Here is a 42,093-nt window from a genome sequence, read left to right as displayed (position 1 = left end):
GCGGGAGAGAAAAAAAAAAAAACAAAACAACGCGGGGATTGTGGTGGTGTCTGTTGTTTTTCCTCTTTTGTTGTGTTCCCCCCCCCCCCCCCCCCCCGCTTCCGTAATTCGCTTGCCCCGCCGCCGTTCGGCGCTGCACTGTGCCCCGATGGAGATCCGTCCCACGACCGAGCAGGACCGCGACGTCTTCGTCGACACGCTCTTCGCCGCGTTCGGGCGCTTCCCGGAACCTCCCGGCGAGGGCGGCCGGGTCTGGTCGGCGCTGGAACCGGACCGGTGCCTGTTCGCCGTGACGGCGGAGGGGAAGCCTTTCGGCACCGCGGCCGCGTACTCCTTCGAGCTGACCCTGCCCGGGAAGGCCATCGCCCCGGCCGCCGGGGTGACCGCCGTCGGCGTCCTGCCGTCGCACCGGCGACAGGGCGTGCTCACCGCGATGATGCGGCACCACCTCGCCGACGTGCGGGCGCGCGGGGAGTTCCTCTCCGTCCTGCTGGCCAGCGAGGCCGTGATCTACCGCAGGTTCGGCTACGGGCCGGCGACCACCACGCACCGGCTGACGGTGGCACGTCATCGAGCCGCCTTCGCCGTCCCGCGGGCCGCGGCCGATCCGGTGCCCGGCTCGATCGAGGTCCTGCCGCGCGCCGAGTGCACCGGGCTCCTGGAGGAGGTCTACGACCGCTACCGCCGGGCCCGGCCGGGTGCGCTGTCCCGGCCGCACCACTGGTGGACCCGGGGCGCGGGCCGGCCGCCGATCGCCCCGGCGCCGCGGTACGTCGCCGTCCACCGCGACGCCGGCGGCGTCCCGGACGGCTACGCGACGTACCTGATGGAAGGGCCGGGCACTCTGACGGTCGACGAGACGATCGCGGCCGACGACGCCGTCGCCACGGCATTGGCCCGGTTCCTGCTGGACCACGACCTGGCCACCGAGGTCGTGTTCCGGCAGTGCCCGCCCGATCACCCCTTGCGCTGGCAGCTGGCCGACTTCCGCGCCGGCGAGGTGACCGACGAGACGGACTGGCTCTGGGTCCGGCTGCTGGACGTCCCGCGGGCGCTGACGGCCCGCGGCTGGGCCGCCGACGGCGAGCTGGTCCTCGACGTCGAAGACCCGTTCCTCGGCGAGCGGGGCCGTCACCTGCTGACGGTCCGGGACGGCAAGGCCGAGTGCGTCCCGACGGACCGGCAGCCCGACCTGTCCCTGGACGTGACCGACCTGGGCTCGTTGTACCTGGGCGGCACGGCCCCGAGCACGCTGGTGCGCGCCGGGCACATCCGGGCCCACCACCCGGAGGCGGCCGGTCTCGCCGACGCGCTCTTCCGCGCCGAGCGGGCGCCGCACTGCCTGCACTGGTTCTGACCGGGCGGCTTCCGGTCAGACGGCGGGGACGGGCGCGAGCCCGAGTTTGCCCGCGAGGCGCCCGATCCAAGCCTCGACCTCCGCCGGCTCCCGGTCCGGCAGCCCGAAGATCGTCTCGGTCACGCCGAGGGAATCCAGGTGCGCCAACCGGTCCGGGTCGGGCCGCTCGCCGAGCGCGCAGATCCGGGGCGCCCCCGCCCGTCCCTCGGCGAGCCAGATCTCCTTCAGCAGGGCCACGTGCCCGTCGAGATCCGTGTCCGCCGGCGTTGTGATCCAGCCGTCCGCGTGGCGGGCGATCCAGCGGAACGTCTTCTCCGTCGGGCCCGCGCCGAGCAGCACCGGGATGTGCGCCTGGATCGGCTTGGGCCACGCCCAGCTCGGGCCGAACGAGACGAAATCCCCGTCGTAGGAGGCTTCTTCGCAGGTCCACAGCGCGTTCATCGCTTCGAGGTACTCGCGCAGTGCCGTGCGGCGGCGGTTGCCCGGGACGCCGTGGTCGGTCAGCTCGTCGACGTTCCAGCCGAAGCCGGTGCCGAGCGTCACGCGGCCGCCGGAGAGGTGGTCCAGGCTCGCGATCGTCTTGGCGAGGGTGATCGGGTCGCTCTCCACCGGCAGGGCCACCGCCGTGGACAGCCGGATCCGCGACGTCACCGCGGCCGCCGTCGCCAGCGCGACCCACGGGTCGAGGGTGCGGCTGTAGCGGTCGTCGGGCAGGGACGCGTCACCCGTGCGCGGGTGCGGTGACTCCCGCTTCACCGGGATGTGGGTGTGCTCGGGCACGTAGAAGGTGGCGAACCCCGCCTCCTCCGCGGCGCGCGCCGCGGAAGCCGGGGTGATGCCTCGGTCGCTGGTGAACAGCACGATTCCGTAGTCCACGCGAGGAGCGTATTAGAACGTGTTTCAGTTTTCAAGGTCGGCCGCGAGTGCGAAAAGTGGCAACGTGGACGCGGAGAGTAACATCGAGCCTCGCTCGAGCGATGATCGAAGCGACCTGGGTGCGCAGGCGAGGAGCGGTGCGCCGGCGCGGGACGCGACAAGGTGGAGACCCGGGAAAACGTGGAGGCAGGGTGGAATCGGTAATCCATTGTGGACTTACGGTGTCCCAGCCAGTGGACGCACCGGCGGGGCGGGTTGGCGGGCGAATGCCCGTTTCCAGTACCGTGGTCCACAGGTCGAGAGGCGCTGCGACGGACCGCCGGGTCCGCCACGCTCGACCGGGATCCACCGAACAAGGGCGCCTCCCGGATGAGGGAGGCTGCCGGTGAACCCGATCACCCCGCGAGAAACCCCCAGCGAACCCGACGCCACCGCGCGCCTGCGCGAGCTGCTCGGGCAGCGGGTGGCGGTGCTCGACGGCGCGTGGGGCACCATGCTGCAGGGCGCCGGGCTGACCCCGGCCGACTACCGCGGCGACCGCTTCGGCGACCACACCCACGACGTCACCGGCGACCCCGACCTGCTGAACCTCACCCGCCCGGACGTCATCCTCGACGTGCACCGCCAGTACCTCGCGGCCGGCGCGGACATCACCACCACGAACACCTTCACCGCCACCAGCATCGGCCAGGCCGACTACGGGCTCGAGGCGCACGTCCACGAGATGAACGTCCGCGGCGCGCAGCTGGCCCGCGAGGCCGCCGACGAGTTCGGCGGCCGGTTCGTCGCCGGGTCCATCGGCCCGCTCAACGTCACGCTCAGCCTGTCGCCCAAGGTCGACGACCCGGCATACCGCGCGGTGACGTTCGAGCAGGTCAAGGCCGCGTACGCGGAGCAGATCGCCGGGCTCGCCGAAGGCGGCGTCGACCTGCTGATGATCGAGACGATCTTCGACACGCTCAACTGCAAGGCGGCCATCGCCGCCGCCCGCGACGTCGCGCCCCACCTGCCGCTCTGGATCTCCGTCACCATCGTCGACCTCAGCGGCCGGACGCTCTCGGGCCAGACCGTCGAGGCGTTCTGGAGCTCGGTCGAGCACGCGAAGCCGCTGGTCGTCGGCGTGAACTGCTCGCTGGGCGCCGAAGAGATGCGCCCGCACGTCGAGGAGCTGTCGCGGATCGCCGGCACCTACGTCGCCTGCCACCCGAACGCCGGGCTGCCGAACGCGTTCGGCGGCTACGACGAGACACCGGAGGAGACCGCCGGGCTGATCGGCGGGTTCGTCCGCGAAGGCCTGGTCAACCTGGTCGGCGGCTGCTGCGGCACGAGCCCGGCGCACATCGCGAAGATCGCCGCCGCGGCGAAGGGCGTCACGCCCCGCGAGGTGCCCGCGCCACGCACACACACCCGGTTCAGCGGCCTCGAGCCGTTCGGCATCGGCGCCGACACCGGCTTCGTGATGATCGGCGAGCGCACCAACGTCACCGGCTCCAAGCGGTTCCGGCGGCTCATCGAGTCCGACGACCACCAGGGCGCCGTCGACGTCGCGCTGGAGCAGGTCCGCGGCGGGGCGAACCTGCTCGACGTCAACATGGACGCCGACCTGCTCGAGTCCGAGCAGGCGATGACGACGTTCCTCAACCTCATCGCCACCGAGCCCGAGGTGGCCCGGATCCCGGTGATGGTCGACAGCTCCAAGTGGAGCGTGCTCGAAGCCGGCCTGCGCTGCCTGCAGGGCAAGGGCGTGGTCAACTCGATCAGCCTCAAGGAGGGCGAGGAGCCGTTCCTCGCCCAGGCCCGCACCATCCGCAACTACGGCGCCGGCGTCGTCGTGATGGCCTTCGACGAACAAGGCCAAGCCGACACGGCCGACCGCAAGGTCGAGATCTGCGGCCGCGCGTACGACCTGCTGACGCAGCAGGCCGGGTTCGCGGGCGAGGACATCATCTTCGACCCGAACGTCCTGGCCGTCGCCACCGGTATCTCCGAGCACAACGGCTACGCGAAGGCGTTCATCGAGGCGCTGCCGCGGATCAAGGAGCGCTGTCCCGGCGCCCGGACCAGCGGCGGCATCTCGAACCTCTCGTTCTCCTTCCGCGGCAACGACATCGTGCGCGAGGCGATGCACTCGGCGTTCCTGTTCTACGCCGTGCAGGCCGGGCTGGACATGGGCATCGTCAACGCCGGCCAGCTCGCGGTCTACCAGGACATCCCGGCCGACCTGCTCGAACTGGTCGAGGACGTGCTGTTCGATCGCCGCGAAGACGCCACCGACCGGCTGGTGAGCTTCGCCGAAAACGTCAAGGGCAGCGGCACCAAGCGCGTCGTCGACCTCTCCTGGCGCGAAGGCACCGTCGGCGAGCGGCTGTCGCACGCGCTGGTGCACGGCATCGTCGACTTCATCGTCGACGACACCGAAGAGGCGCGGCTGCAGATGGCCCGACCCCTCGACGTGATCGAGGGCCCGCTGATGGACGGCATGAAGATCGTCGGCGACCTGTTCGGCTCCGGCAAGATGTTCCTGCCGCAGGTCGTGAAGAGCGCGCGCGTGATGAAGCGGTCCGTCGCCTACCTCGAGCCGTTCATGGAGGAGGAGAAGGAGAAGGCGCGCCTGGAGGGCCGGCTGGAGTCGTCGAGCGGCCAGGGCAAGATCGTGCTCGCGACGGTCAAGGGCGACGTCCACGACATCGGCAAGAACATCGTCGGGGTCGTGCTCGGCTGCAACAACTACGAGGTGATCGACCTCGGCGTGATGGTGCCGGCCGCGAAGATCCTCGACACCGCGGTCACCGAAGGCGCCGACGCGGTCGGGCTGTCCGGCCTGATCACGCCGTCGCTCGACGAGATGGTGGCCGTCGCGACCGAGATGCAGCGCCGCGGCCTGAAGCTGCCGCTGCTGATCGGCGGCGCCACGACGTCCCGCCAGCACACCGCGGTCAAGATCGCGCCGGCCTACGACAACGCGACGGTGCACGTCCTCGACGCGTCGCGGGTGGTCGGCGTCGTGTCCGACCTGATGGACCCGGACCGCTCGGTCGCGCTCGCCGAGAAGAACCGCGCCGACCAGGACGTGCTGCGCGAGCAGCACGCCAGCAAGCAGCGGCGCCCGATGCTGACCCTCGAGCAGGCCAGGGCGAACCCGGAGCGGGTGTCGTTCGACGGCCTGCCGACCCCGGCGTTCACCGGCCGCCGCGTGGTCGAGCCGAGCATCACCGAGCTGCGCGAGATGGTCGACTGGCAGTTCCTGTTCCTGGCCTGGGAGCTCAAGGGCAAGTACCCGGCCATCCTGGAGCAGCCGGTGGCCCGTGAGCTGTTCGACGACGCGAACACGCTGCTCGACGAGATCATCGCGAACGGCAGCTTCACCGCGAAGGGCGCGTACGCGTTCTGGCCGGCGCACAGCGAAGGCGACGACATCCTGCTCGAAGGCGACTACGCGCACGTCGGGTTCCCGATGCTGCGGCAGCAGACGTCGAAGCCGCTGGACCGCGCGAACCGCTGCCTGGCCGACTACATCGCGCCGGTGGGCGACCACCTGGGCGGCTTCGCGGTCGCCATCCACGGTGCCGGCGCCTTGGCCGCGAAGTACGAGGCCGAGCAGGACGACTACCGCGCGATCATGGTGAAGGCGCTGGCCGACCGCCTGGCCGAGGCGTTCGCGGAGTACATCCACCTCAAGGCCCGACGCGACTGGTTCGAGCCCGACGCCGAACCGCTGCTGGAGGACCTGCACGCGGAGCGGTTCCGCGGCATCCGCCCGGCGCTCGGCTACCCGGCCAGCCCCGACCACAGCCAGAAGCGGGAGCTGTTCGAGCTGCTGGAGTCGGACGAGCTGGGCATGGCGCTGACCGAGTCGTACGCGATGACGCCGGCGGCGAGCGTGTCCGGGCTGATCTTCGCGCACCCGGAGTCGAAGTACTTCACCGTCGGGCGGCTCGGCCGCGACCAGATCGAGGACTACGCGCGGCGCAAGGGCGTCGAGATCGGCGAAGTCGAGCAGTGGCTGCGGCCGAACCTGGCCTACGAGCCCGAGGCGTAGTCCTTCAGTTCGATGTCCGTGGCGAAGTTGTCGGTCGCCTTGAGCATCAGGCGGAGCAGGAAGCGGGACTTGAACGTCCAGTCCCGCAGCTTGATCCGCAGCCGGGACGGCGGCGCGAGGAACGGGCCCGCGCTGCCGCGCTGCGAGACCTTGGCGTAGCCGCGCATCTGCTCTTCGTAGCGGGCGAAGGCGGCGCGGTGGTCGCCGTCCGCCTCGAGGAGCTCGCCGGCGAGCACGTACGCGCCGACGATCGCCAGGCCGCTGCCGAAGCCGCCGAGGGTGTTGCCGTAGGCGGCGTCGCCGAGCAGGACGACCCGGCCGCGGGAGTAGTGGTCGATCGTCACGCGGGCGAGCGAGTCGAGGTAGAACTCGCGCGCGTCGGGGAGCTTCTCGATCAGCGCGGGCACCCGCCAGCCGGCGTCGCGGTAGGCCTCGGTCACGAGCTTCCGCTGGGTGTCGGTGTCGGTGCGGTCGTAGTCCAGCTCGGGCGAGGCGAAGACGAAGAACGCCGACGCCTTCGGGCCGCCGACCGCGGCCATCCGGCCCGGCTCGTTGTACATCACGGCGGTGCCGTCCGCGACCTGCTCGCCGAGCTCGGCCAGTGCGTAGTAGTGGCCGAGGAAGTGGACGTAGTCGCTTTCCGGGCCGAACGCGAGCCGCCGGACGTTCGAGTGGATGCCGTCGGCGCCGACGACGAGGTCGAACCGGCGCGGGGCGGCGGTGGCGAAGGTGACGTCGACGCCGTCGGCCGTCTCTGTCAGCGCGGTGATGGTGTCGCCGAAGAGGTACTCGCAGTGCGGCGCGGTGCGCTCGTACAGGATGTCGGCCAGGTCGCCGCGGCGGATTTCGATGTCGCCGCCGGTGAACTCGCCGGGGATGACCGCCTGCGGCCGTCCCTCGGCGTCGATGATCGTCTGGTCGGTGCCGCCGGTCTGGTGGGCGAGGACGTCGTCGAGGATGCCCATGCGCTCCAGCACAGTCCGGTGGGTGTTGCCCTTGAAGTCGATGGCCTGGCCGCCGGGGCGCACCGACGGGGCTCGCTCGACGACGGTGACGGTGCAGCCGTAGCGGGTGAGCCAGAGGGCGAGGGCGGGGCCGGCGATGCTGGCGCCGGAGATCAGGACGCTGAGGTTTTTCAAGCCGTGGTTTCTCATGGCACCGAGCTTCGCCGGGCGGGCTGACCGGTCCCTGGCGAAGCGCTGACGGCGGCCGTCAGCGACTGTCGCGAATGGACCGCGCGCGGACGGTGACGGCGGAAAATTCCCGGCCGTGACCTGGACATTCCCGACGGTTTTCGCACGTTGACCACAGCCGGTCACCCGGGCACCATTTCCCGGGGGAGAGGGGGCGGCGATGCTGGACAGCGAAACGCGACCGGCGGCCACCGCGCTCGGCGAGCTGCTGCGCACCGGGGAGCGCGCACTCGAGGCCGACGGCGACCTGCGTGCCGGCCGGGAGTGGTTCGACCGGGCCTACCGGGCCGCGGAGGCCGGGTGCGACGGCCCGGGGATGGCGCGCGCCGCGCTGGGCCTGGCCGGGCTGTGGGTGCACGAACACCGGAGCGCGGCCGCGGCGGCGTTGCTGCAGGCGCGGTTGCGCAGTGCCCGCACGGCGGTCGACCCGGGGTCGTCGCTGGCCCTGCGGCTCAAGGCCCGGCTCGCGGGCGAGGCCGACTACGTGGCGGGGGAGAGCAACGAGATCCTCGCCGTGCTCGAAGAGGCCAAGCGCGCGGGCGACCCGGTCGCCTGGGCCGAGGCCGCGAGCCTGGCCCACCACTGCCTGCTCGGCCCGGACCACGGCGGCCAGCGCCGCGCGCTCGCCCAGGAGCTGATCACCGAAGGCTTCCGCACGGGCCGGCGCAGCGACCTGCTGATGGGCCTGCTCTGGCGCACGGTCGACCTCTTCCTCGACGGCGACCCGCACGCCCAGCGCGGGCTCGCCGACCTGCGCGGCCTGCTGGCCGAGCGCGACCACCTCGCGGTCGGGTTCGTGCTCGACGCGATCGACGTCATGCTCAGCATCCGCGCCGGCCGGTTCGACGAAGCCGAGGCGCGGGCGGCGGCCTGTGCCCTGCGGGGCGAGCAGGCCGGCGACGCCGACGCGATCGGCTGGTACACCGCGCAGGTCGGGGCGGTCCGCTGGTACCAGGGCCGCATGGCCGAGCTGCTGCCGGTCCTGCGGGAAACGGTGCATTCGCCGACGCTGAGCGCGGTGGACAACGCGTTCGTCGCCGGGCTGGCCGTCGCCGCCGCTTCGGCCGGGGACGAGCGCGAGGCGGCCGGTGCGCTGGCCCGGCTGCGCGGGCAGGACCTGGCGCTGCTGCCGCGGTCGAGCAGCTGGCTGGTGTCGATGTACGGGATCGTCGAGTCCGCGTACCTGCTCGCCGACGTCGACTCGGCGCTCGCCGCGTACGCGCTGCTCACGCCGTTCGCGCGGCTGCCGATGATGGGCAGCCTCGCCGTCGCCTGCTTCGGTTCGGTGCAGCACGCGCTGGGCGTGGCGATGCTGACCGCGGGCGAGACCGAGCGCGCCACGGAGCACTTCCGGGCGGCGGTGCGCGACAACCTCGCGCTGGCCCACTGGCCGGCCGCGGCCCTTTCCCGCGCCCGGCTCGCGCAGGCGCTGGGGCCCGGCTCGGCCGAAGCCGGACGCGAGCTGGCCGCGGCGACGCGCGAGGCCGAGCAGCTCGGGATGGTGCTGCCCGTCTTCGCCGGCCGCGTCGCGGACCGGCGGGTCACGTGCCGGCGCCAGGGCGGCCACTGGCTCTTCGCCCTGGACGGGCGGTCCGTCGAGGTCGAGCACAGCGTCGGGATGGGCTACCTCGCGACGCTGCTGGACAACCCGGGCCACGAGCTGACCGCGGTCGAGCTGGCGCACGGCGTGGTCGCCGAGGCGACGTCCGCGCAGCCGATGCTCGACCAGACGGCGACCGCGCACTACCGGCGCTGGCTCGCGAACCTCGAGGCCGAGCTCGACGAGCACGAGGCCAACCACGACGCGGGCCGGGCGGAAAAGGTGCGCACCGAGCGCGACTGGCTGCTGGGCGAGCTGTCGGCCGCCGCGGGGCTCGCGGGCCGGGTCCGCGAGTTCGCCGGCGCGGAGGAGAAGGCGCGGATCGCGGTGGGCAAGGCGATCCGCCGCGCGCTGACCCGGATCGCCGCGGCGGACGCCGTGATCGGCGACGTCCTGCGCGACGGCGTCCGCACCGGCACCCGCTGCTCCTACCACCCCGGCTGACGCCTACTCGACGGCGCCGTTCTGGGTCAGCAGGGTCTGGTACCAGGCGTCGTACGGGTGGTTCGAAGCCGGGTAGCTGGCCAGGGGCGTCGTCGCGTCGCCCGCCGAGTCGAAGTCCCAGCCGCGGACCAGCTTGCCCGACTGGCGGGCCGAGGTGATGAACGCCGACTCCGTCGCGGTCGCGCCGTAGAACAACGCGCCCTCCTGCAGCTCGGCGCTGTCGCCCTTCTGGAACTCGTCGAACGCGACCTGCCGGTAGCGGATCCGGTCACCCGTGACGCTCGCGGTGTCCGCGCGCAGGGTGTTCGACGGCGTTGGGCCGTCCGCGCCGGTCCACACCTTGACGCGCCGGGCGCCGTTGGTGGCGGTGTCCTTGGCGAACCGCGCGTCGGACGTCTTGGCGTTGCCGGTCCACGCGACCGTCGTGGCCGACAGCGTGCCGGTCCAGTTCCAGTTCTGGCTGCTGCTCTGGCTCTGGTGGATCTCCCGCAGGTGCGTCGCGTCGGTGAAGGCGACCGTCGGCTGGACGCCGTTGTCGTACTGGTGGCTGGCCTGCCACGTGATCTCGCCGTCGGTGCCGAGCTTGCCGACGTGGTACCAGAGCGTGCTCGCGCCCTGCGACTGGTGGACCTCGACGAGGTCGCCGTTGTCGTTCAGCGCGACCGCCGGGGTCTGGCCGCTGTCGTACTTCCCGTGCCGCAGCCAGGTGACGCGGCCGTCGGCGCCGTAGGTCCCGGTCCAGTACCAGAGCGCGCCGCCGCCGGAGTCGTGCACCTCGACGACCTGCCCGCGGCCGTTGATCGCGACGGCCGGGTGGTAACCGACGTCCCGCTTGTACTCGGAGCGGCTGCCGCCGTCGCCCGAGAGCAGCGGCAGCACGCGCCCGCGCAGCGCGTCCACGGTCGGCGACCCGGCCGGGTAGTCCTGCGCGCGCAGCAGCCGGCCGCCGAAGACCGACTCCAGCTCCTGGTTGACCGCGACGAGGTTGCCCTCCGCGAAGTTCGCGTTGTCGGTCAGGTTGTCCTTGAGGTCGAGCATGACGACGATCGGCGCGGCCGTCGGGTGCGCCGCCGACCACGTGTTCACGGTGCTCAGCCAGTCGCGCAGGTTGTTCGACGCGGGGTTGCCGCCGCTGTGGTCGACGGCGTTGCCGGGCGAGTCGTGCCCGACGCCGTAGTCGTGGTTCGTGGCGTAGCCGTTGTCGTGGATGTCGTACTCGATGAACCGGACGCCGTGGTCGAGCTGGTAGGAGATCGAGTTCTTCGCGCCGTCGACGCTGCCCGAATAGCTGTTGTGCGTCGCGCGGAAGACCGAGGAGGTGAACGGCGGGCTCGCGGCTTCGGCCGTGCCGCCGGTCAGCAGGGCGGCGGTGGTCAAGGCGGTGACGGCCAAGGCGGGCAGTCGGGTCATCCTCGGAGTCCTCACGTCGGGAACGGGACGGTCCCATCCTGGCCCGTGCCGCGAAGCTCCGGGTGGAACTCCGTGGAACACGGGTGGAACGCCTAGAAGGCGACAGCTGGACGTTCGAGGGAGGAAACGCCATGACCCAGACCGGTGGACCCCAATACCCCGACCCGACGCGGCCGGTGCCGCCCCAGCCCGGGATGCCGCAGCCCGGGATGCCGCAGCCGGGGATGCCCCGGGCCGGGATGCCGCCCCAGCCGCCCGCCGCGCCGAAGAAGTCGAAGCGGCGGCAGAAGATCGTGCTCACCGTGTTCCTGATCGTCGTCGCCGGGATCCTCGCGCTGGTCTGGGTCGCGACCCGGTCGAACGGCGAGAACGCCCAGGTCGGCAACTGCGTCACCGAAAGCGGCGAGAACTACGTGAAGATCGTCGACTGCGGAACGCCCGAGGCGACGCTCAAGGTCGTCGCGCGCGTCGAGGACAAGACGCAGATCGAGGCGCAGATCAGCGCGTGCACGCCGTACCCGGACGCCGACTCGGTGTTCTGGCAGGGCAAGGAAGGCGAGACCGGCGTCGTGCTCTGCCTGGCGAAGACCGGCAAGTAGCCCGATGGCGGGCGGGAAGTTCTCGTTCACCGGCTCCGGCGAGGTCCGGGTCTCCAGCGGCGGGCGCACGCTCGCCGCGGCGGGCGACGTGATCGTGATCGGTGACCGGGTCTTCCGGCTGGCCGAAGTGGACCGGGTCGCCTACCACGCGGCGGCCCGGCCGCACCAGGCCAGCTACGCGCTGGGCCTGGCCCGCGGCCCGGTGTGGAGCCGGTTCGTGTTCGACGCCTTCCGCCGCGGCAGCGAGCTCGAGGACGCGCGCGAGACGTGGCGGCGGCTGGTCGAACTGGTCGAATCGGCGGCCTGCCCGCGGATCGCGCGCGCCGCGGTCGACGCGATCACGGCCGGCGCCACCGCCCGCTTCGGCGGGGGCGCGCACCCGCGGATCGACGCGGACGCCGAAGGGCTGCGCCGGCGGCGGTGGTTCGCGCCGAAGGTGCCGTGGGCCGCCGTGCTCGGCACGGACCTGCGCGCGGGCCAGGTGCGCGTGTGGACCGGCGGCCCGGAACCGGAGCTCGTCACCGCCATGGCGGGCTGGAACGCGGTGGTCCTGCCGCGCGTCATAGGAATGATGGTGGCGCAGGAAAAAGAATCACCGGAAAGTCGATGATAACGGTATTTCGGCAATGGCCGGTAAATGCTCACGGAATGGGAGATCGAGTGTCCGTTCTGTCGCATTTGCCGGACCGTTCGTCGATTTATGCCAAATCGCCGCGCGGATTCGGTACTTGGCCGGGCTCCGCGTAGTCATTATCCGAGGAACGGTTGTGCGCGGGCACCGAAAAGCCCGTGAGGGGTTGGGGAGGCAGTGGGTGTGGCGAACGACTGGCCGCTGGTCGGCCGCGAACAGGAGCTGGCGTTCGCGCGCCGCGCGCTGGCCGACCCGGAGGTGTGCGGGCTGCTGCTGACCGGGCGCGCCGGCGCCGGCAAGACCCGGCTCGCCAAGGTGCTGTTGGCCGAGCTGGCCGGCGGCGGGGCGCGCACGCACTGGGTGCGCGCGATGTCGTCGGCCTCGACGATCCCGTTCGGCGCGTTCGCCCACCTCCTGCCCGGCAGCGCGGACGGCTCGGGGGACCGCGCGCACCGGCTCAACCAGGTCGCCGGCCACCTCACCCGCGGCGCGGAGGGGCGCCGGCTGGTGCTGTGCGTCGACGACGCGCACCTGCTCGACGACCTGTCCGCGACCCTGGTGCACCAGCTGGCCGCGACCGCGTCGGCGTTCGTGCTCGTGATCGCGCCGCACGGCGTGAGCGTGCCGGACCCGGTGTTCGCGATGTGGAAGGACCGCGTCGCCGAGCGGCTGGACATCGGCGAGCTGACCCGTCCGCAGACGACCGAGCTGATCACCGCGGCGCTGGGCGGGCGGCTCGACGACGGCGCCGAGCACCGGCTGTGGGGCCTGACCCTGGGCAACCCGCTGTTCCTGCGCGAGCTCATCCAGGGCGGTCTCGACAGCGGTTCGCTGTCGGCCGAGGACGGCGTGTGGCGGTGGAGCGGCGCGCTGATGGCGACGCCGCGGCTGGTGGAGCTGATCGAAACCCGCACCGACCGGGTCGACGCCGACGAACGGCGGCTGCTGGAGCTGCTCGCCTTCGGGGAGCCGCTGGGCAGCGAACCGCTGGTGCGCCTCGGCGCCGGCCGCGTGCTGGCCTCGATGGAGCAGGCCGGGCTGGTCGTGTCCGAACGGACCGGGCGGCGGCTCAACGTCCGTCTCGCGCACCCGCTCTACGCCGACGTGATCCGGCGCCGGACGTCGCCGCTGCGCCAGCGCGACACGTACCGGATCCTCGCTCAGACCCTGGACCTCACGGGCGCACGACGTGCCGAGGACAAGCCGCGGCTCGTGCGGTGGCGCCTGGCCGCCGGGCTGCCGACCGACCCGCAGCTGGTCCGCGCGGCGGCGGAGACGTTGCTGCGCAAGGACTTCCCGCAGGCCGAGCAGCTGGCGGCCGAAGCCGTCCGGATGGGCGGCGGATTCGGCGCGAAGTTCCTGCTCGCCCAGGTCAGGGTGGCCGGCGGCCGGCACGCCGACGCCGACTCGCTGCTGTCCGAGCTCGCGGGCGAAACGGTGTCGGACGCGCAGCACGCCCGCGTCGCCGCGACACGGGCCCGGAACCTGGCGTTCGGCCTCGACCGCTTCGAGCAGGCCGCCGCGGCGCTGGACACGGCCGAAACGGCGGTGTCCGGGGCGTTGGCCTCGGACGAGCTGGCGACCGCCCGGGCGGCCCTGCGCGCGGCGGCGGGCGCGTCGCGCGAGGCTTTGGACCTGCTGGGGCCGGTGCTGGACCGCAACCGCCGCGGCGACGCGCTCCGGCTCGCGGCGCTGGTGGTTGCGGCCGGGGCATTGGCGTCGACCGGGCGGACGGAGGCGTGTCTCGGCGTCGTCGATGAGGGACTGGAGATCGCGTCCCGGATCTCGGACGCCTTCGCGCCGGGGGCGCGGGTCCGGCTGGAGCACGCGCGGATCGTCGCGCTGTGCCGGGCCGGCCGGCTCGAGGAGGCCGAAGACCGGGCCGGCGACGACTACCGGGACGCCGTCCGGGACCGGTGGGGCCCGGCGGTCGCGGGCGCGGCGGCGTCGCTGGGGACGGTCGCGCTGGCCTACGGCAACGTCCGCGGCGCGATCCGCTGGCTGCGGGAGGCCCTGGCCGCCGACGCGCACGACCAGCCGCACGAGTTCCGCCCCGCCGTCGCCGCGGCCCTGGTCCGCGCGACGGCGATGAGCGGCCGCGTCGCGGAGCCACTCGGCGACTGGGACGGCGCGTGGGTCGCCGCGGCACGGGGCGAGCTGTCCCGGGCGTTGGCACTGGGTGCTTCGGCGGCTTCGGCCGCTTCGGAAGACGGCCGGCTCGCGATCGCGGCCGAGATCCGTCACGACCTGGTCCGGTTCGGGGGTTCGCCCGGCGCGATCCCCTCCGCGGGCGGGATGGCGGAGCTGTACGCGGCGCACGCGTCGGCGGTTTCGGACGGTGCGGCGTTGGACGAGGTGGCGTCGTCGTTCGCCGACGCGGGCGCGCGGCTGCTGGCGGCGGAAGCATCGGCCGAGGCGGCGCGGGTGTACCGCGAGGAGGGCAAGAACGGCAGCGCGGCGATGTCGGCCCAGCGCGCGCGGGCGTGGCTGGCGTCCTGTGAGGACGCTGCGACGCCGGCCCTTTCGTCCTTGGAGACACCGTTGGATCTGACGGTCCGGGAGCTGGAGATCGCCCGCCTGGTGGCGACGGGCCTGACGAGCCGCGCGGTGGCGGACCGGCTGGTGGTGTCGGTGCGCACGGTCGACAACGTGCTGCACGGGGTCTACGCGAAGCTGGGTATTTCCGGCCGCCGCGAACTGGCATCGGTGGTAGGCCCGCTCGTCTCGGGGAGTAGTCCCGGCGACGGTCCATAGGTAGTCCGCGGCGGAGGCGGCGCGGAAGCCGAGTAGCCGCTACTCATGACCCGGCCGCCCATTGGTCCGAGACTGGATGACAACGGAGGGGCGAGGGCTTCACCGATCCGAATGTCAGGAGCGCACACGATGACGAATTCATCCGGGAACCAGTTCAACGAGCAGGCTTCGGCCGGTGGTGGCGGGGACATTTTCCAGAACGAGCAGGGTTCGGGTGGTTCCGGGGGGAACCAGTTCAACGAGCAGGCGTCGACTGGTGGCGGCAGCGGCAGCATCTTCCAGAACCAGCAGGGTTCCGGCGGTCACGGCGGCGACCAGTTCAACGAGCAGGCCTCGACCGGTGGCGGGCGTGGGGACATCTTCCAGAACGAGCAGGGTTCCGGCGGTCACGGCGGCAATCAGTTCAACGAGCAGGCCTCGACGGGCGGTGGCCGCGGTGACATCTTCCAGAACGAGCAGGGTTCGGGTGGCCGCGGTGGCGACCAGTTCAACGAGCAGGCGTCGACTGGTGGTGGGCGTGGGGACATCTTCCAGAACGAGCAGGGTTCCGGTGGCCACGGTGGCGACCAGTTCAACGAGCAGGCCTCGACCGGCGGCGGGCGTGGGGACATCTTCCAGAACGAGCAGGGTTCGGGTGGCCGCGGTGGCGACCAGTTCAACGAGCAGGCCTCGACCGGTGGTGGGCGTGGGGACATTTTCCAGAACGAGCAGGGTTCGGGTGGCCGCGGTGGCGACCAGTTCAACGAGCAGGCCTCGACCGGCGGCGGCAGCGGCAGCATCTTCCAGAACCAGCAGGGTTCGGGCGGTCACGGTGGCGACCAGTTCAACGAGCAGGCCTCGACCGGCGGCGGCCGCGGGGACATCTTCCAGAACGAGCAGGGTTCCGGTGGCCACGGCGGGAACCAGTTCAACGAGCAGGCCTCGACGGGTGGCCGCGGTGACATCTTCCAGAACGAGCAAGGCTCCGGCCGCGGCGGGAACCAGTTCAACGAGCAGGCGTCCGCCGGCCACCACGGTGACGTGTTCCAGAACGAGCAGGGCTCGGGCGGCCACGGGAACCAGTTCAACGAACAGGCCTCGACCGGCGGCGGCGTGGGAGACATCTTCCAGAACGAGCAGGGCTCGGGCGGTCACGGTGGGAACCAGTTCAACGAGCAGGCCTCCACAGGTGGCCGTGGGGACATCTTCCAGAACGAGCAGGGTTCCGGCGGTCACGGTGGGAACCAGTTCAACGAGCAGGCCTCCACAGGTGGCCGTGGGGACATCTTCCAGAACGAGCAGGGTTCCGGCGGCCACGGTGGCAACCAGTTCAACGAGCAGGCGTCCACGGGCGGCGGCCGCGGGGACATCTTCCAGAACGAGCAGGGTTCCGGCGGTCACGGCGGGAACCAGTTCAACGAGCAGGCCTCCACGGGCGGCCACGGCAGCATCTTCCAGAACGAGCAGGGCTCGGGCGGCCACGGCGGCAACCAGTTCAACGAGCAGGCCTCGACCGGCGGCCACGGAAGCATCTTCCAGAACCAGCAGGATTCCGGCCACGGCGACAACCAGTTCAACGAACAGGCCTCCACGGGCGGCCACGGCAACATCTTCCAGAACGAGCAGGGCGCGAGCGGCCACCACGGCGGAAACCAGTTCAACGAGCAGGCGTCCACCGAGCACCACGGCCACGAGAGCCACGAGCACGAGCACCACCACGCCGGCGGTCACCACCAGGACCACCACGACGAGCACCACCACCACGACGCCGACCACTACTGAGCCGGCGAAGAACAGTAAGGAATGAAGGAGCGGTCATGCAGGAGCCGAGTGGCGGGGGGCGCATCGCCCTCGACACCCTCGACCTCGCGGTCAAGGGAGCGGCGGCCTACGGACGGGACGATCTCGTCCAGCGCCTCACCGACGCCCGGCGCCTGCTGTCCGAACCGGACGTCACCGTCTACGTCGTCGGGGAGTTCAAGCAGGGCAAGAGCTCGCTCATCAACGCCCTGCTGACCGCGAAGATCTGCCCGGTCGACGACGACATCGCGACCGCGGTGCCGACTGTCGTCCGGTTCGCGCCGGAGTCCGGGGCTCTGGCGACCTACGAGCCGGCCGACCCGTCGTCGCCGCCGTGGACCGAGCGGATCTCCCTCGAAGACCTTCCCACCCACGTCAGTGAAGCCGGGAACCCCGGCAACGTCCGCAAGCTCAAGTCCGTCACGGCGTCGATCAGCCGCCAGCTGCTCTCCGGAGGGCTGGTGCTGGTCGACACCCCCGGCGTCGGCGGCCTCGGCTCGCTGCACAACGCCGTCACGGTCAGCTCGCTGCCGCGGGCGCACGCCGTCCTCTTCCTCTCCGACGCCTCGCAAGAGCTCACCGGCGCCGAGCTGCGGTTCCTCCGGACGGTGAAAGAACTCTGCCCGAGCGTCTACTTCGTCCTCACCAAGATCGACCTCTACCCGCAGTGGCGGCGCATCCTCGAGCTCAACGCCGGCCACCTCGAAGCGTGCGGGATCGCCATCGACACCGTCGCCGTCTCCTCGGAGCTGCGCACCGTCGCGGCGCGCTCGGCCGACCAGGAGCTGAACGTCGAATCCGGCTTTCCGCAGCTGGTCAAGCGGCTGCAGAGCGTCGTCGGCGACGCCGAACGGTCCGCGCTCAACGCCGTGGGCCTGCACGTCGGGTCCGCGGTCGGCCAGCTCAACGCCGCCCTGCGCGCCCGCCGCACGTCCCTCGCGCACCCCGAGCAGTCCGCCGCGCTCGTCGCGGAGCTGACCCGGGTCAACGACCGCGTCGACGCGCTGCGCAGCCAGTCCGCGAAGTGGCAGCAGCTGCTCTTCGACGGCTTCGCCGACATTTCGTCCGATGTGGACTACGACCTGCGCGCCCGCTCTCGCGGTGTGCTGCACGAGGCCGAAGAGGCCATCGAAGAAGGCGACCCCGCCAAGAACTGGGCCGAGTTCGAGAAGTGGCTGCGCCAGCGGCTCGCGAACGAGACCCTCGAGAACTACGCGACCTTCATCAAGCAGGCCCGCGGCCTCGCCTCCCGCGTCGCGGAGCACTTCGAGCTCGCCGAGTCCCAGGCCGTGCTGCCGCGCGAGGTGCAGGCGCCGGTCCAGGTCGTCGAGGAGATCGACATCGACTCGTCGTTCACCGGCGTCAAGACCCGCGGCACCACCGGGATGGCCGCGTTCCAGAAGGCCTACAGCGGGTTCCTGATGTTCTCCATGCTCACCAAGATGGCCGCGCTGGCCATCCCCACGCCGTTCGGTGTCGCGGCCGGCCTGCTCATGGGCCGCTCCGGCTTCATGGACGAACGCAAGCGGCAGCTGGAAAAGCGCCGCGGCCTGGCCAAGACGGCCGTGCGCCGGTTCGTCGACGAGTTCAACCTCCAGGTCGGCAAGGACTCCCGCGACGCGATGCGGACCGTCCAAAGAGAACTCCGCGACGCCTACAGCGCGCGCGTCGAAGAACTTCAGCGCTCCTTGACCGAAGCGCTCGCCAACGCGAAGAAGGCCGTCGTCGACGACGACGCCGAGACGGGCGAGCTGAAACGCCTGGAGGCCGACATCGAAGCCCTCGAAGTGCTCGGCCGGCGTGCGGACGAGCTCACCCTGCGCAGCGCCCCCAAAGCCGTGCCCGCACCCGTCCCGGCGGTGACGCGATGACCCCCCTCTACGTCCAGGTCCGCGGGTTCGTCGCCCGCGCGTGCGCCGGGTACGCCGGCACCCCGGCCGAGCCGCAGCTGCGGCAGATCGCCGGCCGGCTCGCCGAACCGCTGCGCGTCGCCATCGCCGGCCGCGTCAAGGCCGGCAAGTCCACCCTGCTCAACGCGCTCGTCGGCCAGGAGCTGGCGGCGACGGACGCGGGGGAGTGCACCCGCGTCGTCACCTGGTACCGCAACGGCCCGACCTACCGGATCATGCTGCACCCGGTCCGCGGGATGCCGCGCCAGCTGCCGTTCGGCCGCCTTTCCGGCACCCTCGGCCTCGAGCTCGGCATGGCACCCGGCGACGTCGACCGGCTCGTCGTCGACTGGCCGTCGCCGGCACTGCGGGCGATGACGCTGATCGACACGCCCGGGCTGGGTTCGGCGCGCTCGGAGGTGTCCGAACGCACCGAGGTCGCGCTGGTCCCCGAGGGTGACGGCGTCGGCACCGCGGACGCCGTGGTGTACCTGATGCGCCACGTCCACGGCGACGACGTCCGGTTCCTCGACGCCTTCCACGACGACCCGGCGCAGCGGCGCCCGGTGAACACCATCGGCGTGCTGTCGAGGGCCGACGAGGTCGGGCACGCCCGGAGCGACGCGCTCGACTCGGCCGCCAAGATCGCCGAGCGTTACGCCCGCGACTCCCGGGTCCGCGGCCTGTGCCAGACCGTGGTCCCGGTGGCCGGCCTGCTGGCCAGCTCCGCCGCGTCGCTGAAGGAGTCCGAGTACCGCGCGTTCCGGCTGCTGGCCGCCGCGCCGGAGGCGGAGGTGGCGAGGCTGCTGACATCGGCCGACCGGTTCGCCCGCGCGGAGTCCGAAGTGGACGTCCCGGCGGCCGAGCGCGCGGACCTGCTGGCCCGCTACGGGCTGTTCGGCGTCCGGGTGGCCGTCGAGCTGACGCGCAGTGGCCTGGTGACCGGCGCGCGGGCACTGTCGGGCGAGCTGCTGGCCCGCAGTGGCCTGCACCGGCTGCGGTCCCTGCTGACCACCCAGTTCGCCGCGCGCGCCGACGTCCTCAAGGCGCGTTCGGCGCTGCAGGCGGCCGAACTGGTGCTGCGCGCCTACCCGGACCGCACCGGCGGGCTCCTGCACGAATGGGAGCGGATCGTCGCCGGGGCGCACGAGTTCGCCGAGATCCAGCTGATCGACTCGATCCGGCTCGGCGTCGTGCTCTTCACGACCGACGAGGCCCGCGACGCGGAACGGCTGCTCGGCGCGGCCGGGGTGGACGTGGCGAGCCGGCTGGCCCTGCCGGGGGACGCGGGCCGCGCCGCGGTCCGGCAGGCGCTCGGCGCGCAGCTGCTGAGGTGGCAGCGGCGCGCCGAGCACCCCGCCTCCCCGCGCGACGTCCGCGACGCGGCCCGCGTGCTGGTGCGCACCTGCGAAGGAATCCTGCTCAGCGAAGCCAGGGCGGAGGTCTTGTCGTGAACGAGCTGCCGAAGAAGATCAAGAAGGCGGCCGCGGCCGTCGCCGGCGCCGTCGCGTCGGAGGTGGCGGGCAACGCGCTCACGCCCGGGTCGCCCGCCGCGTCGGCACCGCCGCCGCAGCCGGAACCGGCCGCCGCCCAGACCCCGCACGACACCCCCGCCCACGAGTACGTGCCGCAGGTCGAGACCAGCACCGTCACCCGGGGCGAAGACGGCCACGTGGAAGCGCAGACCGGCACGGTCTGGCACCCGGAGACCGCCGACGGCCTGCCGCTGAAGGAGCTGCCGACCGTCGAGGAGTTCGAGCAGATCGAAGTCCACGAGGACGAGTTCGGCAACTTCGTCATCGACGCGACCGAGCGGTTCGTGGTGCACAACAACGGCCGGGACGAGGTGTACACCGACCACCAGCACATCGTCGTGCCCGGGGACGGGACGCCCGGCGACACGGACATCGACATCGTCCAGGACGCCGACATCGTCATCCACGAGAACCCGGACGGCACGATCACCGTGGAGCACGAGGGTTCGCTGACCTACGAGCTCACCCCGGACGCGCCGGGTCACGGCGACATCGAGGTGTTCCAGGAGGAGACCGTCGTCCTCGACGAGGCCGAAACCGGGCCGCCCGGGATCGACGTCGGGGTCACCGTGGACCAGCAGGCCAGCGCCGACGACCCCTTCGGTGAGCCGGCCGGGCCGACCATCCACCAGACCGAGGTGATCGCCGACAAGGGCCGCGGGGCCACGGTGACCGCGCAGGTCACCGCGCCGGCGCCGTCGCTGCCCGGGACGCCGTCCGCGCCGGTCGTGACGTTCAGCCGTCAGCCGTCCACTGTGGACACGGGGGCGCCGCAGCCCGTCGCGGTCGAGACTACGACGACACTCGCCGCCTCGAACTCGCTGGCCGAGCACCCGGTGGCGAAGCACAGTTTCGCCACCGAACCCCAGCCGGAGCACCACGACGCCGGCGAGGTCACGGGCACCCGGCCGCACCCGGCGGAGAAGGAGCACCCGTTCGAGCCGCCGCGCCACCACGAGCCGGCGCCCGACGAGCGGCCGGAGCCGGACCACCACGCGCCGGACGCGGGGCACCCGCCGGACGACCCACCCCCGGAGCCGCACGACCTGCCCCCGGTGGAGCCACCCGGCCCGCCGGCGCACGAAGACCACCTCGAAGAACCGGACCGGGTTCCGGACGAGCACCCGACTTTCGATCACGCGCACACCGCCGGCGGAGGCTGACATGGGCTACGGACTGGGCATCGACCTCGGCACGACCTTCACGGCCGCCGCCGTCGACAGCGCCGGCCACGTCGAGATGGTGTCGCTCGGCGACCGGACGGCGGCCATCCCGTCGGTCGTGCTGCTGCGGGCCGACGGCAGCGTGCTGGTCGGGGACGCGGCGAGCCGGCGCGCGGCCGTCGAACCGGACCGCGTGGCGCGGGAGTTCAAGCGGCGCCTGGGCGATCCGACGCCGGTGCTGCTCGGCGGCGCGCCGCACTCGGTGGCGTCGCTGATGGCGCACCTGCTCGGGTACGTGGTGCGGACGGTCGCCGGGCAGCAGGGCGGCCGGCCGGACCGGATCACGCTGACGCACCCGGCGAACTGGGGGCCGTACAAGCGGGAGCTGTTCGAGCAGGTGCCGCGGCTGACCGGGATCGACCGCGTCGGCCTGATCACCGAGCCCGAGGCCGCGGCGGCGCACTACGCGTCGCAGGAGCGGCTGGAGGACGGCGCCGTCGTCGCGGTGTACGACCTCGGCGGCGGCACGTTCGACGCGACCGTGCTGCGCAAGCGCGGCAACGGGTTCGAGATCCTCGGCAGCCCCGAGGGCATCGAGGGCCTCGGCGGCGTCGACTTCGACGAAGCGGTGTTCGGGCACGTCGACCGGGCGCTCGACGGGAAGCTGTCGCAGATCGACCCGGACGACTCGGGCGCGGTGGCCGCGGTCGTGCGGCTGCGCCAGGAATGCGTGCTGGCGAAGGAAGCCCTGTCGGCCGACACCGAGACGGCCGTTCCGGTGCTGCTGCCATCGGTGCAGACGGAGGTGCGCCTGACCCGCGGCGAGTTCGAGGAGATGATCCGCCCGTCGATCACGGCGACGATCGGCTCGCTGCACCGGGCGCTGCGCTCGGCGAACCTGCGCCCGGCCGACCTCGGCGCGGTGCTCCTGGTCGGCGGCTCGTCCCGGATCCCGCTGGTGTCCCAGCTGGTATCGGCCGAGCTCGGTCGCCCGACGGCGGTCGACATCCACCCGAAGTACGGGGTGGCGCTGGGGGCGGCGGCACTGGCGTCCGGCCGGTCCGGGCTGGTCCAGGCGACGCGGTCCCAGCCGGCGATCCGGCCGGTGCCCCCGCCGCCCCCGGTCCCGCGCGTGCCGGCGCCCCGCGAGGAGACGAAGACGCTGGCGACGCCCGGGTTCGGCGCGGGGGCACCGCCGCCGTCGCTGGGCCGAGCCAAGACCGAGGCGACCCCGGGCCGGCGGGCGTCGCGGCGTGGTGTCGTCGTGGGGCTGTGCGCGGTGGCGGTGGTGGCGATCGGCGGGGTGGCGGTCGCGGTGAGCAGTTCGGGCGGGAGTCCGTCCGGTGGAACCCCACCGGCGACGAGCTCGGAGAGCGAGACGCCGACCTTGGTGTCGGTGCCGTCTCCGGAGGCCCCGGAGACGACGCACACGACGGCGGCGGTCCCGCGCACGAACCCGGCGACGACCCGGCGGAAGACCCCGCCCCGCACGACGACACCGACGAAGACGACCACGCCGACGACGACCACCACACCGACGACCTCGACGAGCACGAAGCCCACACCGTGAGGTGAGGAGTTCCGCCACGGTCGCGGTGAGGTGGCGGGGGAGAAGTTCCCGGCGGCGCGAGGGTTCGGCCGTGGTCGCGGTGGGGTGGCGGGGGAGAAGTTCCCGGCGGTGCGAGGGTTCCGCCGCGGTCGCGGTGAGGTGGCGGGGGAGAAGTTCCCGGCGGCGCGAGGGTTCCGCCGCGGTCGCGCCGGTGCGCGGCCGCGGGGAGCGGTGCCGGCCGCCGGGGTGAGGGGCCGGGTCGGCGCGTGCGGTTCGGGGGCCGGCCCGGTCGCCGGGTAGTGGGCCGGCTCCCACCGAGGGGGTGGGAGCCGGCCCAGCTGGTCCGGAGGCGCTGCGGCTGAGCCGTGCGGCTCCGCCGCGATTCGGCCCGGCTCGGTCGGGGTGAGTGGCCCGCTGTCCTCGGAGGCGTCCGGGCGTGGCGGCGCGATTCGGCCGGGTGCGGTGAGCGGCGGGGTGCCCCGGAGCCGGTCCGGCCGGCCTGCTCGCCGTCACGTGGCGCGGCTCAGCCGCTGCTCGGCGTGGCCGCAATGCACCCCCACACCGCCGGTAACCTCGCCCCATGGCGGCAGAGCACGTGATCGTGACGTCCACGACCGACTCCGAGACCGCGGCCCGCGAGCTGGCCGCGCAGGTCATCGACGAGCGGCTCGGCGCCTGCGCACAGGTCGTCGGGCCGGTGACCAGCGTCTACCGCTGGGAGGGCGAGGTGCGGACCGACCAGGAGTGGCGCGTCGAGATCAAAACCACCGCCGCCCGGGTGCCCGCCCTCACCGAGCGCATCAACCACCTGCACACCTACGACCTGCCCGAGGTCATCGCGACGCCGATCGAAGGCGGCAGTGCGGACTACCTCACCTGGGTGACCACCGAAAGCGGGAACGGTGGTTAGCTTCCGGGTATGGACATCGGAACGCGGTTCGAGCAGCTGACCACCGCCCACCTCGCCGACGCGTGCATCCGCGCCGGCCTCCCCGTGCGCTGCGCCCCGGCGGCGACGCGCGCCGTCGTGCCCGGTAGCCGGCTGCTCGGGCCGGCCGTCCCGGCTCGGCACGTCGGCAGCGTCGACGTCTTCCTGGAAGCCTTCGAGCACGCCCCCGCGGGCGGGGTGCTCGTGGTCGACAACGGCGGCCGCCTCGACGAAAGCTGCGTCGGGGACCTGATGGTGCTCGAAGCGCGCGCCGCCGGGCTCGCCGGCGTCGTCATCTGGGGCCTGCACCGCGACACCGCCGACGTCCGCGCGATCGGTCTCCCCGTGTTCAGCCTCGGCTCGATCCCCACCGGCCCGCTCAGCCTCGGCCCGCGCGTCGACGGCGGGCTCGGCGAAGCGATCGTCGGGACCTGGCGGATCGGGCCGTCGGACCTCGTCGCCGGGGACGACGACGGTGTCGTCTTCCTCCCGCTCGACCGCGCGGACGAGCTGTTCACCCTCGCCGAAGGCATCCGCGACACCGAACGCCGCCAGGCCGAGCGGATCCGGGCCGGCGAGTCGCTGCGGGACCAGGTTCGCTTCGCCGACTTCCTCGCCGCCCGCGAGGCGGATCCCGGCCTGACGTTCCGCGCGCACCTGCGGGCCGTCGGCGGCGCGGTCGAGGAGTAACCGAAAGTGTGACGTTCCGCCGAAGGGGGTATCCGGGGCGCTGCGGCGGCGCGGGAGGCGGAACCATGAACACGCTCATCGACTTCGGCAGGGACAGCGAATACCACTTCGCCCGCGGACTGCGGGCCTACCTCGCGCGGGTCGCCCGCGCGGTCGGCGTCGGGTACGAATCGTGTTCGCTGGACCTCGACGTGCCCACCTCCGGCTACGTCGCCCTCGACCGCGAGCTCCCGGACCGTCCCGGCCACGACCTGGCGCTGATCTGGCACGAGGTGCACGGCTGGTCGGCGGTGGTCGAGCCCGCGGGCGGCGACGAGCCGGAGGTGCTCGCCTACCTCGGCGGGGCCGAGGTCATCCCGCCGCCGCAGGCCGTCGTGCGGTTCGTCGACCGGCTGGAGGTCGCCGGCCCGGCCCGGCCGCCGGTGCTGCGGGAGCCCGGCCGTCACGAAGAGCTCGTCGACCGGCTGCCGGTCACCGGGCCCGAAGGACTGCTGCGGGCGAGCTCGCCCGGGTGGTGACGCGCGCCGGGACGCCTAGGATGGGCCGCCAGTGATCCGTCCACCGAGGGAACCCCGTGAGCAGCGCCGAGGCATCGAATCCCGTCCGCGTCCTCCTCGTGGAGGATCACGACATGGTGGCGGAGGCGCTGCAGCTGGCCCTCGAGCGCGCCGACGGGATCACCGTGGTCGGCCGGGCCCGCTCGCGCACCGAAGCCGTCGCCGACACGCGCGAGCACGCCCCGGACGTCGTGGTGCTGGACCGGCGCCTCGCCGACGGTGACGCCCTCGGCGTCATCGCGGAGCTCGGCTCCGGCGGTGCGCGCGTGCTGGTGCTGACCGGGGACGCGACGCCGGCGGTCGCCGTGCAGGTCGCGAAGGCCGGCGGGGCGGGGCTGCTGCTCAAGTCGTCGCAGCTCGGCGTGCTGGAGTCGGCGGTGCGGGACGTCGCCGCGGGCGGCGTGGTCTTCGACCCGGAGCTGCTGCCCGAGATCTTCGACCGGCTCACCGGCCGGCTGCCTGTCCGCGGCGCGGAGCTCACCGCGCGGGAGCGAGAGACCCTCGACCTGCTCGCGGAGGGCGCCACCACCGAGGAGATCGGGGCGCGGCTCGGCGTCTCCCGCAACACCACGCGCAACCACGTGCAGCGGGTGCTGGAGAAGCTCGGCGCGCGGTCGAAGCTCGAAGCGGTCGCCGTGGCCCGCCGGGAGGGCCTCATCGGCTGATGCACCTGCATCACCCGCGCGGTCCCGGTTTGCATCTCGTCCGCTGGAGGACTGCCCGGCAGGCTGGACGCCGTGGACATCCCGGCGCCGCTCGTCGCGGAGTGCGGCCTGACCGATCCGGCGGGCGGTCTGGCGCTCGTGCGCCGGTTCGCCCGGCTCACCCTGACGGCCTGGGCCTGCGGCACCGTCGTCGACGACGCCCTGCTGATCGTCACCGAGCTCGCGACCAACGCCCTGCGGCACGGTGCCGGCCACCCGGTGCTCCGGCTGAGCGTCGGGGACGGGCACGTGCGCATCGAGGTCTTCGACGACGACCCGGCGCCACCCGTGCGGCGGCCGCCCGGCGCCGACGGCGGCTGGGGCCTGATTCTCGTCGAGCGCCTTTCCCTGGCCTGGGGCACGACGAGCCACGGTCTCGGAAAGGTGGTCTGGTGCGCGCTGTCCGCACCGTCGGCCGAGCTGGCCCGCTGACGCACCGTGCCGGGCGGGCGTCCGTCCGGCACAGTTGCCGCATGGACGACGAGCTTCCGCCGGGCGACGACCAGGGCACCGAGCGCGAAGAGCGGTTCCGGCTGCTGGTGCGCAGCGTGCAGGACTACGCGATCTTCCTGCTCGATCCCGAAGGGCGCATCGCGAGCTGGAACGCGGGCGCCGAGCGGATCAAGGGCTGGTCGGCCGAAGAGATCGTCGGGCAGCACTTTTCCGTGTTCTACCCGCCGGAGGACGTCGCGGCGGGCAAACCGGCGCGGGAGCTGGAGATCGCGGCCGAGGAGGGCCGGCTGGAGGACGAGGGCTGGCGGGTCCGCAAGGACGGTTCGCGGTTCTGGGCGAACGTGGTGATCACGGCGTTGTTCGACGAAGGGCGCCGGCTGCGGGGGTTCGGGAAGGTCACCCGCGACGTGACGGAACGCCGCGACGCCGAGGAAGCGTTGCGGAAGAGCGAAGAGCGGTTCCGGCTGCTGGTGCAGACCGTCCAGGACTACGGGATCTTCATGCTGGACCCCGAAGGCCGCATTTCGAGCTGGAACGCCGGCGCGCAGCGCATCAAGGGCTGGTCGGCGGCGGAAGCCATCGGCCGCCACTTCTCGATGTTCTACCCGCCGGAGGACGTCGCGGCGGGCAAGCCGGCGCGGGAGCTGGAGATCGCGGCCGAGGAGGGCCGGCTGGAGGACGAAGGCTGGCGGGTCCGCAAGGACGGCACCCGCTTCTGGGCGAACGTCGTCATCACGGCGTTGTTCGACGAGCGGGGCCGGCTGCAGGGCTTCGGGAAGGTCACCCGCGACATGACCGAGCGCCGCAACGCCGAGCAGGCCCTGCGCGAACGCCGGCGGCTCGTCGGCCACCTCGTCGAGGCGCAGGAGGTCGAACGGCGCCGGATCGCCTGGGACGTCCACGACGAATCCATCCAGTCCATGGTCGCCGTCGGCATGCGCCTGCAGCTGCTCGCCTCCCGGCTGCCGGAGCCGCACGCGAGCGCCGTCGCGGGGCTCGACGATTCGGTGCGGGCCGCCATCGGCAGGCTGCGGGGCCTGGTGTCGCGGCTGCGGCCGCCGGAGCTCGACCGGCACGGCCTGGCGGAGGCCGTCTCCGCCTACGTCGAGGAGGTCGCGGGCCGCTGGGAGCTGGCCCACTCGGTGCGGGACGAGCTGACCGCCGAGCCGTCGGCCGCCGCCGCGATCACCGTGTACCGGATCTGCCAGGAGGCACTCAGCAACGTCCACCGGCACGCCCGGGCCAGCCGGGTCGACCTTCACCTGTCCACAGTGGACAACGGGACGCTCGTGCGGATCGCCGACGACGGCACCGGCACGGCGGGGGAGGACGCCGGCGCGGGCCACTTCGGCCTGGTCGAGATGCACGAGCGGGCCGAAGCGGCCAACGGCTGGCTGTCGGTGACGAGCGTCCCCGGCCGCGGCACGGCCGTCGAGTTCTGGCTGCCGATGCTGCCCGACGCGGCGGGGCTCGAACCGTGACCGAGGTGCGGGTGCTGATCTCCGACGACGACGCGATGATCCGCGCCGTCCTCAAGGAGGTCCTCGACGAGGAGCCCGACATCGCGGTCGTGGCGGTCGCCGTCGACGCCGACGAGGCGATCCGGCTCGCCGAGCACCACCGGCCCGCGGTCGCGGTCCTCGACGTCCGGATGCCGGGCGGCGGCGGGGCCCGGGCGGCGCGCGAGATCGCCCGCCGCAGCCCGAACACCGCGATCCTGGCGTTCTCGGCCTACGCCGACCGGGCGTCGATGGCCGCGCTCGCCGCGGCCGGCGTCACCGAGTACCTGGTGAAGGGCGTGCCGAACACGACGATCGTCGAGGCCGTCCGGCGGCTGGGTCAGCCGGCCGGCCCGGGCATCAGCACGCCGTAGAAGTCCATCGGCAGCAACGTGAACAGCCGCTTCACGGCGCGAGACCGGCCGGGGTCCACCGTCAGGCGCGCTCCGGCGGCATCGGCGAGGAGCTGCGCGCGCAGCAGTGAGTTCAGGCCGGCGACGGAGAAGAACGTGACGCCCTCGAGGTCGACGACGACCTCCCCGACCGGGGCGTGGACGCGCGAGCGCAGGACTTCGTCGAGCTTGCGCGCGGTGCTCAGGTCGACCTCGCCGGCCACCCGGACGAGCAGGGTGCGCGGGGTGGGGCGGGAGACGCGCAGGGACAGGTGTCCGACGGCGGCGATCCAGCCGGCGGTGGTGAGCTCGTGGTCGGCCGAGCGAGGTTCAGGAACCATCGCGGGCACACCCTTTCGTCGGGCAGCGTGGGGCGGACCGGACGTGGGCGGAGGATTTCGGCCGTGGACAGCGCCTGCCGCCCGGGCGCGGAAACGTCCGGCAGCGGCTGACGGCTCAACCGTGAACCCTCAGCATAGTGCATATGCACTAGCCGAACCACCGCGCGTGCTCCGCCGGGGAGCCTCACCCGCGCAGCGAGGCCACCGGCTTGCCCGTCCGGTCGCGCAGGAGCTCCCGCAGCGTGCCGGGGTGCTCGTAGCCGACCTTGCGGGCGATGGCTTCCAGCGACAGGCCCGTCGTGCGCAGCAGGTGCGCCGCCTGCTCGACGCGCAGGTCCTGCACGAACCGCACCGGCGACGTCCCCAGCGTGCGCCGGACCGCGCGCTGCAGCGTGCGTTCGCTGACGCCGAGGTCGTGCGCCGCTGCCGGGAGGCTGATCGGCTCCGCCAGGCGTGCCCGGACCCAGCCCTCGAACGCGGCGACCGTCGGGTCGTGCCCGGCCAGCGCGCTCGCGATCGTGTACGCCGACTGCGACGGGCGCTCGTCGACGACCAGGTACCGGGCGATGAGGTCGGCCAGCGCGGGACTGCGGTGCCGGACGATCGCGAGCGCCAGGTCGACGTGCCCGAACGCCGCGCCGGCGGTGGTCACCCCGGGGGAGGCGACCACCATCCGCGTCTGGTCGAGCTCGACCCCCGGGTAGCGCGCCCGGAACACCGGGGCCAGCCACCAGCTGGTGGTCGCGCGGTGCCCCTCGAGCACGCCGGTTTCGGCCAGCAGGAAGGTGCCGGTGCAGGCGGACGCGATCGGCGTCCCGGCCGCGCACGCCCGGGCGACGGTCCGCCGGCTCGGCGCCGCACCGGGCCCCGACACGTACGCGATCAGCTCGTCCGGCCGCCGCTCGGCCAGCGCGGGCACGACCAGCAGCTCGGCGTCCGCCACGTGCCGCAGCGGTTCCGTGGCGACGACGTGCCCGGCCCCGGTCCGCACGCGCCGTTTCGCGCCGACCGTGGTGACGTCCCAGGCGGGCGGCGGCCGGTCCAGCTCGCCCCGCAGGGCGTTCGCCGTGTCGAGGACGTCGTGCACCGCCGCCAGTCCCGAGTCGAACACCCCGTCGTACGCCAGCACCGCGATCTTCATGTCGGAAACGGTAGCAAAGGTGTCGTTTCTGCCACTGACGCTGGCCCGGCCGCGGGCCTAGCTTCGGTGAGGTCCGAACGAGACGAGGAGCGAAGATGAAGATCGGTTTGCTGGCCCGGATCGAGGCCAAGCCCGAGTACGCCGACAAGGTCGAGGCGATGCTGCGCGACGCGGTCGAGCTCGCGAAGGAGGAGCAGCACACCCTGGCGTGGTTCGCGTTCCGGCTGGACGCCACGACCTTCGGGGTGTTCGACACCTTCGGCGACGAGCAGGGCCGCCGCGCCCACCTCGAGGGCCGGATCGCCGCCGCGCTGACCGAAGCGGCTGCGACGATGCTCAGCGCACCGCCGGAGATCCGCGAAACCGACCTGCTGGCGGTCAAGCTGCCGTGACGATCCCGCCCGGCGGCCCCGCACCCGGGGGCCGCCGGGCGGAGCAGGAAGGAGCAGGCGTGCGCACCACCGTCGTCAACCTGAAGGGCCACCGCGACGACCCGGACTACGCCGACGTCGTCTACGTCGGGCGGGCCATGCACCGGGGTGGCTGGCACCTCGCGGGGTCGAAGCTCGCCAGCCCGTTCAAGCCGGGGAAGGACGGCTCCCGCGAAGAGGTCCTCGTGCAGTACCGCGAGCACCTGCTGTCCCGGCCGGACCTGCTCGCGCTGTTGCCTGAGCTGCGCGGGAAGCGGCTCGGGTGCTGGTGCGTGCCCGAACTGTGCCACGCCCAGGTGATCGCCGAGCTCGCGGATCACGGCCCGTAACGAAACACACCCCCTCCGCGAGTAACCTGGCGACACGAGGGGGTGATCGACGGTGCCCGCGCGACGTCACGGCGGCTTCGATCAGGCTGAACTTCCGGCGGCTCACCGGATCAGGTGGTGGTTCGCGGCGGTGACGGCCGGGCTCGTCGCGGCCGGCTTCGCCGTCGTTCCCTACCTGCCGTTCTTCCAGAGCTGGACGTTCGTCCGCGACCCGAAGGTCGCGAGCGTCATCACCTGGACCGTGCTGCAGACGTCCGTCGTGATCATCTCCGCGGTGCTCACGCTGTACTTCATCGGCCGGGCCCGGCTGGAGGCCGCCGCCTTCCGCGCCAACCAGATCGACATCCGCCTCTTCGCCGACGAACGCCCCGGCGACAGCCACGACCGCGCGATCGACTCCGCCGTCGAGCTGACCGCCGCGTTCAAGCGGATCCTCAACGACTCCCGGCTCTACACGCCGACGCCGGTGCCGGGGGCGGGGAGCTCCTACGACTTCATCCAGATCGTCGAACACGCCGGCGACGCCGCGGAAGGCTGGTGGAAGGCCGCCACCAAGCTCGTCCGGCTGGCCCAGCCGCCCGCCGCGTTCACCGTCACCGGCACGGTCCGGCCCGGCAACACCACCGGGCGCTACCAGCTGATCCTGGAGCTGGTCCGCGTCCCGCGGTTCGCCGCCAGCCCGCTGGTGATCGAGGACGAGAACTGGCCGCGCGTGCTGCACCGCGCGGCGAACGCCGTCGCCGCGCTCGTCATCCCGCGCAGCGCCTACGTCCGCACGAACATCCACTGGGCCGCCTGGCGCGGCGCGAAGATCCCGTACGAGCTGTTCGACGCGTACCAGCGCGCCAACCACTTCATCGTCAACCGCCGCTACGACGAGGCCCTCGCCGAGTACTACCGCGCGGTGAGCCTCGACCCGTCGAACGTCTACATCAGACTCGAGATCGCCGCCCTGCAGGAGCAGCTCGACCTGCACCTCGACGCGCTCGCGACGTACGACGACGTGATCACCTTGTGCAGCCGGGGTCACCCGAAGCTGGCGCGCTGGTGGATCGGCCCGGACTTCGCGCGCCAGCCGCGGCACGCGGGCCGCGGGCGGGCCGTCGCGCTGCTGATCGCCCGCTACCGGCACGCGCTCGTCCTCGGCCACGGCGACTCGGTGGCCGGCTCGTGGTGGGTGCGGCGCACGACGGCGGGAGTGCCCGGCGACGCGCGGGCACTGCGCCGGGCCGAGCTGCGGGTGGCGCTGGAGCTGCGGTTCCGCCGGTACGTCGACCTCGACGTGCGGGTGCGGCCGTACGCGATCCCGCCGGAGAAGCGGCTCGAACTGCACCGCCGCGTGCTGAAGGTCCCGGCCGACGAGCTCGTCGTCCACGAGGCGACGCCGGCGCAGCTGGCCGAGTACAACCAGCGGGCCGCCGAGATGCGCTCGTACTTCGGCGCCCTGTCGCAGTACGAGATCGAACGGCTCGTCGCCGACTACCGCCGGTTCACCCGGCGCTGGCGCGGCAGCTGGCGGCAGCTGACGAACCGCGCGCTCGACCTGTCGCTGGTCTGGACGGTGGTCCGGCGGGCGATGGCCGACGTCGAGCCGGTGACCGGCGCGGTCCCCGTGCCCCAGCCCGCCTACCCGGGCAGCCGCGTGCGGCTGGCCGACGTCTGCCCCGACCGCCGCTGGCCGCCGGACCCGCGGGCGCTCGACGACACCGTCGAAGCCGCAGGCGCCCGCAAGTCGTGGGAGGAGTGCTACAACGCCGCGAGCGTGTACGCCGTCGCGATGCTCGAAGTCGGCCCGCGCGGCGAACGCGACCTCCGCGACCGCGCCCGCAACCCGCGTCTCGTCGGCGAAGCGCGGGACGAAGTGGCCCGCCGCGCGATCCGCGAGCTGTACCACGCCGCGACGATCAGCCACAGCGGCCGGCTGCCCGAGCGCCGGTCGTGGGTGATGGGGGAGGACCCCGACCTCGTCGCGCTGCGCGGGCACGAGCTGTTCCGCGTTTTCGAGATGGTGACGTTCTCCCCGGACCGCGCCGCGCCGCTGCGGCCGCAGCGCGCCCACGTCTGGGAACAGGTCAGCTACGTCCGGCAGCTCGTCGCGGAGATCGCCGCCTGCCGCGCGCACTTCTGGCGCGCCCGGGCCCTCGACCCCGACGCGGTCCCGGACGGCCGGACGCTCGACCGCTGGCGCGCGGCCGACCGCGACGCCTGGCGCCGGCTCGCCGAGCTCGCGACCGGCAAACAGGACTGGTACACGCGCTACCAGGCGATCTGCGCGTTCCGCGCGTGGTCGGCCGACTCGGGCTACCCGGGGTCGGTCGCCGGGTTCCCGCTGTACTGCGAGGAACGGCTGCACGGCTGGCTGCGCGGCGCCGCCGGCCCCCGGGCGAAGACCGGTCTCGACGTCAACGTCGTGGTCCGCGAGTACGTCCGCCAGTGCGACCAGCGCCTCGACCAGCTGACCGCCGACATCGCCGAGCTCGAGAACTCCCTGGTGGCGGAGGACGGTTTCGCGGCCCGCGCCGAGCTGTGGACGGCGCTGTCGTCGTGGTTCGACGACGACATCGCCGACGGCTCGTCCGCCGCCGAGCGGCGCGAGCGGTTCCGGAAGCTGGCCCGGGCCTAGGAGCTGTCCGCGATCACCGTCTCCGGCCGACACCTCGGCCGGCCTGGCCCGGGGCGGGCGACGCCGATGCCGTCCAGCAACGGAACCAGCTGCGCCGCAGCTAGATCACTTACCGGACACGCCTTAGGCTGGTTCGCGTGCGAACGAGGCTGCGGCGGCTGCGGGCCGGCGACCGGGACTACACCTGGCGGGCGGCGATCGGGTCCGTGCGCGGCGACGGCGTCGATCTCCACCGGTGCGTCCGGGTGCGGGTGTGGGGCGCGGGCAAGAACGGCCGCGCGCTGGAAGCCGACCTGCTCTCGAAGGCGACGAGCATGGGGTGGACCCCGGCCGCGACCGACGGCTCCTACCCGGCGTCCGGCGACGTCCGGCGGCTGGTCGAGCACGCGCTGACGCTCGGCTGGGACCCCGATGCCCGCGGCGGGACCTTCCGGCTCGCCGAGGAGCACGGACTCGAGCTCCCGGGCTTCCTGATCACCGACCGCGTGCGCGACCCGGGCGCGCCGGACCCGACCGAGCGGGTCAGCCGGGCGTCCGAAGCCTAGGACTGCCTGGTGTAGCGGTGTTTCACCCCGACCGGGAAGTACTCGGGATCGCCGGCCGGGCGCAGGTCGACGTCGGGCAGCTGGCGCTCGGCCGGGACGTAGTGCGCGAACTCGCTGTTGAGCCGCCGCAGCTGGTCGCGCACGGCGACCGCGATCCCGGCGGCGTCGGCGGTCGCGCCCGGCGCCGTCTCGACCGTGATCCGCAGCCGGCGGTCCCGGTCGGCGTCCTCCACCGACTCGATGACGAACTTGCCCGTCACCGTGTCGCTGATGCCGGGCTGCTCCAGGCCGACGGTGACGTTCTCCGGGTAGACGTTCGCGCCGAAGAACGACACCGTGAACAGCGACCGGCCGAACACGTACACGAACGGCAGCTCGGGTCCGGGCGGCGGCGTGAACCCGTGGCGGGCGCAGAAGTCCAGCAGGTCCGCGTGCGGCAGGAGCCCGCCGTCGTCGGCGATGTGGTAGCGGATCAGCGGGATGCCGCCGTCGCCGCTGAAGACGAGCGTGCCCTCGTGCTCCTCGAAGAAGCGGCTCGCGGGGTCGTACTGGACGAGCGTCGGGAGGCGCGCGTCGCCGAAGACCTCGCGGGCCAGGTCCGGCTGGCCGGCGAGGAACCGGCGGATGCCCGCCGACTGCGGGGTTTCGGTGCCGAGGACACCCGCGTCGGCCGTGCCGTACAGCGACGCGATGTCCCGGACCGGGTCGGCGACCCCGGCGCGGCCGGCGACGAGCTCGCGCCACTGCTCGCTGAAGACTTCGCCGGCCAGCACGAGCTTGATCGCGTACGCGGGCCAGTCGACGCCTTCGGCGACGCCGGTGTCGACGACGTCCTTGACGAACGGCGGATAGCCGAGCAGCACGACCTGCTCGAAGTGCGGCGCGAGCTCGGGGAGCACGCGCAGGATCTCGGCCTTGTTGTTGCCCGGCGCCACGACGGTGATCGGGCAGCCCTTGGCCGCGAGGTGGCGCACGCACGCCGTGGTGAACAGGCCGCCCACCCAGGTCCCGAGCGGGAAGCAGACGACGGCGAGGGTGCTGCGCCGGTCGGCCTCGAACGCGTCCACGAGCACGGTTTCGAACCGGCGTGCGACGTGCAGCTCGTCCTCGAGCGCACGCGGCCAGATCGTCGGGTGGCCGCTGGAGCCGGACGAGACGGCGATCATGTCGAGCCCGTCGAACGTGCCGCCGCGGCACAGCTCGGGCAGCGGGTACTTCCGGTGGTAGCCGGCCTTGTCGAGCAGCGGCAGCCGCCGGAAGTCGGCCATGGTCCGGATGGCATCGGGTGCGATGTGGTGCTCCCGCAGGAACTTCCGGTATGCGGGCACGGTCTCCGCGGTGCGGCGGAAGAGGTCCAGGACGTGGTCGGCGGCGGGTGGTTCGGGTGGACCGAAGAAGGTGCCGAACGCCTGCCGCACGCGGGTTTGCCGACCGAGGTCCATGATCGGAGCATAGTCGCGGGCGCGTGTCATGATGGGCGGCGTGAGCACCTCCGCGGAGCAGCAGCCCGCTAGCCCGCCGTTGACCCTTTACCTGGTCAAACGGCTCGAGCTGGTGATCAGGGCGCTGCTCGACGACGCGCTGCGGCCGCTCGGGCTCACGACGTTGCAGTACACGGCGCTGACGGTCCTCGAAGCCAGCGGCGCGCTGTCCTCGGCCCAGCTCGCGCGGCGCTCGTTCCTGCGTCCGCAGACGATGCACGAGATGGTGCTGGCGCTGGAGAAGCGCGGGCTGATCGCGCGGACCCCCAAGCCGGACAACCGCCGCGTCCTGCTGGCCGGCCTGACGGAGACCGGGCACCGCCTCCTGGCCGACTGCGCCCCGGCGGTGGCGGAGGTGGAGGACGTCCTCCTGGCCGACCTGAGCCCGGGCCAGCGCGCGACGTTCCGCGAGGGACTCCAGCACGGCGTCCTGGCACTGGGCGCGTTGTCGTCCCAGCGACGTTCTCAGGAAGCCTGACCGGCGGGCCTGCGGGTGGGGGACCGCGCTCCGCCAAGTGGCGGGTTCACTCAGGCTTGCCGACCCGAAAGAACTAGGCCGGTCGAGTGGTAGCGACGGGTGGCGCGTAGCGCGCGTGTGGCGTCGGGCGTTGGAGGGTAAGTCCCAGACCTGCATCTCGCATTTTGGAGGTTCGCCAACCGTGGCCAGGGCGCGCGACAAAGGTGACGCGACAGCTACCGCCCGGCGCTTGCTGCTCGTGGCCGGGGCGATGGTCGGGTTTTGGCTGGTTTCGTGGTGGGTCGCGGGCCATGCTCAGGCGGCTACGCGCGAGGTGGACCCGATCGGCGGGGTGGTGGCTGGAGTGGTTCAGCCGGTTTCTTCGGCGCTGGGAAACGGGGCTGGTTCCGCGGCGGCCGGTGGGGTTGAGCCCGTTTCGCGGGCTGTTGCACCGGTGGCCGAGCCCGTGGCGCGGGTTGTCCGCGCTGCCGCGCCGGTTTCGCCGGTGATGAGTGCGGTAACGCCTGCGGTCGAGCCGATCTCGCGGACCATGCGTGCCGCCAAGCCGGTCGTCCTCGAGCCCCTATCGCGAGTAACGCGTTCTGCCGCAACGGTTGCCGAGCCCGTGGTGCGGTCCCTCGAACCTGCTCTCGAACCGGTCACCCAGGTCGTGCGGGCCGCCGCGCCCGTCGTGCGAGCAGTCGCCCCGGTGCTCGATCCGGTGCTGGGCGCCGCCGGTGTCGTGATCAAGCCCGTTGGCCCCGTGATCAAGCCCGTCGGCGATCTCCTGTCACCCGTGGCCAAGCCCGTCGGCGACGCCCTGACCCCGGCCCCCGTCGTGGTGCGACCGGTGAGCGACGGCGTCGCCGACCCACTCGCCCCGAAGCAGACCCGCGAGCCGTCGGTCCTCCCCACCAGCGAGGCGGAAACCGCGCCGCTGCAACAAGAACCCACCGCAGCCGGCCCGAGTGCGACCACCACGCCGGACCGGACCTACGGCCGCCCAACCAGCCCGACCACCGAACCCGCCACCGCGCAGTCCCGGGCCACGCACCGCACGCCCACGGCCGCCGAAACCTCGTCGCAGCCGATCCGCGTCCCCGGGAACAACGTCCCCGCGCCGCGGTCGCCGGCTCCCGAGGTTGCCGCCTGTGGGCCCGCTCCCACCGTGCCGCCGGCCTTCCTCACCCCCGGTCACGGGCCCCGCGCCACCCCTGCCTGCACGCCGTCGGAGGGGGACTTCGTCCCGCTCTGGCGGGCCTGCGAACCCGGTACCGGCCCCGGCTGATCCCACCCCGGACTTCCGCCCGTCGCGTTTTCGCGGCGCGATCCGCGCTGCCCGCGACACAGCATCGAACTGCAACCACGCGTGAAGAGGGGCGTCATGGAAGCGAACGTGTTCGATCTCGGAAAGCTGCGAAGAGACGCGGTGGTCACCATCCGGCTGGAGGCGATGGCCAACGTCAGGCTCCTGACGGAGGTCAACCTCCAGGCCTACCGGCGCCGGCAGTACTACCGGATGCACGGCGGGGTGGCCACCGCGCCGATGTTCAAGATCCACATCCCGGCCAACGCGCACTGGTTCCTGGTGCTCGACGTCGAGGGGCTGGAGAACCTGCCCCTGCGCCCGCGGGTGAGCGTCGAGCACGAGCCGGCCGTCATGGCTCGTGGACGCACCGGCCCCCGGTGAACGTCATCGCGACCTTCGCGGCCCCGATCTCGCTTTCGGGGCCCGCGAAGGGGTCGCGGTCGAGCACCACGAGGTCGGCGCGGTGACCGGGCCGGATCGTGCCCGTGTCGTCGAGGTGGTTGACGTGGGCCGAGCCCGCCGTGTACGCGGTGATCGCCGCGGCCAGGTCGATCCGCTGCCCGGGTAGGAACGCGGGCACGTCTTCGCCGTACGGGATCCGGTTCACCGCCACGTGGATGCCCTGCAGCGGGTCGGGGCTGCTCACCGGCCAGTCGCTCCCGGCGGCCAGGGTGGCCCCGGACCGCAGCAGCGCACCGAACGGGTACTGCCACGACGCCCGTTCCGCACCGAGGAAGGGGATGGTCAGCTCGTCCATCTGCGGCTCGTGCACGGCCCACAGCGGCTGGATCGTCGCGGTCGCGTCGAGCCGCCGGAAGCGCGGGACGTCGTCGGGGTGCACCACCTGCACGTGCGCGAGGTGGTGCCGGTGATCGCTCGCGCCGTTGGCGGTGCGGGCGGCTTCGACGGCGTCGAGCGCGTCCCGGACCGCGCGGTCGCCGAGGGCGTGGAAGTGCACCTGGAAGCCGTGGGCGTCCAGGAGCGTGACGTGCTCGCGCAGCTCCACCGGGTCGACGAAGCTCAGTCCACTGTGGCCGGTGCGCAGGTAGGGGCTGAGCAGTGCCGCGGTGTGGTTCTCGGCGATGCCGTCCAGCATGATCTTGACGGTTTCGGCGCGGAACCCGCTGCCGCGCAACGACTCCCGGCGCTCCAGCAGGTCCGGGAGCTGCTCGGCGCCGCGGGCGCGGTCCCACCAGAGCGCGCCTGTGACCTGGGCGGTCAGCAGGCCACGTGCCGACGCGGTGGCGTACGCGCGCGACGGGTCGGGCATGCCGCCGTACTCGCCGAGCAGCGGGTCCTGCCAGGCGGTGACGCCGAGCGAGTGCAGGAGCCGTTGCGCCCGCAGCAGCCCGGCGAGCCCGTCGGTCTCGGTGACCGGCGGCAGCAGCCGCGTGACCAGGTCCATCGCGCCTTCCTGCAGGACGCCGGTGGCGCCGTCGGCGTCGCGCTCGATGCGGCCGTCGGGCGGGTCGGGCGTGCTCGCGGTGATCCCGGCCCTGGCGAGCGCGACGCTGTTCAGCCAGACGCCGTGGTGGTCGCGGTTGACCAGGACCACCGGTCTGTCCGGCACGACGGCGTCGAGCAGCCGGCGGTGGGGGAGACCGCCCGCGAAGGTGTCGAGCGACCAGCCGCTGCCGATGAGCCACTCGAGCCGCGGGTTCGCCCTGGCGTACGCGACGACGGTGTCGAGGCAGCTCACGACGGTGCCGGCGCCGGTGAGGTCGCAGCGGCCGAGCTCGACGCCGCCGCCGACGGCGTGCACGTGCGCGTCCTGGAAGCCGGGCAGCAGCAGGCGGCCGTCGAGGTCGACGAGCTCGGTGCGCGGGCCGATCAGCGGTCCCGGATCGTCGCCGACGGCGATGATCCGATGGCCGCGGACGGCCGCGAAGCCGGCCCGGCCGCCGGGGGTGAGCACGGGGCCGCGGGTGAAGACGAGGTCGGCGTGCATGCCACCGATCTTCCCGCATCCGCGGGCGTGATTCGGCCGGTGCGCGGACGTTTCGGGCTGTCGTGAATGAGTCATCCGGGACGTCCGGCGCCGGGACCGCCCCATTCCGGACATCGCGGGCCGGCGATCCGCCCCGGAATCCGCACCGGACCTGCGTCCGCACTGGTCCGCAAATGAATCACCACGCCGACCAACGGCGGATTTACAACGTTGTACCAACGATGTAAAAGTTATCCCGCACCGGCTCGCACGCCGTGGAAGGGGCCACCGATGTCCTCCCGAGAACGCGCTCACCTGACCCGCCGGGACCTGATCCGGCTCGCCGGGGGCTCGGCCGCCGCCGTCGCCGCGGCGCTCTGGCTGCCCGCGACGGCGGCCACCGCGGGCACCTTCGGCCCGATCCGGCCGCCCGCGACCCCGCTGATCGTCCGCTCGCCGTACCTGTCCACCTGGCAGCCCGCCGACAACCTCCCGGGCACCTGGTCGAGCTTCTGGACCGGGCACGTCACCGCCCTCTGCGGCCTCGCCCGCATCGACGGCGTGGCGTACGTCTTCGCCGGGTCGCCCGCGCTGCCGTCCGGCCCCGCCCTCACCCCGATGACCCAGGTCAGCCTGCAGGTCACCGGCACGCGCTCGACGTACGTCCTCACCGGCGGCGGGGTGAACCTGACCGTCACGTTCTTCTCGCCGGTCGACCCGGCGAACCTGCAACGCCAGAGCGTCCCGTTCGGCTACGTGACCCTGCAGGCCGCCAGCGCCGACGGCCGCGCGCACGCCGTCGACCTGCACTTCGACACCTCCGCCGAGTGGGTGCACGGCAACACCGCCACCCCGGTCACCTGGACCCAGCAGCAGTCCGGCGGTCAGACGCTGCTCAGCTGCACCCCGGCGAGCCCGGGCGTCCTGCAGGAGAACGGCGACCAGGCGAGCTGGGGCTCGCTCGTGCTGGCCGCGCCGGCGTCCGGTGTCAGCTGGCAGATCGGGCAGGACACCGTCGTGCGCGCCGCGTCCGCCGGTCAGGGCGCGCTGAACAACACCAGCGACACCGCCCAGCCGCGCGCGATCAACGACCGCTGGCCCGTGCTGGCCTTCAACAAGAACCTCGGCACGATCCCGGCCGGTGGCTCGTCGACCCCGTTCACGCTGTCGATCGGGCACGTCCGCACGCCCGCCGTCCGCTACCTCGGCGCCGAGCTGCGCCCCTGGTGGACGCACTACTGGGGCAGCTGGCAGGACATGGCGGTCTGGTTCGCCGGCGACTACGCGAGCGCGCTGAGCGCGGCGACCGCGATCGACCAGCGCCTGCACGACGACGCCGTCGCGGCCGCCGGCGGCGGGACCACCGGCGAGCACTACGCCGGGATCTGCGCGCTGGCGCTGCGCCAGGCCTTCGGCGGCACCGAGCTCGTCGACCGCGGCGGCGCGCCCTGGGGATTCCTCAAGGAGATCTCCTCCAACGGCAACATGTCCACTGTGGACGTCACCTACCCGGCGTTCCCCGCCTACCTCTACCTGTCGCCGGCCTACCTGCGGCTGATCCTGGAGCCGCTGCTCGACTACGCCGAGCGCGGCGGCTGGCCGATGCAGTTCGCCGAGCACGACCTCGGGACGCACTACCCGGACGCGACCGGGCACAACGACGGCAACGAGGAGAGCATGCCGGTCGAGGAGTCGGCCAACATGCTGATCATGGCCGCCGCGCTGGTCCAGCGGCTGCCGTCGGCGGACGCCGTCTCCTTCGCGAACACCCACTACCGGATCCTGAGGCAGTGGGCCGAATACCTGATCGGGAACACCCTCGACCCCGGCTTCCAGAACCAGACCGACGACTTCACCGGCTTCATCGCCCACAGCGCCAACCTCGCGCTCAAGGGCATCATCGGCGTCGGCGCGATGGGGGCCATCGCGGCGGCCGCCGGCAACACCGCCGACGTCCAGCGCTACCGGTCGACCTCCCGCGGCTACGTCAGCCAGTGGGTGACCCTCGCGCAGGACTCGTCGAACCAGCACCTCAAGCTCGCTTACGACCAGCCCGGCACGTGGAGCCTCAAGTACAACGGGTTCGCCGACCGCGTGCTCGGCCTCGACCTCGTCCCGCTCGGGGTCGCCGCGCAGGAGGCCGCCTGGTACCAGGGTCGCGCGGGCGCCCACGGCGTCCTGCTCGACCCGCGCAACAACTACACGAAGGCTGACTGGGAGCTGTGGACGGCGGCCTGGCTCACCGACCAGCCGAACATCCGGAACACCCTGGTCGAGGGCGTCTACAGCTATGCCAACACGACACCGCAGCGGGTGCCGTTCAGCGACTGGTACGTCGTCGCCGACGCCACCCAGCGCGGCTTCCAGGCCCGCCCGGTCGCCGGCGGCTACCTGGCCCTGCTGACGCGCCCGGCGGCGTCGGCCACGGTCTGGCGCAAGCTCCAGAACCAGCGCTCGGGCAAGGTGCTCGCCGTGTCGAACATGTCGCTGGCCGACACCGCCGAGGTCACCCAGTGGTCGGACAACGGCACGGCCGACCACCTCTGGGCCGTGGTCGACAACGGCGACGGCACCGTCCGGGTCGTCAACCGCAACAGCGGCAAGATCCTCGCGGTGCACGACCAGAGCCTCGACAACGGCGCCCACGTGCAGCAGTTCCAGGACAACGGCACGCCCGACCACAACTGGCGGATCGTCGACGCCGGCGGTGGCTGGTCGAAGCTCGTCAACGTCCGCAGCGGCAAGGTCATGGCGGTCGACCAGCAGTCCACGGCGGACGGCGCCCAGGTCACCCAGTGGGACGACAACGGGTCACCGGACCACCTGTGGCGGTTCGTCTGACGTCGTTTGCGAGACTGGCGGCGTGTGCGCCGACCCCCTCCGCCGGTTCCTCGACGAACGGGACCCGCCGACCCCGTGCCTCGTCGTCGACACCGACGCCGTCGCGGCCCGGGCGCGCGGGTTCCTCTCGGCGTTCCCGGGCGCGCTGATCCGGTACGCCGTCAAGGCCAACCCGGCGCCCCCGGTGCTCGACGCGCTGGTGGCGGCCGGGGCCGGCTTCGACGTCGCCGGACCCGCCGAGCTGGAGCTGGGCCTCGACCGCGGCGCCGGCCCGGCGGACCTCGCCTACGGCAACCCGATCAAGAAGCCCCGCGACATCGCCTTCGCCTTCGAGCGCGGGGTCCGGGAGTTCACGTCGGACGCGCCCGGCGACGTCGACCACCTGGGCCGGTACGCGCCGGGCTCGGCCGTGTCGATCCGCGTGGTGCTCGACGCGCCCGACTCGGTGACGCCGTTCGGCCGGAAGTTCGGCTGCGACCCGGCCGAGGCCCTGGACCTGGTGCTGCGCGCGGCCGCGCTCGGGCTGCGCCCCGGCATCGCGTTCCACGTCGGGTCGCAGCAGCCGGACGTCGCCGCGTGGGAGATCGGCATCGCCACGGCGGCGAAGCTGTTCGCCGAGGCCTCGGC

General features: G+C 72.8%; 34 protein-coding genes and 1 riboswitch (1 of these 35 running past the window's edge). Of the genes, 27 read left to right on the top strand and 7 right to left on the bottom strand.

Annotation, left to right across the window (positions count from 1 at the left end; all coding sequences use genetic code 11):
• Nucleotides 1-148: 148 nt before the first annotated feature.
• On the top strand, nt 149-1,357 hold the full coding sequence (locus ACZ7PG_RS40660; RefSeq protein WP_470244521.1) for a GNAT family N-acetyltransferase: 1,209 nt from the start codon (nt 149-151) through the stop codon (nt 1,355-1,357).
• Nucleotides 1,358-1,372: 15 nt separating this feature from the next.
• Here the strand turns inward: ACZ7PG_RS40660 and ACZ7PG_RS40655 are convergent, their stop codons facing one another.
• Complete coding sequence (locus ACZ7PG_RS40655; protein ID WP_470244520.1) at nt 1,373-2,233, bottom strand: TIGR03619 family F420-dependent LLM class oxidoreductase; 861 nt, start codon at nt 2,231-2,233, stop codon at nt 1,373-1,375.
• A 292-nt stretch (nt 2,234-2,525) separates the two neighbouring features.
• Nucleotides 2,526-2,604: riboswitch (S-adenosyl-L-homocysteine riboswitch) on the top strand.
• 14 nt (nt 2,605-2,618) lie between these two features.
• On the opposite strand from ACZ7PG_RS40655, the gene metH reads away from it, so the two are divergent.
• Nucleotides 2,619-6,272, top strand: coding sequence for a methionine synthase (gene metH / locus ACZ7PG_RS40650; RefSeq protein WP_470244519.1), 3,654 nt, complete (start codon nt 2,619-2,621; stop codon nt 6,270-6,272).
• Here metH and ACZ7PG_RS40645 read toward each other — a convergent pair.
• Nucleotides 6,254-7,411 (bottom strand): FAD-dependent monooxygenase, encoded by a 1,158-nt coding sequence (locus ACZ7PG_RS40645; RefSeq protein ID WP_470244724.1) that lies wholly within the window; start codon nt 7,409-7,411, stop codon nt 6,254-6,256. The two genes, metH and ACZ7PG_RS40645, sit on opposite strands and share 19 nt — an antisense overlap.
• Before the next feature lie 214 nt (nt 7,412-7,625).
• Between ACZ7PG_RS40645 and ACZ7PG_RS40640 the strand changes: the two genes are divergently transcribed.
• The gene (locus ACZ7PG_RS40640) at nt 7,626-9,509 is read left to right on the top strand and encodes a hypothetical protein (protein ID WP_470244518.1); all 1,884 of its coding nucleotides are present in this window, start codon (nt 7,626-7,628) and stop codon (nt 9,507-9,509) included.
• Nucleotides 9,510-9,512: 3 nt separating this feature from the next.
• Here the strand turns inward: ACZ7PG_RS40640 and ACZ7PG_RS40635 are convergent, their stop codons facing one another.
• Entirely contained in the window at nt 9,513-10,919 is a 1,407-nt protein-coding gene (locus tag ACZ7PG_RS40635) for a PI-PLC domain-containing protein (RefSeq protein ID WP_470244517.1), read from the bottom strand.
• 131 nt (nt 10,920-11,050) lie between these two features.
• Here ACZ7PG_RS40635 and ACZ7PG_RS40630 point away from each other — a divergent pair, with 131 nt between their 5' ends.
• The 15 genes from ACZ7PG_RS40630 to ACZ7PG_RS40560 all read left to right on the top strand — a co-directional run bounded on the left by ACZ7PG_RS40630 (nt 11,051) and on the right by ACZ7PG_RS40560 (nt 28,023).
• On the top strand, nt 11,051-11,518 hold the full coding sequence (locus ACZ7PG_RS40630; protein WP_470244516.1) for an LppU/SCO3897 family protein: 468 nt from the start codon (nt 11,051-11,053) through the stop codon (nt 11,516-11,518).
• Nucleotides 11,519-11,522: 4 nt separating this feature from the next.
• On the top strand, nt 11,523-12,128 hold the full coding sequence (locus ACZ7PG_RS40625) for a hypothetical protein (RefSeq protein WP_470244515.1): 606 nt from the start codon (nt 11,523-11,525) through the stop codon (nt 12,126-12,128).
• 204 nt (nt 12,129-12,332) lie between these two features.
• Nucleotides 12,333-14,903 (top strand): helix-turn-helix transcriptional regulator, encoded by a 2,571-nt coding sequence (locus ACZ7PG_RS40620; protein WP_470244514.1) that lies wholly within the window; start codon nt 12,333-12,335, stop codon nt 14,901-14,903.
• A 129-nt stretch (nt 14,904-15,032) separates the two neighbouring features.
• Nucleotides 15,033-16,664, top strand: a complete 1,632-nt coding sequence (locus tag ACZ7PG_RS40615; protein WP_470244513.1) for a hypothetical protein — start codon at nt 15,033-15,035, stop codon at nt 16,662-16,664.
• 35 nt (nt 16,665-16,699) lie between these two features.
• Nucleotides 16,700-18,553: a dynamin family protein gene (locus tag ACZ7PG_RS40610; protein ID WP_470244512.1), complete on the top strand. Its 1,854-nt coding sequence runs from the start codon at nt 16,700-16,702 to the stop codon at nt 18,551-18,553.
• Nucleotides 18,550-20,025 carry a dynamin family protein gene (locus ACZ7PG_RS40605; protein WP_470244511.1) on the top strand — a complete coding sequence of 492 codons (1,476 nt, stop codon included), beginning with the start codon at nt 18,550-18,552 and terminating at the stop codon, nt 20,023-20,025. Before ACZ7PG_RS40610 ends, ACZ7PG_RS40605 begins: the two co-directional genes overlap by 4 nt.
• Nucleotides 20,022-21,269, top strand: coding sequence for a hypothetical protein (locus ACZ7PG_RS40600; protein ID WP_470244510.1), 1,248 nt, complete (start codon nt 20,022-20,024; stop codon nt 21,267-21,269). The genes ACZ7PG_RS40605 and ACZ7PG_RS40600 overlap by 4 nt, the downstream gene beginning before the upstream one ends.
• A 1-nt stretch (nt 21,270) precedes the next feature.
• Nucleotides 21,271-22,839, top strand: a complete 1,569-nt coding sequence (locus tag ACZ7PG_RS40595; RefSeq protein ID WP_470244509.1) for an Hsp70 family protein — start codon at nt 21,271-21,273, stop codon at nt 22,837-22,839.
• A gap of 559 nt (nt 22,840-23,398) precedes the next feature.
• Entirely contained in the window at nt 23,399-23,728 is a 330-nt protein-coding gene (cutA, locus tag ACZ7PG_RS40590) for a divalent-cation tolerance protein CutA (RefSeq protein ID WP_470244508.1), read from the top strand.
• Between the two features lie 9 nt (nt 23,729-23,737).
• Complete coding sequence (locus ACZ7PG_RS40585; RefSeq protein ID WP_470244507.1) at nt 23,738-24,436, top strand: RraA family protein; 699 nt, start codon at nt 23,738-23,740, stop codon at nt 24,434-24,436.
• Between the two features lie 65 nt (nt 24,437-24,501).
• Nucleotides 24,502-24,954 carry a DUF6292 family protein gene (locus ACZ7PG_RS40580; protein WP_470244506.1) on the top strand — a complete coding sequence of 151 codons (453 nt, stop codon included), beginning with the start codon at nt 24,502-24,504 and terminating at the stop codon, nt 24,952-24,954.
• 56 nt (nt 24,955-25,010) lie between these two features.
• Nucleotides 25,011-25,658 (top strand): response regulator transcription factor, encoded by a 648-nt coding sequence (locus ACZ7PG_RS40575; protein ID WP_470244505.1) that lies wholly within the window; start codon nt 25,011-25,013, stop codon nt 25,656-25,658.
• A gap of 72 nt (nt 25,659-25,730) precedes the next feature.
• On the top strand, nt 25,731-26,129 hold the full coding sequence (locus tag ACZ7PG_RS40570) for an ATP-binding protein (protein ID WP_470244504.1): 399 nt from the start codon (nt 25,731-25,733) through the stop codon (nt 26,127-26,129).
• A gap of 41 nt (nt 26,130-26,170) precedes the next feature.
• Entirely contained in the window at nt 26,171-27,631 is a 1,461-nt protein-coding gene (locus tag ACZ7PG_RS40565) for a PAS domain-containing sensor histidine kinase (protein WP_470244503.1), read from the top strand.
• A complete protein-coding gene (locus tag ACZ7PG_RS40560) occupies nt 27,628-28,023 on the top strand; it encodes a response regulator (protein ID WP_470244502.1) in 396 nt (131 codons plus the stop codon). The genes ACZ7PG_RS40565 and ACZ7PG_RS40560 overlap by 4 nt, the downstream gene beginning before the upstream one ends.
• Here ACZ7PG_RS40560 and ACZ7PG_RS40555 read toward each other — a convergent pair.
• Together ACZ7PG_RS40555 and ACZ7PG_RS40550 are read right to left on the bottom strand one after the other, a co-directional pair.
• Nucleotides 27,990-28,382 (bottom strand): STAS domain-containing protein, encoded by a 393-nt coding sequence (locus ACZ7PG_RS40555; protein ID WP_470244501.1) that lies wholly within the window; start codon nt 28,380-28,382, stop codon nt 27,990-27,992. The two genes, ACZ7PG_RS40560 and ACZ7PG_RS40555, sit on opposite strands and share 34 nt — an antisense overlap.
• 184 nt (nt 28,383-28,566) lie before the next feature.
• Complete coding sequence (locus tag ACZ7PG_RS40550; protein ID WP_470244500.1) at nt 28,567-29,523, bottom strand: GlxA family transcriptional regulator; 957 nt, start codon at nt 29,521-29,523, stop codon at nt 28,567-28,569.
• Nucleotides 29,524-29,618: 95 nt separating this feature from the next.
• On the opposite strand from ACZ7PG_RS40550, the gene ACZ7PG_RS40545 reads away from it, so the two are divergent.
• From ACZ7PG_RS40545 to ACZ7PG_RS40530, 4 genes are all read left to right on the top strand, one after another.
• A complete protein-coding gene (locus tag ACZ7PG_RS40545) occupies nt 29,619-29,915 on the top strand; it encodes a putative quinol monooxygenase (RefSeq protein WP_470244499.1) in 297 nt (98 codons plus the stop codon).
• A 59-nt stretch (nt 29,916-29,974) separates the two neighbouring features.
• Nucleotides 29,975-30,283 carry a DUF4326 domain-containing protein gene (locus ACZ7PG_RS40540; protein WP_470244498.1) on the top strand — a complete coding sequence of 103 codons (309 nt, stop codon included), beginning with the start codon at nt 29,975-29,977 and terminating at the stop codon, nt 30,281-30,283.
• 130 nt (nt 30,284-30,413) lie between these two features.
• The gene (locus ACZ7PG_RS40535) at nt 30,414-32,906 is read left to right on the top strand and encodes a hypothetical protein (RefSeq protein WP_470244497.1); all 2,493 of its coding nucleotides are present in this window, start codon (nt 30,414-30,416) and stop codon (nt 32,904-32,906) included.
• Between the two features lie 137 nt (nt 32,907-33,043).
• Complete coding sequence (locus ACZ7PG_RS40530) at nt 33,044-33,451, top strand: hypothetical protein (protein WP_470244496.1); 408 nt, start codon at nt 33,044-33,046, stop codon at nt 33,449-33,451.
• On the opposite strand, the gene ACZ7PG_RS40525 is transcribed toward ACZ7PG_RS40530, so the two are convergent.
• Entirely contained in the window at nt 33,448-34,893 is a 1,446-nt protein-coding gene (locus ACZ7PG_RS40525) for a phenylacetate--CoA ligase family protein (protein ID WP_470244495.1), read from the bottom strand. The genes ACZ7PG_RS40530 and ACZ7PG_RS40525 overlap by 4 nt on opposite strands.
• 28 nt (nt 34,894-34,921) lie before the next feature.
• Between ACZ7PG_RS40525 and ACZ7PG_RS40520 the strand changes: the two genes are divergently transcribed.
• The 3 genes from ACZ7PG_RS40520 to ACZ7PG_RS40510 all read left to right on the top strand — a co-directional run bounded on the left by ACZ7PG_RS40520 (nt 34,922) and on the right by ACZ7PG_RS40510 (nt 37,079).
• Nucleotides 34,922-35,410 (top strand): MarR family winged helix-turn-helix transcriptional regulator, encoded by a 489-nt coding sequence (locus tag ACZ7PG_RS40520; RefSeq protein WP_470244494.1) that lies wholly within the window; start codon nt 34,922-34,924, stop codon nt 35,408-35,410.
• 229 nt (nt 35,411-35,639) lie between these two features.
• A complete protein-coding gene (locus ACZ7PG_RS40515; protein ID WP_470244493.1) occupies nt 35,640-36,677 on the top strand; it encodes a hypothetical protein in 1,038 nt (345 codons plus the stop codon).
• A gap of 96 nt (nt 36,678-36,773) precedes the next feature.
• Entirely contained in the window at nt 36,774-37,079 is a 306-nt protein-coding gene (locus ACZ7PG_RS40510; RefSeq protein WP_470244492.1) for a DUF1883 domain-containing protein, read from the top strand.
• On the opposite strand, the gene ACZ7PG_RS40505 is transcribed toward ACZ7PG_RS40510, so the two are convergent.
• Nucleotides 37,048-38,646, bottom strand: a complete 1,599-nt coding sequence (locus tag ACZ7PG_RS40505) for an amidohydrolase (protein ID WP_470244491.1) — start codon at nt 38,644-38,646, stop codon at nt 37,048-37,050. The two genes, ACZ7PG_RS40510 and ACZ7PG_RS40505, sit on opposite strands and share 32 nt — an antisense overlap.
• A 270-nt stretch (nt 38,647-38,916) precedes the next feature.
• Between ACZ7PG_RS40505 and ACZ7PG_RS40500 the strand changes: the two genes are divergently transcribed.
• Both ACZ7PG_RS40500 and ACZ7PG_RS40495 read left to right on the top strand, forming a co-directional pair.
• Entirely contained in the window at nt 38,917-41,466 is a 2,550-nt protein-coding gene (locus tag ACZ7PG_RS40500; RefSeq protein ID WP_470244490.1) for a glutaminase domain-containing protein, read from the top strand.
• Nucleotides 41,467-41,488: 22 nt separating this feature from the next.
• Nucleotides 41,489-42,093 carry the 5' portion of a type III PLP-dependent enzyme gene (locus ACZ7PG_RS40495; protein WP_470244489.1) on the top strand. Its footprint extends 538 nt past the window's final position, so 605 of the gene's 1,143 nt are visible here — the first part of the coding sequence; the start codon lies at nt 41,489-41,491; the stop codon falls past the right edge of the window.

The organism is Amycolatopsis sp. NPDC114504 (assembly GCF_055633595.1).
This window is presented reverse-complemented; position numbering and strand designations above follow the sequence as displayed.

Coding starts and splice junctions, on each gene's coding strand:
- ACZ7PG_RS40660 (WP_470244521.1), top strand. CDS start 149: ATGGAGATCCGTCCCACGACCGAGCAGGACCGCGACGTCTTCGTCGAC.
- ACZ7PG_RS40640 (WP_470244518.1), top strand. CDS start 7,626: ATGCTGGACAGCGAAACGCGACCGGCGGCCACCGCGCTCGGCGAGCTG.
- ACZ7PG_RS40635 (WP_470244517.1), bottom strand. CDS start 10,919: ATGACCCGACTGCCCGCCTTGGCCGTCACCGCCTTGACCACCGCCGCC.
- ACZ7PG_RS40630 (WP_470244516.1), top strand. CDS start 11,051: ATGACCCAGACCGGTGGACCCCAATACCCCGACCCGACGCGGCCGGTG.
- ACZ7PG_RS40625 (WP_470244515.1), top strand. CDS start 11,523: ATGGCGGGCGGGAAGTTCTCGTTCACCGGCTCCGGCGAGGTCCGGGTC.
- ACZ7PG_RS40615 (WP_470244513.1), top strand. CDS start 15,033: ATGACGAATTCATCCGGGAACCAGTTCAACGAGCAGGCTTCGGCCGGT.
- ACZ7PG_RS40610 (WP_470244512.1), top strand. CDS start 16,700: ATGCAGGAGCCGAGTGGCGGGGGGCGCATCGCCCTCGACACCCTCGAC.
- ACZ7PG_RS40605 (WP_470244511.1), top strand. CDS start 18,550: ATGACCCCCCTCTACGTCCAGGTCCGCGGGTTCGTCGCCCGCGCGTGC.
- ACZ7PG_RS40595 (WP_470244509.1), top strand. CDS start 21,271: ATGGGCTACGGACTGGGCATCGACCTCGGCACGACCTTCACGGCCGCC.
- cutA (WP_470244508.1), top strand. CDS start 23,399: ATGGCGGCAGAGCACGTGATCGTGACGTCCACGACCGACTCCGAGACC.
- ACZ7PG_RS40585 (WP_470244507.1), top strand. CDS start 23,738: ATGGACATCGGAACGCGGTTCGAGCAGCTGACCACCGCCCACCTCGCC.
- ACZ7PG_RS40580 (WP_470244506.1), top strand. CDS start 24,502: ATGAACACGCTCATCGACTTCGGCAGGGACAGCGAATACCACTTCGCC.
- ACZ7PG_RS40565 (WP_470244503.1), top strand. CDS start 26,171: ATGGACGACGAGCTTCCGCCGGGCGACGACCAGGGCACCGAGCGCGAA.
- ACZ7PG_RS40555 (WP_470244501.1), bottom strand. CDS start 28,382: ATGGTTCCTGAACCTCGCTCGGCCGACCACGAGCTCACCACCGCCGGC.
- ACZ7PG_RS40550 (WP_470244500.1), bottom strand. CDS start 29,523: ATGAAGATCGCGGTGCTGGCGTACGACGGGGTGTTCGACTCGGGACTG.
- ACZ7PG_RS40545 (WP_470244499.1), top strand. CDS start 29,619: ATGAAGATCGGTTTGCTGGCCCGGATCGAGGCCAAGCCCGAGTACGCC.
- ACZ7PG_RS40525 (WP_470244495.1), bottom strand. CDS start 34,893: ATGGACCTCGGTCGGCAAACCCGCGTGCGGCAGGCGTTCGGCACCTTC.
- ACZ7PG_RS40520 (WP_470244494.1), top strand. CDS start 34,922: ATGATGGGCGGCGTGAGCACCTCCGCGGAGCAGCAGCCCGCTAGCCCG.
- ACZ7PG_RS40510 (WP_470244492.1), top strand. CDS start 36,774: ATGGAAGCGAACGTGTTCGATCTCGGAAAGCTGCGAAGAGACGCGGTG.
- ACZ7PG_RS40505 (WP_470244491.1), bottom strand. CDS start 38,646: ATGCACGCCGACCTCGTCTTCACCCGCGGCCCCGTGCTCACCCCCGGC.
- ACZ7PG_RS40500 (WP_470244490.1), top strand. CDS start 38,917: ATGTCCTCCCGAGAACGCGCTCACCTGACCCGCCGGGACCTGATCCGG.